Annotated in this window: 40 protein-coding genes and 2 riboswitches (1 of these 42 cut by a window edge); of the genes, 35 read left to right on the plus strand and 5 right to left on the minus strand. The window is 39.8% G+C overall.

From position 1 onward, the window contains the following. Nucleotides 1-150 precede the first annotated feature (150 nt). Nucleotides 151-1,008 carry a VOC family protein gene (locus tag ACERJO_RS06235; RefSeq protein WP_373646930.1) on the minus strand — a complete coding sequence of 286 codons (858 nt, stop codon included), beginning with the start codon at nt 1,006-1,008 and terminating at the stop codon, nt 151-153. A gap of 239 nt (nt 1,009-1,247) precedes the next feature. Between ACERJO_RS06235 and truA the strand changes: the two genes are divergently transcribed. Beyond that, nucleotides 1,248-1,982 (plus strand): tRNA pseudouridine(38-40) synthase TruA, encoded by a 735-nt coding sequence (truA, locus tag ACERJO_RS06240; protein ID WP_373646931.1) that lies wholly within the window; start codon nt 1,248-1,250, stop codon nt 1,980-1,982. 64 nt (nt 1,983-2,046) lie between these two features. Here the strand turns inward: truA and ACERJO_RS06245 are convergent, their stop codons facing one another. Continuing rightward, complete coding sequence (locus ACERJO_RS06245) at nt 2,047-3,126, minus strand: DNA alkylation repair protein (protein ID WP_373646932.1); 1,080 nt, start codon at nt 3,124-3,126, stop codon at nt 2,047-2,049. Between the two features lie 151 nt (nt 3,127-3,277). On the opposite strand from ACERJO_RS06245, the gene ACERJO_RS06250 reads away from it, so the two are divergent. The 12 genes from ACERJO_RS06250 to ACERJO_RS06305 all read left to right on the plus strand — a co-directional run bounded on the left by ACERJO_RS06250 (nt 3,278) and on the right by ACERJO_RS06305 (nt 23,143). Then, a complete protein-coding gene (locus ACERJO_RS06250) occupies nt 3,278-3,778 on the plus strand; it encodes a TrkA C-terminal domain-containing protein (protein WP_373646933.1) in 501 nt (166 codons plus the stop codon). A gap of 1 nt (nt 3,779) precedes the next feature. Then, a complete protein-coding gene (locus ACERJO_RS06255) occupies nt 3,780-4,940 on the plus strand; it encodes a cation:proton antiporter (RefSeq protein ID WP_373646934.1) in 1,161 nt (386 codons plus the stop codon). Between the two features lie 409 nt (nt 4,941-5,349). Then, nucleotides 5,350-7,134 (plus strand): methyl-accepting chemotaxis protein, encoded by a 1,785-nt coding sequence (locus ACERJO_RS06260; protein WP_247105903.1) that lies wholly within the window; start codon nt 5,350-5,352, stop codon nt 7,132-7,134. A gap of 168 nt (nt 7,135-7,302) precedes the next feature. Continuing rightward, nucleotides 7,303-9,639, plus strand: a complete 2,337-nt coding sequence (locus ACERJO_RS06265; protein WP_373646935.1) for an EAL domain-containing protein — start codon at nt 7,303-7,305, stop codon at nt 9,637-9,639. A 34-nt stretch (nt 9,640-9,673) separates the two neighbouring features. Continuing rightward, nucleotides 9,674-10,183, plus strand: coding sequence for a hypothetical protein (locus ACERJO_RS06270; RefSeq protein WP_247105905.1), 510 nt, complete (start codon nt 9,674-9,676; stop codon nt 10,181-10,183). A gap of 425 nt (nt 10,184-10,608) precedes the next feature. Then, on the plus strand, nt 10,609-15,207 hold the full coding sequence (gltB, locus tag ACERJO_RS06275; RefSeq protein WP_373646936.1) for a glutamate synthase large subunit: 4,599 nt from the start codon (nt 10,609-10,611) through the stop codon (nt 15,205-15,207). Then, nucleotides 15,200-16,684 carry a glutamate synthase subunit beta gene (locus ACERJO_RS06280; RefSeq protein ID WP_373646937.1) on the plus strand — a complete coding sequence of 495 codons (1,485 nt, stop codon included), beginning with the start codon at nt 15,200-15,202 and terminating at the stop codon, nt 16,682-16,684. The genes gltB and ACERJO_RS06280 overlap by 8 nt, the downstream gene beginning before the upstream one ends. A 145-nt stretch (nt 16,685-16,829) precedes the next feature. Next, nucleotides 16,830-17,019: riboswitch (cobalamin riboswitch) on the plus strand. 129 nt (nt 17,020-17,148) lie between these two features. Continuing rightward, entirely contained in the window at nt 17,149-19,023 is a 1,875-nt protein-coding gene (locus ACERJO_RS06285) for a DUF4430 domain-containing protein (RefSeq protein ID WP_373646938.1), read from the plus strand. Between the two features lie 129 nt (nt 19,024-19,152). Then, complete coding sequence (locus tag ACERJO_RS06290) at nt 19,153-19,965, plus strand: DUF4430 domain-containing protein (protein ID WP_373646939.1); 813 nt, start codon at nt 19,153-19,155, stop codon at nt 19,963-19,965. Nucleotides 19,966-19,980: 15 nt separating this feature from the next. Next, nucleotides 19,981-20,859, plus strand: coding sequence for an energy-coupling factor transporter transmembrane component T (locus tag ACERJO_RS06295; protein WP_373646940.1), 879 nt, complete (start codon nt 19,981-19,983; stop codon nt 20,857-20,859). Next, a complete protein-coding gene (locus ACERJO_RS06300) occupies nt 20,841-22,472 on the plus strand; it encodes an ABC transporter ATP-binding protein (protein ID WP_373646941.1) in 1,632 nt (543 codons plus the stop codon). Before ACERJO_RS06295 ends, ACERJO_RS06300 begins: the two co-directional genes overlap by 19 nt. Continuing rightward, on the plus strand, nt 22,454-23,143 hold the full coding sequence (locus tag ACERJO_RS06305; RefSeq protein ID WP_247105912.1) for an ECF transporter S component: 690 nt from the start codon (nt 22,454-22,456) through the stop codon (nt 23,141-23,143). Before ACERJO_RS06300 ends, ACERJO_RS06305 begins: the two co-directional genes overlap by 19 nt. A 203-nt stretch (nt 23,144-23,346) precedes the next feature. On the opposite strand, the gene ACERJO_RS06310 is transcribed toward ACERJO_RS06305, so the two are convergent. Further along, complete coding sequence (locus ACERJO_RS06310; protein WP_373646942.1) at nt 23,347-24,741, minus strand: methyl-accepting chemotaxis protein; 1,395 nt, start codon at nt 24,739-24,741, stop codon at nt 23,347-23,349. 259 nt (nt 24,742-25,000) lie between these two features. On the opposite strand from ACERJO_RS06310, the gene ACERJO_RS06315 reads away from it, so the two are divergent. From ACERJO_RS06315 to ACERJO_RS06375, 13 genes are all read left to right on the plus strand, one after another. Then, nucleotides 25,001-26,521, plus strand: coding sequence for a NarK family nitrate/nitrite MFS transporter (locus tag ACERJO_RS06315; protein ID WP_247106010.1), 1,521 nt, complete (start codon nt 25,001-25,003; stop codon nt 26,519-26,521). A gap of 269 nt (nt 26,522-26,790) precedes the next feature. Continuing rightward, a complete protein-coding gene (locus tag ACERJO_RS06320) occupies nt 26,791-27,846 on the plus strand; it encodes an ABC transporter ATP-binding protein (RefSeq protein WP_373646943.1) in 1,056 nt (351 codons plus the stop codon). A gap of 236 nt (nt 27,847-28,082) precedes the next feature. Continuing rightward, nucleotides 28,083-29,210 (plus strand): extracellular solute-binding protein, encoded by a 1,128-nt coding sequence (locus tag ACERJO_RS06325; protein ID WP_373646944.1) that lies wholly within the window; start codon nt 28,083-28,085, stop codon nt 29,208-29,210. 22 nt (nt 29,211-29,232) lie between these two features. After that, nucleotides 29,233-30,918 (plus strand): ABC transporter permease, encoded by a 1,686-nt coding sequence (locus ACERJO_RS06330; protein WP_373646945.1) that lies wholly within the window; start codon nt 29,233-29,235, stop codon nt 30,916-30,918. Nucleotides 30,919-31,189: 271 nt separating this feature from the next. Then, on the plus strand, nt 31,190-31,975 hold the full coding sequence (locus tag ACERJO_RS06335) for an ABC transporter ATP-binding protein (protein ID WP_373646946.1): 786 nt from the start codon (nt 31,190-31,192) through the stop codon (nt 31,973-31,975). A gap of 2 nt (nt 31,976-31,977) precedes the next feature. Beyond that, on the plus strand, nt 31,978-33,588 hold the full coding sequence (locus ACERJO_RS06340) for a hypothetical protein (RefSeq protein WP_373646947.1): 1,611 nt from the start codon (nt 31,978-31,980) through the stop codon (nt 33,586-33,588). 109 nt (nt 33,589-33,697) lie between these two features. Beyond that, nucleotides 33,698-33,812, plus strand: a riboswitch (SAM riboswitch). A 106-nt stretch (nt 33,813-33,918) separates the two neighbouring features. Next, nucleotides 33,919-35,040: a sugar ABC transporter substrate-binding protein gene (locus ACERJO_RS06345; protein ID WP_373646948.1), complete on the plus strand. Its 1,122-nt coding sequence runs from the start codon at nt 33,919-33,921 to the stop codon at nt 35,038-35,040. 219 nt (nt 35,041-35,259) lie between these two features. Next, complete coding sequence (locus ACERJO_RS06350) at nt 35,260-36,759, plus strand: sugar ABC transporter ATP-binding protein (RefSeq protein ID WP_247105920.1); 1,500 nt, start codon at nt 35,260-35,262, stop codon at nt 36,757-36,759. 1 nt (nt 36,760) lies between these two features. Next, a complete protein-coding gene (locus tag ACERJO_RS06355; RefSeq protein ID WP_247105921.1) occupies nt 36,761-37,750 on the plus strand; it encodes an ABC transporter permease in 990 nt (329 codons plus the stop codon). A gap of 363 nt (nt 37,751-38,113) precedes the next feature. Continuing rightward, nucleotides 38,114-39,034, plus strand: a complete 921-nt coding sequence (locus ACERJO_RS06360; RefSeq protein WP_247105922.1) for an aldo/keto reductase — start codon at nt 38,114-38,116, stop codon at nt 39,032-39,034. Nucleotides 39,035-39,065: 31 nt separating this feature from the next. Continuing rightward, nucleotides 39,066-40,061 (plus strand): L-glyceraldehyde 3-phosphate reductase, encoded by a 996-nt coding sequence (gene mgrA, locus ACERJO_RS06365; protein ID WP_373646949.1) that lies wholly within the window; start codon nt 39,066-39,068, stop codon nt 40,059-40,061. A gap of 105 nt (nt 40,062-40,166) precedes the next feature. Continuing rightward, nucleotides 40,167-41,891, plus strand: coding sequence for an ABC transporter ATP-binding protein (locus ACERJO_RS06370; RefSeq protein WP_247105924.1), 1,725 nt, complete (start codon nt 40,167-40,169; stop codon nt 41,889-41,891). After that, nucleotides 41,884-43,701, plus strand: a complete 1,818-nt coding sequence (locus ACERJO_RS06375; RefSeq protein WP_373646950.1) for an ABC transporter ATP-binding protein — start codon at nt 41,884-41,886, stop codon at nt 43,699-43,701. The genes ACERJO_RS06370 and ACERJO_RS06375 overlap by 8 nt, the downstream gene beginning before the upstream one ends. Before the next feature lie 73 nt (nt 43,702-43,774). On the opposite strand, the gene ACERJO_RS06380 is transcribed toward ACERJO_RS06375, so the two are convergent. Together ACERJO_RS06380 and ACERJO_RS06385 are read right to left on the minus strand one after the other, a co-directional pair. Further along, on the minus strand, nt 43,775-46,390 hold the full coding sequence (locus ACERJO_RS06380; RefSeq protein ID WP_373646951.1) for a glycoside hydrolase family 9 protein: 2,616 nt from the start codon (nt 46,388-46,390) through the stop codon (nt 43,775-43,777). Between the two features lie 781 nt (nt 46,391-47,171). Next, the gene (locus ACERJO_RS06385) at nt 47,172-47,468 is read right to left on the minus strand and encodes a putative quinol monooxygenase (RefSeq protein WP_247105927.1); all 297 of its coding nucleotides are present in this window, start codon (nt 47,466-47,468) and stop codon (nt 47,172-47,174) included. 138 nt (nt 47,469-47,606) lie between these two features. On the opposite strand from ACERJO_RS06385, the gene ACERJO_RS06390 reads away from it, so the two are divergent. From ACERJO_RS06390 to ACERJO_RS06430, 9 genes are all read left to right on the plus strand, one after another. After that, nucleotides 47,607-48,920, plus strand: coding sequence for a polysaccharide biosynthesis protein (locus ACERJO_RS06390; protein ID WP_247105928.1), 1,314 nt, complete (start codon nt 47,607-47,609; stop codon nt 48,918-48,920). Between the two features lie 220 nt (nt 48,921-49,140). Next, nucleotides 49,141-50,553 carry a PTS system trehalose-specific EIIBC component gene (gene treP, locus ACERJO_RS06395; protein WP_247105929.1) on the plus strand — a complete coding sequence of 471 codons (1,413 nt, stop codon included), beginning with the start codon at nt 49,141-49,143 and terminating at the stop codon, nt 50,551-50,553. A 262-nt stretch (nt 50,554-50,815) separates the two neighbouring features. Beyond that, a complete protein-coding gene (treC, locus tag ACERJO_RS06400; protein WP_373646952.1) occupies nt 50,816-52,474 on the plus strand; it encodes an alpha,alpha-phosphotrehalase in 1,659 nt (552 codons plus the stop codon). A 20-nt stretch (nt 52,475-52,494) separates the two neighbouring features. Continuing rightward, on the plus strand, nt 52,495-53,220 hold the full coding sequence (gene treR / locus ACERJO_RS06405; RefSeq protein ID WP_373646953.1) for a trehalose operon repressor: 726 nt from the start codon (nt 52,495-52,497) through the stop codon (nt 53,218-53,220). A gap of 67 nt (nt 53,221-53,287) precedes the next feature. Continuing rightward, the gene (locus ACERJO_RS06410; RefSeq protein WP_373646954.1) at nt 53,288-53,767 is read left to right on the plus strand and encodes a glutathione peroxidase; all 480 of its coding nucleotides are present in this window, start codon (nt 53,288-53,290) and stop codon (nt 53,765-53,767) included. A 144-nt stretch (nt 53,768-53,911) separates the two neighbouring features. After that, complete coding sequence (locus ACERJO_RS06415; RefSeq protein ID WP_373646955.1) at nt 53,912-55,801, plus strand: ABC-F family ATP-binding cassette domain-containing protein; 1,890 nt, start codon at nt 53,912-53,914, stop codon at nt 55,799-55,801. 128 nt (nt 55,802-55,929) lie between these two features. After that, nucleotides 55,930-56,685, plus strand: coding sequence for a DeoR/GlpR family DNA-binding transcription regulator (locus tag ACERJO_RS06420; RefSeq protein ID WP_373646956.1), 756 nt, complete (start codon nt 55,930-55,932; stop codon nt 56,683-56,685). Further along, complete coding sequence (gene pfkB / locus ACERJO_RS06425; RefSeq protein WP_373646957.1) at nt 56,682-57,602, plus strand: 1-phosphofructokinase; 921 nt, start codon at nt 56,682-56,684, stop codon at nt 57,600-57,602. Before ACERJO_RS06420 ends, pfkB begins: the two co-directional genes overlap by 4 nt. Nucleotide 57,603: 1 nt before the next feature. Then, nucleotides 57,604-57,671, plus strand: the start of a protein-coding gene (locus tag ACERJO_RS06430) for a PTS fructose transporter subunit IIABC (protein ID WP_373646958.1). It continues 1,795 nt past the right edge of the window; 68 of the gene's 1,863 nt are visible here — the first part of the coding sequence; it begins with the start codon at nt 57,604-57,606; its stop codon lies beyond the right edge, outside the window.

The following is a 57,671-nucleotide window of genomic DNA, read 5'->3' on the forward strand; positions in this document are numbered from 1 at the left end:
TTTACGAAATCAAAGGAGGTAAATTACAGGAATAAAGTAGGTTGTTTGATGAAAAATGCCATATCGAAAGTAATGATTACCAAGAAAAAAAACTGCGTTTTCAAAGGAAAAAAAGAAGAGTAGTACAAAAGACTTGTACAAAATAGCTGATTATTTAAGGATGTCTAATTCAATTGTCTGACCAGATGGATCGACCGTGAGAACCTTCTTGTTGTCCTCAATCACTTCGAAGCTCTTTTGATGTAAAGCATATATGGCTTGTCTCCGTGCATTTTCTGAGGGGTATATAAGTGTAAATTGTTTTAAGCCTACTTCATTTCGCACAGGTGTCGGTGCACCTATACCTGCCCATGTATTTATAGCAATGTGGTGGTGATACTTTCCGGTCGAGAGAAAGCTAGCTTGTGCACCGTAGCGACAAACGACATCAAACCCTAAAGCATCACGATAAAATCGTTCGGCTTCGTCTAAATGAGAAACGTGTAAATGAATATGGCCTATTACGGTTTCAGGAGGAATACTACTCCACTCCGTATCTTCATGTATTTCTGATAATAAGCTTTCAAAATCAAGTGGATCAACCGTCATATGGACTTGTTCTTTCTGCCATTGCCACAAAGCTGGGTCACGGTCCGTATAAAGTTCAATTCCATTTCCGTCAGGATCAGATAAGTAAATAGCTTCACTTACATGATGATCGGAGGAGGCAATCGGCCACTGGTTGTTACTCAAATGAAGAACAGACTTAGCTAAATCAGACCGTCTTGGTAAAAGGATTGCAAAGTGATAAAGACCGGTTGTTCGTCGAACTTTCGGTTTAATATGTTTAGGTTGTTCAATGGTCAATATTGGGTGTAAGTTGTCTGCTGTTAAACGAATTTGATTGTCACTTTTATCAAAAAGGGTGAAGCCTAGAAGCTCTGTATAGAAGGTGAAAGAACGCTCAAGATCTTCTACAAGTAAATGAACGGCACTCACAAATGTGTGTGGAGCTGTATGGAAATTCATATTCATTCTCCTTAAAATTCATTGTATTTGATATCATTTTATTATAATAGAAGATGCAAAATCTAATTTTATGCTTAATAGTTTAATGTCATATCATTTTTTTGGACGATTTATTGCTTAAAGGGCACCAAAAAAGTTAAAAACCACACTTTTTTAGTGCTTCCCTTGTTCGTATTTCCTATATGAGGATGATATGATACACACATGAACAGGAAATGAATAATGAAGGAGTACCATACATGAATAATTACAAGTTGGTGATTCAATATGATGGAGCACGATATAAAGGCTGGCAAAGGTTAGGAAATCAAGAGAATACAATTCAAGGAAAGATTGAGCTAGTTTTAACAAAATTAGAAGGCAGAGAGATCGAGATTGTTGGAAGTAGTCGAACGGATGCAGGGGTCCATGCTTACGGACAAGTTGCTAATGTTAAATTGAGTAAACTCTTTTCTACCGAAGAGCTACAACATTATGTTAACCAATATTTACCTCATGATATTAGCGTTGTTGAAGTAAAAAAAGTCGATGATCGTTTTCATGCTCGCTATCATGCAAAGGATAAAACGTATTTATACCAGATATGGAACAAAAGCTATACGAATCCATTCTTAAGAAAGTTCAGCATGCATGTCAATGATCGATTAAACCTAGAGGAAATGAAGAAAGCGAGTACGAGCTTTCTAGGAAATCATGACTTTACTGCTTTTTCAAATGCGAAGTCGAAAAAGAAATCAATGAAACGAACGATTCGGTCGATCGATATTGATGAGATGGAGGGATTAATATCAATTCGAATAATCGGAGATGGCTTTCTATATCATATGGTTCGAAAAATGGTCGGGACCTTAATCGAAGTCGGGTTAGGAGAGAAGCAGGCCAGAGAGGTAGCTAATATTCTTCAAACGAAAGACCGAAGTCGTGCAGGTTTTGCCGAGGCTCAAGGATTGCATTTGGAGAAAATTGAATTTTAGTCATACAAATAAGCGTTCCGTGGAAGTTTAACTCTTTCAAGGAACGCCTGTTGCTGATTGAGGATTATGTTAGCATGATAGTTGAACGAGCATATTCATCACCGTTAATAATGATAACGATATAGTGCTCCCCTGGATAATGCTTTCTCGTTGATAAATCTTTAAACGAATGGTTTCGTTCAAAGGAGTAGCTCCCCTTTTGATAAGTGTTTTCTGTTATTTTAAATAGCTTCCTCGACGTCTTCCCACGCGCTTTAACGAAATCTATTCCGTATTCAATCCTTAATTTGTATGGTGTACTTGTCTCATTTTTCAATTGAAATATGAAGGTGAGGCTTTCACCGCGTTGTATCGATGTCTGAGAAAGAGTGAGCGCCTCTATTAGTACATGCGGCTGACGTTCAAATCCGAATAATTCTAGTATGTCAGGATCTGCTTTCCTAAGTAACGTGCGGCAGCCGTGCTTTAAAATCCAATCAGTGTGAGGGTGCTGCCCTCTCCATTGTAAACAAATCTCCTTTACTATAGCGGGATGGTCTTTGGCAATATCATTGAGATTATTAGCGACACTTTTCCTCACATACTCACTTTCATCCTCTTTAAGTGCTTGTAAAATAGGGATAATAAGCGATGGGTCCTTCTTAAATATCGTTAGTGGTTTAGCCCACGGTAGACGTGGGCGACAGCCTTCGCTTGCAAGTCGCCGTACATGCTCATTCGAATTGGTAGCCCATTTCAGCAGAAGGGCCATCGTTTCTTCAGGGTGAGCTTCAATAAATGGACGAATCGCAAACTCTGCTGAGGAAGAGGATGTCAATTCTTTAAGAGCATGAAGAGACTCTTCACGCGAATGAAGTCCGTACCTTTCGACGAAATCGGGGAAGAATAAGTATTCAAATCCACGACAAGTAGGTGCGAGCTTTTGAAGAATGGCAAGAGCATTTGAATAACCCTTTGGAAGGGTCTCAGCTAAGCATTCACTTATATGACGGATTCGCTGCTTCAGTTCTTTAGTATCCCACTCCTCATTAAAAATGAGCTTCAAAAACGTATCAGATTGAAAAGAGGGATATACGCTTAATACTTTTTCTGAGAATAGTCGAAAGAATGTTTCGTTGTACATGTTCTTAAGTGGTTCAGCCATTGGGGTGCCTCCTTCTCATAGTTTAATTGTAGCCGAATTGAATGTAGGAGTATATAGATTAAGGGCTGAGAATGGAGAAGTCAATTAGATCGTTGTATAATAAATCATATTTATACAAGGAATAAAAGAGAGATGAGGGAGAGTGATTGGAATGGAAATGAATATGTCTAGTTTGCCAGGTGTCGGAAAGAAAATTACCTTTATTAATGGTGACGATCAAATGATGGCTATCATTATACATTATACTGGGAAACGAGAGCTGTATTTTTTTGAGAACCGTGATGATGACGAGGCGATTTTTACTTTTAATTTATCTTCTGAAGAAACGAAGCAAATAGGTGCGCAATTACTCGGTGCTACATTTAATCCATTAGAAAGTGACAAGCTTGAGAAGTTAAAGATGGCTCGAAAAGATGTCATTGTTGAATGGGTAGACGTTCCAAAAAAGTCCAAAGTAGTCGGGATGAAGTTCTATGAGGTAAAAAAGTTAGTTCCACTAGGTGGGACTATTATCGGTATTTTTAAGGGGGATGACTTTATCGTCGATTTAGCAGAGGATGATCTAATTGAACGAGGCGATACAATTATGATTGTCGGGAAGAAGAGCGCGGTCGATGAATTTGAATTAATTTGTGAAGGAAAGGAACAATAACATGGGGTTTCCAGAATTATTAGCAGCAGGTCTGTTACTTCTTATATTATTTGTTGCAGGTTTTGTGGGCTTGAAGCTGAAGGTTCCTAATGTCGTTTTCTATATTTTGGCGGGAATTGTCGTTGCTAGCTATATAACGGATACACATTTGTTGCATCTCGCTGGTGAAATTGGGATTGTTCTACTATTCTTTATGCTTGGAATGGAGTTTCCTATTAAACAATTACTAAATGTTGCGAAAAAAGTAATGTCTGCAGGAGTATTAGACGTAATTTTATGTTTTGGTGTTACAGTTGCGATTTGCCTATTAATGGGGCTAGAGGTTATACCTTCTTTAATCATTGGTGGAGTTGCGTACGCAACAAGCTCCTCGATTACGGCTAAAATGCTTGAAAGTTCTAAAAGAATGGCTAATCCAGAATCAGAGTTTATGCTGGGGCTTCTCATATTTGAAGATTTAGTTGCGCCGATTCTTGTTGCGATTCTTGTTGGTTTAACAGCTGGTACCGCAATTACATACTCTTCTATGTCGCTTTTGTTTATTAAAGTGTTCGCTCTAATTGCTGGTGCTCTTATATTAGGACGCTTTCTATTTAGTAAACTGGGACCGGTATTTGATCGCTATATGAATCATGAGGTTTTCCTTCTATTTGTCATTGGTTTAGCTCTAGCATATGGTGGTTTAGCGCTGTATTTGGATCTATCTGAGGTGTTAGGAGCTTTCCTTGCTGGAATAATGCTAGCTGAAGCTAGACGAACACATGAGTTGGAAGAGCTAGTCTTTCGAGCGCGCGACCTATTATTGCCTCTGTTCTTTTTATACTTTGGTACAACGATCACCTTTAGCGAAGGGATACCGATGGTTCCACTTTTGATCACGTTAATTGTATGGTCGATTATAGCTAAGCTGGTTGTTGGTTACTTTGGAGGGCAATGGTATGGATTGTCCAAAAAAGTTGCCTTAAGAGCGGGCTTTTCGCTTACACAAAGAGGAGAGTTCTCAATTATTATCGCTACACTAGCAACTGGAATGATACAAGCCTTTAGTAGTATCTTTATACTCATTTCAGCGATGATTGGTATATTACTCTTTCAATTTGCTCCTGTGATTTCAAAGAAATTGATGAAGCAAAAAGACAAGAAAAAGATCGTTCTGGACTAGGAATTAAAATAATTTAAAGAGCTAGTTTTATGGTGCACTTTGCAGAATGTTTTGTATGCAGGCTATGCTTGTTTTTGTTGCCATGAACCTTGCACTAACGGAACACCTATCCTTCAGTGTCATCAACAGAAAATAGAAAAAGTAACGTAAAAAACACCTTTGAGAGTCATTTTTCAAAGGTGTTTGCCTACGGTCTGAGGTGTCTTTAAGGCACCTTTTTTTATGTGAAAAACGAAACATTTTGTTAATAAACTACTTATAATTGTCGATATATAGAATATAAAACGTTTTCATTGTAAAAATAAGTCGAATGAAGCTGAATGGGTAGTCTTTATGAGCTTATCAAGATAAAAGCGTAATTTTATATCATGATAAACAATAATAAGAGGCGTACTGGGGGAGTGGTATGATGGCAAAGCAAAAACGAAAGTGGACGAACCAATTAGCAAATCGAATCTTTCTTATTATGGCAAGTATTATGGTTGTTTCAGTTGGGTTATTAGGTGTTTCAAGCTATCAAATTGCAAAAACTCAATTAACGGAAGCTGGTCAGCAAGATTTAAGGAATTTAGTTGATGCAGCCGGTTCATTAATGGAAACGTTGCAAGATCAAGTCGATGCAGGCTTGATTACGTTAGATGAAGCACAAGAACAAGCGAGAGTGAAATTATCAGGTGAAATAGTTAGTATGAACGAATCCGGCCAGCCATACAGAGATTACCAATCCGTTTCTTTTACTTATGGGGATGATGGGTACTTCTATGGCTTTTTAGATGATGGTACAACGGTATTGCATCCACATGGCAATGAAGGTACGAATTTGTACAATGCGCAGGATTCAGATGGAAACTATATGATCCAAGGGCTGATTGAAGCTGCTGGACAGTCCAATCCGGATGATCGCTATTATACATACATGTGGATGAATGAGGGAGAGGATTTTCCACGTGAGAAGCATGCGTATGTGACGTTCTATGATGAATGGGGCTGGATGTATGGAGTAGCAGCATATAGTGAGGAGTTCTATGAGTCTGTTCATTTATTTGCATGGGCAGCATTCATCATTGGAGCTGTGATAACAGTAGTTGCTTCGACTATTTTGTATGTTGTGATGAAGAAATTGACGAAGAAAATTGACCTCGTAAGAGTGGCTGCCGAAAAAATTGCTGCGGGTGATTTAAGTGGAGATGAACTCGATGAAAAAGGACAGACTGAGATTGCTTTACTGGCGCATTCTATTAATCAAATGCAAGTGAAGCTTAAAAATATGATTAGTCACATTGCCGAGTCGTCTTCGCAAGTAACCTCTTCCTCTGAAGAATTAACGGCAAGTGCCGAAGAAAATGCGTCGACGAGTGAGCATACAGCCTATGAAATCCAAGAGCTTTCGACATTAGCTGAAAAGGTGAAAAATAGAGCAGATCTTAGTTTAGAGGTTGTTCAAGGGCAACAGAAAGGCTTGAAGGAAGTCGTTATAGCTACGGATGATTTAAAGTCGCAATCTCATGAATCCGTTCATATCTCCAAAGAAGGAAAGAATAAGATGGATCAAACCTCTGGCCAAATTACAGGAATGTCAGAATCGGTAGGTCAATCGATGGTGATGATCCGTCGTCTCGAGGAGCGTTCGAGTGAAATTAATGAAATCATTAGCACGATGACAGATATAAGTGAGCAGACAAATTTACTTGCATTGAATGCTTCCATTGAAGCTGCACGTGCAGGGGAACATGGAAAAGGGTTTGCGGTAGTAGCGAATGAAGTTCGTAAGCTTGCTGAACAATCCGGTCAGTCAGCAGTGAGAGTGAAGGAAATGATCGGTGAAATTCAAGGGGATACGAGCTCGACAGTGTCATCAATGGAAAGAGTACAAGCGGATGTTCAAGTTGGTCTAGTTTCAATGGGTGAGATGAAGCAGTTATTTGATCAAATTGAACAAATCAATGAGCAAGTCGATGAGAGAATTTCTGAAGTGACGACAATTACGCAATTTATGAATGAAAAGGGTGAGGATTTGATGGCGGCGATAAATGAATTTTCAACGATTTCACAGTCAATGACTGAGGGGACGGATACGGTGGCTGCTACTTCTGAGCAGACTCTTGCATCTATGAACGTTGTCGCTAAAACTGCAGAAGAGTTAAGTTCCATGGCTGTTGAGCTACAAGAGCAGATTAAGGAATTCACGATGTAGTAGAAAACGAAGCATCTATGAGAGTGTAGCTCTTCTAGATGCTTTATATCTCGTTATCTTATATAATAAAATCTATTTCCATAGGAGTGAAATGTTAACATATAAGAAGGAGTGTTAGGTTATTCTATTCATTTTGACGAGCAATGATAAACAAACATGAGGTGACATATGACAGGTGAAATTCAATTGCACGGACAGCATGACTTTGAATTCGTTCTATTATCATATTTAATTGCTGGATTGGCAGCGTATGCGTCTATTGATTTAGCTGGGAGGGTGAGAATGACACATGGGTCAGCAAGGAAGTTATGGCTTCTTGCTGGTGGTAGCATACTAGGAATTGGGATATGGTCCATGCATTTTATTGCTATGCTCGCATTTCGTTTACCTGAAATGATCTATTATGATCCGTCTGTGGTCATCGTCTCGGTCGTAGCGGCAATTGTGGGCTGTACAGCTGGTTATTACATAGTATCTTATCATGGTACACATTATGTTCAATTATTGTTAGCAGGATTCATTATGGGAAGTGGAATTGCCATGATGCATTATATCGGAATGGAAGCGATACAGCCTGTCACGATATCCTATAACATTCTATTAGTCGGTGTATCAGTGGTTATAGCTGTGATTGCTTCGATGACGGCTTTATGGGTGGGATTCTTCTCACCATATGCTATTAGAGGGATGAAGTGGAATTTGAAAGTGCTTTTTTCTTTGTTAATGGCTATTGCAATTACCGGAATGCATTATTCAGGTATGGAAGCTTCTTATTTTTACATAGATGGTGCGGATATGATCTCTAATGAGGGTATGTTCAACAGGGAAGTGTTAACGATTCTTGTAGTAATCGTTACGCTCCTTCTTTTCGTCTTGTTTTTTTTCTCTATTGTTCTCGATCGAGTTTTGCGGAAGCAGGGTGTACTCCAAGGGACATTATTAGATTCAGCTGATGAAGGGATTGTTATTACAGAAACAGGAAATGTTATTTTACATGCGAATGAGGCCTTTTATCAATTGTTTCAAAAGGCTGGATTGTCTCGCAATATGCGTAATCTTCATAAATATCATCAAGAATTAATGGCGGGATTTCCATTTTTAAAGGAAACATATATTAAAGTAGGTTCGTACATTATCGAGGTGAAGAGACATGAGATTAAAGGAGAAGATCTTAACCAATCGCTATGGTTTTTCAGAGATATGACGGAGAGAAAGCGTTCAGAAGAATTAGTGGAGCATATGGCCTATCATGATACGTTAACGAAGCTACCTAATCGGTATCGATTAGAGCAAAAGTTAGAATCATTCGTTCAAGAGAAACGAGAGTTGACTTGCATATTCATTGATCTTGATCGGCTGAAGTTTACTAATGATACATTAGGTCATGCAGCAGGAGATCTATTATTACAGGAAGTTGCTAAACGGTTACAACAATCCTTAAAGGCTGAAGATCTATTAGCTAGAGTTGGTGGGGATGAATTTGTCATTTTACTAATTGACGAACGTGCTAGTCACTTTGAAGAAGTGTCATGTAATTTAATTGATATCATTGGGGACACATTTACAATTGATCGAACGAAAATTACTGTGACGTTAAGTGCGGGAATTAGTCAATATCCTCATAGTGCGACGACAGCATCAGAATTATTACAATTTGCTGATTTAGCTATGTATGAAGCGAAAAAACAGAGGAAGAATCAAATAGTGGTCTTTGATGATTCGATTCGTTTAAAGTTAAATGAACGAATTGATATAGAAAAAGGGTTAATGGAGGCCATAGAAGAAAGACAATTTTACTTATTGTACCAGCCTAAATACAAACTAAGTGATAAGGGAGAGGAATTAGAAGGGGTAGAAGCACTTATTCGTTGGGAGCATCCATTATTAGGTATGAGAAGCCCTGCTCACTTTATTCCAGTTGCAGAAGAAACAGGACTTATCATTCAAATAGGCGATTGGGTGTTAGAGGAAGCATGTTTTCAATGGAAGAAATGGATGGAGCAGGGACTAAAGCCATTTTCGGTTGCTGTGAATATTTCTCCGTTGCAGCTTGTTAGTGAGGATTTTGTAGAACGAGTTATGAAGATTGTGTCAAGAACGGAAATGAACCCCAAATATCTCGAATTAGAAATGACGGAATCCTGGTCATTGACATATGAAAACCACATTATTGAAAAACTCATACGATTACGAGAAGAAGGAATAAAGCTATCCATTGATGATTTTGGAACTGGCTATTCTTCGTTTAGACACTTGAAGGAGCTTCCAGTCGACGTATTAAAGATTGATCGGTCATTTATTCAACTACAAAATGATTCGAACGGAGAAGCAATCCTACGATCCATGATCCAGCTAGGTCATAACTTGAAATTAGGAGTTCTCGTTGAAGGGGTTGAAACTGAGGAGCAAGTACGATGGTTGAAGAATGAAAAGTGCGATCTCGTTCAAGGTTTTTATTATAGTAAGCCTATTTCAGTAAGTGAAGTAGAGTACCTGCTGCAATGAATGAGATAAATAAAGTTCGGGAGGTGAAGAGTGTATGCATCCTACTCACTATGAAAACTTAAAAGTAGCGTTTGAAAATCAACTGTATGATTTAGATAATATCGATCAGGTAATAGAAATTGTTGATCGCTCAGATAGGGTTGATCTTGCGACAATGGAACGAATATGCCATATACAATTCCAATTAAACGATGTCCCTTCCATCAAGGCTGAAGTTTGCTTACGTGCATCTTTATTAGATTCTGCAACAGAGTTATTAGAGATTGAAGGTGAAGTCGGTTGTTCATTAATCGTACGGTTGTATATGGAACTATCAGATATAGATACTCAATGTGTACAAATTGAGCAGATTCTTCAGGACATATGGCAATCACGGTTGCCGATTGAACAATCGGTTCAGTTCACTTTTCATCGAGAAGAACGGACATATTTAAATCAAATAACAGTTCGGTTTGATCGGAAGCTAAATGAACGTCATATGAGTGATATTCCAGAGCTGCTCTCTTACGTAATGAAATCATTAAGAGAGTTAAGTCGTATTTAACGAAGGACACTGAAATGTTAAGGCGTTGGTTTATTGAGGGAAGTGAAAAAGTGCAAAATCGAAGTCCACTGAAAAAGTCCTTTCTAGTAACTCAAAGAAGAGTAATGGCTCCGCTCGTTGCGCGCCTTGCTATGAGAAACCCACTCATTTCAAGGCTTTCAAAATCGGGCAACGGCTACGCACATTACTTAAAGGCACTGAAAAAGTGAAAATCGCACTTTTTCAGCGCCCTGCAAAATCGACTTTTTCACTTCCTTTTATTTATAAAATCCTTAATCATTTAATTAAGGTAGCTTTAAGTCGCTATCTCTGTTTTTCTTATATGTCAATGTAATCTATCATGTGGGGATAAATCACTTTATTTTGCATACTATAAGACTGTTTACATGTATAACAGTTATTGGAAAGCGGAAGAGGTGATTAAAATGAGTAAAGCTTCGAGGCAACGTAAAGGCTTGTACCGACCGAGTGAAGAGCATGAAGCGTGTGGGATTGGGATGGTAGCTAATATTGATGGAAAACAAACACATGATATTATTGAGTACGCTATTACGATCCTGTGTAATTTAGAGCATCGTGGAGGGCAATCCGCAGATATTAGTACGGGGGATGGTGCGGGGATTTTAACGCAAATTCCTCATAAACTGTTTGTGAAGCAATGTGAGAAAGAAGATATCTACCTCCCGGATAAAGAAGGCGCTTATGGGGTAGGAATGCTCTTCTTACCAAATGACCCTGCTGTTCGTAAGCAAGCAGAGACAACTGTGTCTACTATGATTGAAGAAGAGGGGCAACAATTACTAGGCTGGCGAACCGTACCAGTTAATGATTCATTTGTTGGTGACCTAGCCAAGAAGTCTAAGCCATATATTAGACAAGTTTTTGTAAAGCCTAGTAAAGAAATCCATGATCAAAGTGAGTTTGAGCGCAAGCTTTATGTTATTCGAAAACGAATTGAAAAGGCGTGCCTACAAGCAGATTCAATTCATAGAGATGGGTTATACGTCTGTAGTTTTTCTTCAAAGACGATCGTGTATAAGGGGATGCTAATTCCAGAACAGCTTGATTCCTTTTATATTGATTTGAATCACCGTGATTATCAATCAGCATTAGCACTCGTCCATTCGCGATTTAGTACAAATACGTTTCCAAGCTGGGAAAGAGCTCACCCTAATCGGATGACGATTCATAATGGCGAGTTTAATACGATTAAAGGCAATGTCCTTGCGATGAAGGCGCGAGAAGCGCTATGTCAGTCAGAGCTATTTTCTGAGCGAGAATATGCTCAACTGTTTCCAGTTATTGATGAGAGCGGAAGTGATTCATCAATGTTTGATAATGCTTTTGAGTTTTTTCATTTATCGGGTCGTTCCCTTGCTCATACTGCGATGATGATGATTCCAGAGCCATGGAACCATGAACTCATTTCAGAAGAGAAGAAAGCTTTTTATGAATATCATAGTTGCTTAATGGAGCCTTGGGATGGACCGGCAGCTGTTGTGTACACAGATGGAGGCCAAATTGGTGCATGTCTTGATCGAAATGGGTTACGACCAGCTCGTTATTATGTGACAAAGGATGGCATGATTGTTCTTGGTTCAGAAGTAGGAGCTCTAGATATAACAGCTGAAGAGATTGAATACAAAGGAAGACTACTACCGGGAAAGATGCTGTTAGTTGACCTTGAGAAAAAGACAATTGTTCCAGATGAAAAGCTAAAGAAAACGTATGCCAATCAGTACCCGTATAAGAAGTGGCTTGATCAACATCTTATTCCGTTACATACGCTTTCTCCAAATAAGAAAAGCAATGATCCCATGACTGGTGATGATTTAGTTCGCTTGCAGGTGGCCTTTGGCTATACAATTGAAGAGATCAATAAATTAATAAAACCAATGGTGACAGACGGGAAGGATCCTGTTGGTTCAATGGGCTATGATTCACCACTTGCGTTATTGTCAAAAAAGCCGATGCCGTTGTATACGTATTTCAAGCAAAAGTTTGCTCAAGTGACGAATCCACCGATTGATGCAATAAGAGAGAAATTAATTACGTCCGTTGTAACGACAATTGGGCCGGAACGAAATATCATTCAACCAACTGAGGAAAGCTGCAAGAAAATTCAAATCAATAGTCCGATCGCAACGGAAAAGGTATGGAGACAACTAACAAACAGTTCATTTAAAACAGAGATTTTCACGATTCGTGTTCCGATGGAGGGTCAATCGAAAATAGCGGTTTATGTAGATGAATTATGCAAAAAAGTGGCATCCTCGATCAAGGGTGGAACTGAGTTAGTCATTCTTTCTGATCGTGGTGTGAATAAAGATTCGTATTCGATTCCACCGCTTTTGGCTGTTTCAGGCTTGCATCATTATTTAATTCGTGCTGGTCTTCGCGCGAAAGTCAGTATATTACTTGAATCCGCAGAGCCACGTGAGGTTCATCATTTCGCAACATTGCTAGGGTTTGGTGCTGAGGTTGTCTTTCCGTATTTGGCCTTTGATACAATCCGCTCCCTTATTGAACAAGGGGATATTCGTGGGATTGATGAGGTGCAGGCGGTGGATACATTTTGTCAAGCAGCAACGAGTGGAATTGTGAAGATTATGTCAAAGATGGGTATTTCCACATTGCAAAGCTATCAAGGTGCTCAAGTGTTTGAAGCAGTTGGAGTTGATCAGACTGTTCTCGATCAATATTTCACGGGAACGTATTCAAGTATTGATGGAATTAATTTAGATAGGATGGCCGAGGAAATGAGGCTCAAGCATCGACAGGCATTTCATTCTAACCGTAGTGGGAGGCTGCGCCTTGAATCTGGAGATGATTTTCAATGGAGACAAGAAGGAGAGGACCATCAATATAATCCACAAACGATTCATCTATTGCAGCAAGCATGTCGGACCAATGATTATTCGTTGTTTAAACAATATACGTCATTGTTAAATGACACAAACCATAACTTACAATCGATTCGTGGCTTATTAGTATTTAAAAAAACAAAATCGATTGCGATTGATGAGGTAGAGTCAGTCGAACAGATTGTGAAACGCTTTAAAACAGGTGCAATGTCCTATGGCTCAATTAGTGAAGAAGCTCATGAAGCATTAGCGATTGCGATGAATCGATTAGGAGGAAAAAGCAATTCGGGTGAAGGTGGAGAGTCGCCTGAACGTTTTATTGCTGATCCAAACGGTGATTTACGGCGAAGTGCGATCAAGCAAGTGGCATCCGGTCGATTTGGAGTAAACAGCTATTATTTACTAAATGCTGATGAAATTCAAATTAAAATGGCACAAGGCGCTAAACCAGGAGAGGGCGGACATTTACCTGGTTCTAAAGTATATCCTTGGATTGCTGAAGTTCGTGGTTCAACACCAGGTGTCGACTTAATTTCACCTCCACCTCACCATGATATTTATTCGATTGAGGATTTAGCTGAGCTTATTCACAATTTGAAAAATGCTAATCCGAAGGCGAGAGTTAGTGTAAAGCTAGTCTCTGGAGGAGGTGTTGGAACGATTGCGGCTGGGGTGGCTAAAGGAAGAGCGGATTTAGTATTAATTAGTGGCTACGATGGAGGAACAGGTGCTGCGCCAAGGACGAGCTTGAAGCATGCTGGATTACCTTGGGAAATTGGACTTGCCGAAACACATCAAACCCTTTTATTAAATAAGCTCCGAGATCGAATTGTCGTAGAAACAGATGGAAAGATGATGACGGGACGGGATGTCGTGATTGCGGCATTGCTAGGGGCGGAAGAATATGGCTTTTCGACAGCGCCACTCGTTGTTTTAGGTTGTATTCTAATGAGAGTATGTCATTTGAATACGTGTCCAGTCGGAGTTGCAACACAAGATCCTAGCTTGCGAAAGAAATTTATCGGTACACCAGAGCATGTCGTTCATTTTATGACGTTCATTGCGCAAGAGGTACGAGAATATATGGCTCAATTGGGTATTCGAACGATGGATGAGTTGATCGGGAGGACAGATTTGCTAGAGAGCAATCAAGCGATTGAGCATTGGAAAGCAAAAGGGATTGATTTGTCCCCATTATTATATCAACCGGAAGAGGTACAATCAGTAAGTCGATACGCAACGATTGAGCAAGTACACGGATTAGATAAGACGTTAGATCAGCAAGAATTAATTCCTCGTTGTGAAGCTGCATTAGAGCGAAAGGAAAAAGTAGTGTCGACATTGTCGATACGTAATATTAACCGTGTTGCTGGCACAATGCTCGGTAGCGAGATTACAAAGAGGTACGGAATAGAAGGGTTAGCTGAAGATACGATTAAACTAACATTAATTGGCTCAGCTGGACAAAGCTTTGGTGCGTTTATTCCAAGTGGACTATCGATGCGCTTAGTTGGCGATGCGAACGATTTCTTCGGAAAAGGATTGTCTGGCGGGAAACTAATTGTACGTCCTTCTAAAAGGTCTACATTTGTTGCTGCCGATAACATCATTATTGGCAATGTTGCCTTCTACGGGGCAACAGCAGGAGAGGCTTACGTGAATGGAATAGCAGGTGAACGCTTCTGTGTAAGAAATAGTGGTGCTAACGTCGTTGTTGAAGGGGTTGGTGATCACGGGTGTGAATATATGACCGGTGGGAAAGTCGTTGTTTTAGGTGAAACAGGTAAGAATTTTGCAGCTGGTATGTCTGGTGGAGTCGCTTATGTGCTCGATTACGATCAGAAATTTGCGAAACGCTGCAATCAAGAGCTAGTCGTTATTGAGCATGCTAGTGAAGAAGAAATTAGTGATATTCAAGTGATGATCGAAAGACATGTATATTACACGAAAAGTGAACGAGGCAAAGAAGTACTGAAAAATTGGGGTAAGATATCCAAGCAGTTTGTTCGTGTGATTCCACGTGATTATATGGTGATGAAGAAGAGGATTGATCGATTTAAAGAGAAAGGGTATGACTCATATAAAGCGGCTTTAGCGGCTTTTGAAGAAAGTAAAGCGGCCGTCGATCTTGTGAAGGATGGTGACGTGAACAATGGGTAAACCAACAGGATTTATTGATTATACTAGAAAGCCATTACCTGAACGTGATCCGAAAGAGCGAGTGAAGGATTGGGATGATTATACACTGCGTCATCAAGAGCAGGAGCTCCAGCAGCAGGGGGCACGTTGCATGGACTGTGGAGTGCCTACGTGTCATACAGGGATGATGTTAAATGGTATGACAACAGGTTGTCCGGTTCATCATCTCATTCCTGAGTGGAATGATCTCGTCTATCAAGGGCAGTGGAAGGAAGCGTTAGAGCGTGAACATGAACGTAACAATTTCCCAGAATTTACGGGTATGGCCTGTCCTGCACCGTGTGAAGGGGCGTGTGTACTAGGGATCAATGAACCGCCTGTGGCGATTCGATCAGTCGAATTAGCGATTGTTGAACGTGGCTTTAAGGAAGGCTGGGTTAAGCCTACACCACCAACTGATCGGACTGGTAAAAAGGTCGCCATTGTCGGATCGGGTCCAGCGGGATTAGCTGCAGCTGCCCAATTAAACAAGGCAGGGCATCTAGTAACGGTCTACGAAAGGCATGACCGAATTGGTGGATTACTGACGTATGGAATTCCGGAAATGAAGCTTCCTTATCAAGTAATTGAGCGACGAGTGAACATCTTACAAGCAGAAGGAATCATGTTTCAACCGAATACGGAAATAGGGAAGGATTATCCACTAAAAAAGCTACATTCAGACTTTGATGCGGTCATTTTATGTGGCGGAGCGGCGATGCATCGTGACATAGAAGTGGAAGGAAGAGGATTAGAAGGGATTCATTTTGCGATGGACTTCTTGCATACGAATACGAAGAGTCTATTAGATTCTAGTCATGAAGATGGTGCCTACATTTCGGCCAGGGATAAAGATGTCATCGTAATTGGCGGTGGGGATACAGGAACAGATTGTTTAGCGACATCCGTTCGTCATGGGTGCCGGAGTCTAACTCAGTTTGATATATATCCAAAGAAAGGGACCGAGCGCGAGCCCGATAATCCATGGCCGCAATGGCCCGTCATTCATCGAGTTGAATATGGACATAAGGAAGCAGCTGCAGTATTAGGTGAAGATCCACGCGCTTATGCCGTCATGACGAAGCGATTTATAGGCGATGATCAAGGTCAAGTTGCATTTGTTGAGACTGTTGAAGTGGAAACATTTATGAATGCAGAAGGCAAGAAAATAAGGAAAGAATTACCTGGGACAGAAAAGCGTTGGCCTGCCCAATTAGTGTTACTTGCTATTGGATTTAGCGGTCCGGAGACTGAATTTCTGACAGAAGCCAATGTTCAATTAAACAAGCGATCAAATGTAAAGGCAGAATATGGTACTTACCGAACGAATATTGACGGTTTATTTGCGGCAGGTGATATGCGCCGAGGCCAAAGTTTGATCGTTTGGGCGATTAATGAAGGAAGAGAAGCAGCACGTGAATGCGATAAGTATTTAATGGGAGAAACAAGCTTACCTTAAAAGGTAGGCTTGTTTTTATAAAAGCCTGCCTCGAGGTCATCAAAAAGGGAAAAAAGCGCCCTTTTGAACAACCTCTATAAAATCATTCTACACATTTTTTCATATTGATTACTAGAGTGAGTTCGAGTATAATTACTTCGATAAGTTCATAGTTAATTAAACAGGTGCTGGCATTTAGTAAATGCTAGCTTAATAGGGAAGTTGATGAGAAACCAACGCGGTCCCGCCACTGTAAATGCGAGCAACCTACTATTGTCACTGTCTTATAAAAAGATGGGAAGACGTAGGAAGTGATGACCATGAGCCAGGAAACCTGCCTGTTTTGCCAGCACCATGTTCTACGCGGATAGAAGGGGTGTTAAGAATGTATAGTATATGATGCTATTAATCTCTTAACATTTTAGCTCCTTCTCAGTTAGAGGGGCTTTTTTTGATGGATAGATAGAAAATGAGGAGGAACAAAAATGAAAAAATGGATGCATCAGATGATGGCAGTGTTGCTTGTGTTTTCACTGTTCTTTGGAAGTGTCAATACGGCGGTATTTGCTGAGGAAGCATCGGATCAGCAATTAGAAGAGAGCAATCAGATTGTTACGGTTGATGTTAGTGAGTATGAGGTTGAAGAGGGAGATACGGCGTTTGACTTACTCGTGCGTGCTGTCGGTGAGGAGAATGTTGGATATGATGATGGCCAATACGGGAAATTTATTCATACAATTAATGATGTGCAGGCAGAAGGAAACTATTTCTGGGCATTTTATGTCAATCGAATCTCAGCACAAACAGGGGCAGATAGCTTTTTAGTCGATGAAGACGACATTCTAACATTTAAACTAGTTGACTGGACAGCTGAAAGTGATAGTGCTGAACTTGAAATTGTAGGAATTGAAGAAGTTCAAGCTTATGATGACAGTTTTGGATTTATTGAAGGGGCAACAGCCTTTGATTTAATTAAGGTAGTCATCGGTAAGGACAATTTAGAGTATGACGTATATGATTTTGGGAATTTTATTACAGGAATTAATGGTTTAAAGGCAGAGTATCCTGATTATTGGTCATTAGCCGTTAATGATGAGTCTTCGCAAGTCGGTGCTAGTGACTACGTGTTGACAAATGGAGACCTGATTTCCTTTGTCTTCATTGAGAATGAATCGGAAGATGAAGGCGGAGATGCTGACAGCGGTTCTGAAGAAGAGGATCCTGTAACAGAAGAAGGTTCTGAGACTGAACGAGTTGATCCAGAAGTCATTCAAAGTGCGATCGATTCAGCAACTGATTATATTCTTGCTGGAACAATCGGTGATTGGAATGCAATAGCATTAAGACAGGCAAGAAAAGAAGTGCCGAGTAGCTATTTAGATCAAGTGAAAGAGACGTTAAGAGAGAATGAAGGACAGTTTCGTGCTATAACGGATTATGAGCGTGTGACGTTAGGTATTTTAGCAGCAGGTGGCAACCCGACAAATATTGAAGGATACAACCTCGTTGAAGCCATTTATAATGGTGAATTAACGCGTCAAGGTTTAAACGGTGTTGTGTATGGTTTAATTGCGTTAGATAGTGCAGGCTTTGAAACACCAGATGGAGCAGCGTGGGATCGTGAACGGATGATTTCATATTTGCTAGATGCTCAAAATGGAAGTGGCGGCTGGTCTTGGGATGGAAGTAGCTCAGCTGATTTGGATACAACGGCGATGGCCATCACCGCATTAGCGCCACATACATCTCAAACAGAAGTTGAACAAAGTGTGAATGAAGCATTACGTTATATCCAAGCAAATGCTTCGCAAATTGACAATAGCTCGACTGCTTCTCAAGTTATTATTGCGCTTGCGACAGCTGGGGTTGAACCAAACCAGCCAGAGGATCCAAGTGATAGTGAAAGTACGAGGCTTGTTGATTACTTATTGAGCTTCCAAAATGATGATGGTGGATTCTATTGGAAGGATGGCTATGGTTCTGATAGTGATCCATTTTCAACCGACCAAGCCTATCGTGCTCTTGTTGCGTATCAGCTATATGTAAATGGGGAAGGATCTTTGTATCATCTTCCTTTAGCTGATGGAGAAGTTCAGTATGGATTAGAAGATGTTGTTGTTGAGGAAGAGGAAACAACTAATCCTTATGAAAAGGTAGAAACAGAGCCCCCTTTACCTTCTAATAATAATGAAAAAGTAATAGATTCTAATAACACATCGGAATCAACAGATGAAGGTGAGCGGTTACCAGATACGGCAACGAATACATTTAATCTTCTTTTGGTTGGTTTAGTTTTATTGCTAATAGGTGTGATAGCATTTGTGATAACGAAACGTCGTGGAATGATGAAGGAAGAATAATCCCTTTTGTTTATGCATAGGGCGCTGAAAAGGTTTGCTTTCCCTTTTTCAGTGCCCTTTAAGTCATAATAGGGGGTCTCATTTCGGTATGGAGTAGATCAGCTTATAGTAGAGGAGCGTGTTGTGAGGATGAGAATTCGTTGGATCCAAATTTTGTTGCTCATGTTCATGGCTATTGGCATTTTAATAGGTTGTGGGACAGGAAATAAAGAAGAGCATCAGGATGATCGTCATGATCAAGAACAAGTAATAGAGGATGTTGAAATCGAACAAGATGAAGGTGCAGAACTAGGTGACGAGGAGAGTAACACAGAAGAAGAAGTTGAACAGCTAGAGGATGCGGAAGTGGTGTTGCCTAGTAAGTCGAAGGAAATTGAACAATCTGAGGCGACATCTTCTTCTTCGAATGAAGACCTTGCGAATGAATCAACAGAAAAGAAAGAATCGAATCAGACAAGTGATCACCAGTCTAGTTCGGATGAGAAAAAGAAACAATCCTCATCGAACTCTCATTCCAATTCATCCAATAATCAGTCTTCTAATTCAAAACCAAAAGAAGAAAAGAAGCAAGAAAGCTCGTCTTCGAAAGCAAATGAGTCAAAGCCTAAAGAAGAGAAAACAACATCTACCTCTGAGCCAACAGTATCGATTGTGATACAAGGACCAAGTGGGAAAATGGGTGAAGGAGAAGTCGAATATGCAGATGGTGATACGGTTTTGGATATACTGACAAAGTACGGTAAGTCGGCCGATATTTACGTTGATTACACGGGGAGAGGCGCAGCTGCTTATGTTCGAGGAATTGCCGATGTGTATGAATTTGACTATGGGCCGAGGAGCGGTTGGGTAGCAAAAGTAAATGGTACGAGTATTACCCAAAGTGCAGGTGTAACAATAGTAAAGGCAGGAGATCGCGTTGAATGGTTATATACAGAAGAATGACAGTAGGTTGTCCTCATGAACCTTCGATTTGAACAACTACATCCATTAACGACTTTTCTTTTTTATAGTGGTGCAATTGCGTTATTAATGCTTATGCTACACCCGTATTATTTGTTAGCTGCTTTTTTTGCCATTTTACTTCGTGAATATTTGCATGATCGTTTGCGTGGGGTGCGTGGTTGGGTGTTATTTATCTTTTTGTCAGCGCTCATTTTCGTGATGGCTAATCCTTTTTTTAATCAAAGAGGGTCACATGTGTTAGTTGAATGGGCGAATCGTCGCATTACACTTGAAGCTCTTTTGTACGGTGGTATTACTGCATTTTCACTTATGAGCATAGTTGTGCTTTTTATTTCATTTAACCGAGTTATGACGCCAAATAAGTTATTGTTTTTGTTTGGGCGTGTGCTGCCACAGTTTGCTTTGCTGTTAATGCTAACATTGCGTTTTATTCCTCTTATGAAAAGAAGGCTGGACGACATTAGCATGGTTCAACATAGTAAAGGGGTCTCGGTCACTCGTGGTAAGTGGAGTGAAAGAGCGAAAAAAGGGCTACTCTATGTGCAAATTTTGCTGACCTATTCATTGGAAGAAGCGATACAAACGGCAGACTCAATGAAGGCACGAGCATTTGGAAAAGGGAAAAGAAGTTCATATGCTCACTTTCGTTGGTATTCATACGATACGTTGAGTGTTGCTTTTATTCTAATTAGCTTAACAATTATGATGATTGGTCGACTTGTAGGATTGGGCTATTTAACGATCTATCCAGTCATGGATTCGCTTCAATTGGTTGGAGGCGACATGCTTCTATTATGTTTGTTTATTTTTTATTTCTTATTTCCTTTATGGCTAGAATGGGGTGGAATGATTAAATGGCGTATATTCAATTAAACAACATTTGCTTTACCTATCCAGATAGTGAAAAGCCAGCATTGAATGAAATTTCCGTGGACATTCAACGAGGAGATTTTGTTGTGCTAATAGGCCCTTCTGGATGTGGGAAGAGTACGCTGCTAAAGCTGTTAAAACCATCGATTCAACCTCATGGTCAGTTAACAGGAGAACGGTTATTAGAGGGGGAATCGATTGAACAATTAGTGAGTGAACAAGATATTGGCTTTGTTTTCCAAGATCCCGATAATCAAGTTGTAGCAGATGAGGTTTTACATGAGCTAGTGTTCGGTTTAGAAAATATCGGCTTACCGACAGTGGAGATGCGGAACCGTGTTGCTGAAATGGTGCATTTTCTTGGTGCTGAGGATTTATTGAAAAGAAAAACACATGAACTATCTGGTGGGCAGAAGCAGCAGGTGAATGTCGCTTCGATCTTGCTAATGCAGCCTCATATTTTGTTGCTTGATGAACCGACAGCTCAGCTTGATCCAGTGAGTGCTCGTGATTTTTTAGAAATGCTTGTGCAATTAAATGAAGAGTTTGGTATGACGATTATTATCGCTGAGCATCGACTTGAAGATGTGTTGGCTTTGGCTGATCAAGTTGTGGCAATGAAAGAAGGAGCTATTGTAGAATGTGGTACACCGAAAGAGGTTGTGAGAACGTTATGGAAGTCTTCTTATCAACCATTTGTGCCGACAACACCCTCACTAGCTTTGACTGTTAATGAACAATTGCCACATATTCCTCTTACTGTGAAAGAAGGACGATTATGGTTAGATCAGCAACTTTGGAATGCTTATATTGATCAAAAGGTTGAGGTAGCGTCAAATGAAGCCGAGGAAATGATCCGATTGCGAGATGTCTCCTTTCAATATGAAGAGGATCAGGCCGTTCTTCATCGTTTAACATTGGCGATCTATAAAGAGGAAATTTATGCACTTGTTGGGGGAAATGGTTCTGGAAAGACAACGTTATTGAAGGTATTAATGGGATTGCTGAAGCCGCAAAAAGGGAAACTGACTCTAGATGGTCAATTGATGAAATGGAAGCAATCTGAGGAGTTTGTTTCTATCGTTGGTTATTTACCACAAAACCCAAAGCTGTTCTTTATACATGAAACAGTCGGGGAAGAGTTAGCAGCGGTGATGGCACAATGGAATGTAACGGATCAAGATGAAGCAGACTCCTTGTTAGAGGCTTTGCAAATAGATCACTTGAAAGATCGCCATCCGTATGATCTGAGTGGTGGTGAGCTACAAAAGGCTGCACTTGCTTGTATTTTAATTCGTAAACCGAAGCTACTATTACTAGATGAACCGACAAAAGGATTAGATCCGATTTCAAAGATACGGTTAGGTGATATGCTAGTGGAACTAAAGAAAAAAGGGATTACCGTCTTTATGACAACACATGACATTGAGTTTGCTTCACGTTATGCAACGACGTGTGGAATGATGTTCCAAGGTCAAATTACATCAGAAGGTGTACCAAGCGATTTTTTTAAAGGGAATTTCTTTTATACAACAATGATCCAACGGTTGTTCCGAGGGAAATCAGATGACGTCATGACGATAGAGAGGGCTTTGCAATGCTTCGATCAACATTAACCTGGGTCGTTTTACTGACAATGGTAGGTTTCGTGATTATCGCCTCATTGCTGTGGACTGATCACTATTTATGGATTAGTTTTGTCATTATTATATCAGCTCTTCTTCTCTTTATTATTCGATTTGAACGTAGAAAACTAGAGGCGAGAGAACTCGTATTATTAGCCGTTCTTGCTGCGATTGCGGCTGTTAGCCGTATTCCGTTTGCTAGCATACCAAGTGTACAGCCAACGACGTTCGTCATTATGATGTCAGGCTTTGTGTTTGGTGCGGAAAGTGGGATGATGATCGGAGTTGTTGCAGCGCTTGCATCTAATATGATATTAGGTCAAGGTCCTTGGACGCCATGGCAAATGCTCGCATGGGGCTTAGTTGGATTGACAGCAGGGTTATGGAGAAATCATATTTGGCTAAAAAGAAAATTTGGAAAAGTATTATTTGCAATTGCTTGGGGCTATTTGTTTGGGTGGATCATGAATGCTTGGGGTGTATTATCACTTATCTTTGTTAATGGCGAATGGAATTTCTCGATTCTCGTACCTTACTTTTTCGGAAGTGCTTTGTTTGATACGATGCACGCAGCCTCCAACGTACTCTTCTTACTCGTCTTTGGTGGTATTTGGATGAAAATCCTTATGCGCTTTAAGAAGAAATACGGGCTTATGGAATAGGGTGAAATATGTTGTGTGTGCTGGTTTCATAGTAGGAGAGTTTTGAAAGAGGTTCTCTTAACTGGCATAAAGCTAGAAATGGACCGAGAGCAACGAGTGAAAGGGATTCCACCCCACTCGATGCGGTTCCTCGTTCCGCTATTATCGCTGTATAACCTCATCTAGGATTCTCTCACTGATGTATAGGAGACCTCTGGCACTTCTTATGCCAGCCAATTCGTACATAATTGAACAATTTTGTTAAATTGATTTCGTCCGATTGTAGCTACATTTTGTTTTGCTTGTTCAGCATTGCCTTCAAGCATTAATTTCGTATTTATTGTTGTAATCTCATTAAATGTTGTCCATAATTCGTTGAACCTCTGAATGTTTGATGTACACTTCTCGCTAGTGGCGACGTTAGAAAGCTTTTCTATTTGGTTATATAAATGCTTCTCAGCTCGTTCCTTTTCCCGCTTCCAATAAACGACCTCTTCATAATTCGTTGACGCAATCATAGTAACCATCATTCCTCTAATCGTTAATGCCTGTTTAAATATTGCTTCGACTTCATGCTTATTTGTTTGGTCATTAGGTAATGTAAAAAGGGATGTAACGGCGGATAGAGCAAATACATCCTTTGTTGTCTCATGGATATTTATGTTCATTCGTTCAATGGTTTGTTGTTGCTCTAATGTAGAGGCTAGTATCTCCTGACTCGCAGCAGAAAGCTCTTCGTTAATTGCCGCTGATTGGTGAAGGGCTCCTTTTGTCGTTTCTGTACTCTTATTAAGATGGTCTCCTTCCTTTTCTACTGCTTTTATATCGACTTTGATTTGTCGCACTTCTTCCATAATGTGATGAAAGCTTTCTTCAGTTTGTTTAATACTAGAAGTTGTATCATCTACTAGCGATAAAGTAGCCATCGTTCGATTGTTTGAATGTGTAATTTGATCTTGTAAGGACTTAATAATGGCTTCAATATCTTCTGTGGCAGATTTTGATTGATCAGCTAGTTCGCCGATTTCCTTAGCGACAACCGCAAAGCCTTTACCTCGTTCGCCGGCACGAGAAGCTTCTATTGAGGCATTTAAGGAGAGTAGACTTGTTTGTTTAGCTAGCTTTTGAATAAGGTCAATAATGTGTGTAATATCTTTAGAAGCATTCATCAGACTTTGTGCTTCTTCGTAGCCTATTGTACTTTCTCTTTTTAATGAGTTCATTTTTTCACTGGATGCATTCATATGTTTGATTCCAGTTTCAACGGTGCTCTCAATTTGCTCACTTGATTGAAGGATTTGCGAGTGCTTAGAGATAAGTCTTTCTGTTGCTGAATGGACATGATTCATTTGCTCGGATATCGTAATAGCTTCGTCTGCCTGTTGCTGAATGCCTCGTGCTAATTCGTTCATCGTATGAGTAACGGTCCTAACTTCTTCTTCTAAATTAGCCGATGATTGAGCTACTCCTGTTACCCTCGCGTAAAGATCCTTGCTCGATCGTTTCGTGATTTGGAGAAAGGGCCTAAACATGTGGATCGTTTTTTGGAACAGGTTTACATGCCGATTTTTACTTTGAGGAATATTTTTACTTAAATCCCCTTCAGAAAATTGTTTCAAGACGTCATCCTCTTTCTTTCTGTTTGTTAAAAGTAACAAATTGTTTCACTCCCTAGAAAAGTATAAACTTCCCATCATTATCTCTATTTTAAAAATAAAAAAACAATAAATTTGGAAGAATATATAACAGTGTATTTATCATGAAAGCGTTGGCTTATAAAGCTTGGAAGGTTTTCTATCGCAATTGCAGACGCGGGCTCTATTAACATGTATTAATGGTATTAGAATTAAAAACATGTGATTGGAGATGAAGTTAGAGATGACGGTATCGGATTTATTTAAATTTAAAGATGAGAGAACAAAAGTTTTGCACTTTACATGGTTTGCGTTTTTTGTTTCTTTCTTTACTTGGTATAATATGGCGCCAATGGCCACGACGATGTTAGCAGAATTGAATTGGTTAACGCCTGAACATATTGCGGCACTCGGTATATTAAATGTAGCATTAACGATACCGGCGCGTATTATTATCGGTTCATTACTTGATAAGTATGGTCCAAGAGTCGTTTATTCTGGGTTACTGATCATTATGTCGATTCCTGCTTTTGTGTTTGCCTTTGGTGATTCGTGGGCGCAGATTGCAATATCACGTTTAATTCTCGGTAGTATTGGAGCGAGCTTTGTAATCGGGATACGAATGGTTTCTGAATGGTATCCTCCAAAAGATGTAGGGTTTGCCGAAGGGATTTATGGTGGATGGGGGAACTTTGGTTCAGCCGCTGCTGCGATGATTCTACCTTGGATTGCATTAACGATGTTCGGTGGAGATAATGGCTGGAGATATGCCTTAGCACTTACAGGGTTATTCTGTCTTGTTTATGGAATTATTTATTATTTTGCAGTACGTGATACGCCAGAAGGAAAAGTGTTACTAAAGCCGAAGAAATCTGGTGCGATGGAAGTAAGTAGCTGGGGCGATATGGTTCAGTTGATTTTTTGGACGATTCCTTTAGGTGGGGCATTGGCTCTAAGTGCTTGGCGACTAGAGGGGATGGGCTTTTTAAGTGAAACGTTCTTATATGTCACATGGATCATCATCGGACTTGTCTTTATTTATCAAGTGTATAAAATTCTTCAAGTGAATGTACCCTTATTAAAGAAAGGTGTGCCTGAGGATGATCAATATAAGTTTAAAAATGTTGCGGCATTAAATAGTACGTATTTTGCTAACTTTGGAGCAGAATTAGCCATTATTTCAATGCTACCGATGTTCTTTCAGCTTACGTTTTCATTAACACCAGCAACAGCGGGATTAATTGCAGCATCATTCGCATTTATCAATTTAGTGGCTCGTCCTTTAGGCGGTGTATTATCGGATCGTATGGGTAGCCGTCGAAAGATTATGCTTATTTATATGTTCGGTATTTCATTAGGATTAGTTGGAATGGGGTTCATAGATTCTTCGTGGCCTATTGTATTGGCTGTAGCTGTTGTTGTGTTAACTTCTGTCTTTATACAAGGGGCTGAAGGAGCGACGTTTGCTGTCATTCCAATGATTAAGAAGCGAATTACAGGACAAATTGCAGGAATGTCAGGAGCGTATGGAAACGTCGGTGCAACCATTTATTTAACTCTTTATACGTTTGTATCGTCACAACAATTCTTTTTCATATTAGCTGGTGGAGCGTTTGTCAGCTTTGTCATTTGCTATTTCATGTTAGAGGAGCCAAAGAACTCATTTGCTGATGAATATTATGAATCTTCTGCTGATCAAGCTCAAGTGATGGAGGAGCTTTCTGAGGAGTTAACAGGAGAAGAAAAAGTGAAAAAGGCCTTGTAAGTATAAAGGTTTTGGGAATTTACTTTTGGGAGTGTCATTCGTTTGACACTCCTGTTTGTGTTGCTCAAAAAGGAACTCCACTTCATGTTAAGTAGAAAGCAAAGGACATCTCATGCAAGCAGCTGAATTTGGTTAAATCTTACATACATGAATTTGTCAATAATAATGGTTGAGTGGTCATTGACGTCTTTTCAATAGGTGTGCTAAACTCAATTTGTATTGAGTTTCATTCTCAAAGAGAAGGAACAACAGGACAGGGGAGATACATAATGAGTTTTATTCACTTACACCAATTAACGAAACAATATGCGAAGTCTGATCATATTGCAGTTGACCATATAGAGCTGAGTATTGAAAAGGGTGAAATTCTGACTCTACTCGGTCCGAGTGGTTGTGGGAAAACAACAACGTTACGCATGCTTGCTGGCTTTGAAAATCCCACATCCGGTACAATTTCGATTGATGGACAGGAGATTGTAAGTGATCGTACGTATGTCCCAGCTGAAAAGCGTGGAATTGGAATGGTCTTTCAAGACTATGCGTTGTTTCCCCACTTAACGATAGAAAAGAATATAACATTTGGTTTAAATAAATGGAGTACGCGTGCCAAGAAGGGGCGTGTTAAAGAAGTGTTAGAGCTAGTAGGGTTAAGTGAATTTGCGAAAAGGTATCCAAGTGAGCTCTCAGGAGGGCAGCAACAGCGAGTGGCTCTTGCCCGTGCGTTAGCCCCTAAACCTCATGTTGTATTAATGGATGAACCATTCAGCAACCTAGATGCTGGTTTACGTGAGCGAATGAGATATGATGTGACAGCAATTTTACGAAAAGCGAACACAACAGCTGTTATTGTCACACATGATCAGAAGGATGCATTTGCTGTTTCTGATCGAGTGGTGGTGATGAACGAAGGGGTTATCCAACAAATTGCCACACCAAGGGATATGTATCGCTGCCCAAAAAACTGCTTCGTTGCTCAATTTGTCGGTAAAACGAACTTGTTAGTGGGCACGCTTTGTCCTGATTTAAAGCATGTTGATACGTATATTGGTCGTGTTACATTGCCTAAGCAAAGTGAGGAGCTTATGGAAAATGTGCGTGTTTCGATTCGTCCCGAAGGGTGTCAATTGGCAGAAAATGGGGGATATTCTGGTCGTGTAGAGCGAGTGACCTATAGTGGTGAATATCAAGAGGTTGAAGTCTTATTAGGCGACAATGAACAAGTCCAGCCTATCGTTGTATACGCTCCGATTGAGCAGGAGATCGAAGTCGGACAGGTCGTCGCTTTTGATATAAAGACTGAATTAGTTGCGCTCGTGGAAGCGTAGGCGTTTGTTTATCATTATTTTGCCCAATATAAGTGGTCACTACGAGGTGGATTTTTAGTGTTCTTGGATTGGCTGCCTATTTGTAGTGGCCATTTTATATGGAGTATGGAATGTTAACCATATTGCGAAAAAATATTGACAATTGAAATAAGCTCAATTATAATTCAGTTTATGTTATTAATTGAAAGTGATAATCACTTTCAATTAAGTGAATAAAATGTATTAGGGGGATCAAGATGAAAAAAGGATTAAAGCTTTTACTTGCTAGTTTACTTGTATTGTTACTGTTTGTTGTTGCTGCTTGCGGAGGTAACGATGAAGAGCCAGAAAGTACAGAAGGTGATGATCAAGCCGAAGAACAGCCCGTTGAAGATGAAAATGATGACAGTGATGAAGTCGCTGTAGAATTATCAGGGGAACTTGTAGTATACTCTTCACGTAATGAAAATTTCGTACAAGCGTTATTAGACAAGTTTGCAGATGAAACAGGTGTAACTGTTAATGCGTTACATGGTGCTGATCCACTACAAATTGAAGAAGAGCAAGGCAATGTACAAGCTGACATTTTTATTTCTAATGATCTTGGTGCATTAGAGTATTTGAATGGTCAAGGTTTATTAGTAGGCTTTGATCCAGAAGGTGTTGAAACGATTGATGAACAGTTTCGTGCAGATGATAATGCGTGGATTGCATTATCAGCAAGAGCACGAGGATTTATTTATAACAAGGATTTAATTTCAGAAGATGAAATGCCTACAAGCATGGAGGATTTATTTGACCCAGAATGGGCAAATGTTGAAAATGGATATGCGATTACTCGTGGTGGTAACGGTGGTATGATTGGAAACGTTTCAGCGCTACGCTATGAGTGGGGCGATGAGCGTACTGCTGAATGGATTACTGCGATTAAAGATAATGCTGCTGGAATTTTTGAAGGGCATGGTGATATCCGTCGTGCTGTTGGCGCAGGTGAACATGCATTTGGGCTTGTGAATAATTACTATTATCATCAGCAATTAGAAGAGCCATCTGATAATAATGTAGGATTTATTTATGCAGATCAAGAGGATGGACAAATGGGTGCGATTGCTAATGCAGCTGGTGTTGGCTTAGTAAATGAAGCTCCAAATGCAGAAAATGCTCAAGCATTTATCGAATGGGTTCTGAAGCCAGAGAATCAATTGGCATTTGTCGGTGAATCTCTTGAGGTTCCAATTAACCCAGATCTTGATCCACCGTATGAAGCGGCATTACCATTCAATGAATTGCATGTTCAAGACATGCCGTTGAAGGAACTAGGAAATTACTTCGAAGATACAAGAGCATTAATTGAAGAATCAGGGCTTGATCTTGATTTAAGATAATGATGGACTAGGAGAGGGCAGCATGGATAAGCACGATCATAATAAAGAACAAAAACAGCATCAAGCTTATCCTAAGGTTGGAGAAAATCATTCTCCAACCCTTCTCCATTTTATGAAAAAAAAATGGCTGAATAGCTGGAATGGGAACCCTCCGGGACCTGTTCTTTTATTCGTCGGTAGCTTAGTTGCACTGATCATGTCGATACCGATTATTTATGTCATTTGGCGCTCTCTATTTGCTGGGAAGGATCGTTGGATGAGATTGCTAGATGGTCGCATTCCTGAATTGTTGTGGAATACGTTTTCATTGACAATAGCAGTGACCGCTTTTGCTGTCATCATTGGTATTTCTCTTTCATGGTTAGTCGTTCGGACTGATTTACCTGGGAGGAAAGTGTGGCAATGGTTATTGGCGTTGCCGCTCGTGATCCCACCGTATGTTGGTGCGGTTACATACATTATTGTTATGGGTCCAAGTGGCTGGCTACGAGATTTGTGGCGCGACATTTCTTTTCTCGTCGAATGGTTTGGACAATATCCGCTTAATATTTATTCATTTTGGGGCGTTTTTTTTGTTTTGACAATGTTTACATATCCATATGTGTTTCTTATTGCTAGTGCGTCATTACGAAAGATGAATCGTAATTTTGAAGAGGTGGCTCGTTCTCAAGGGTTAAATACAGCGCAGATTTTTTGGAAGGTTAATTTACCATTTTTACGTCCGGCGATCGGAGCAGGGGCGATTCTGATTTCTTTATATGTGCTTTCCGACTTTGGTGCTATAGCGATGCTCCGGTATGTGACGTTTACAGCTGCGATTTATTTTCAACGTTCGAGCTTTGATACAGCCTCTGCTTCTGTTTTGAGCCTTGTGCTAATCGTACTGACGATTTTGATCTTATGGATTGAGTCAAGGACGCGGAGGAAAAGTCACTATTATCAAACGAGTAATACATTCCGAGAGCCAGAAATATTATCATTAGGAAAATGGAAACCTTTCGCCTTTCTGTATGTTTGTTGTGTGTTTCTCGTTTCAGTTGTCTTACCAATTGCCGTTCTGATTTATTGGTCGGTTATTGGGATGGGAATGGGTGCTCTTGATGCAAGGTTTTTCGGCTTTGCGTGGAATAGTATACTCGTATCAGGTCTCGCTGCATTATTATGTATGCTGCTAGCATTACCGATTATTTATTTGAAATCACGTTATCCATCAGGGTTGACGACTTTCATTGACAAATTAAGCTATGCTGGCTATGCGTTACCTGGTGTGATTGTTGGTTTAGGAATGATCTTTATTTTTAATAATCATATTCCAGCGTTGTATAACACGTTTTACATGATTGCGATTGCTTTTGTCATTCGCTTCTTACCACAAGCGATGCAATCGGGGGAAGCCTCGCTTAGCTTAGTGTCACCTCGAATTGATGAAGCGGCAAGGAGCCTCGGTTATCCACCGTGGAAGGTGATGTTTAAAGTGATCCTACCAACGATTCTTCCCGGTGTATTAGCAGGGGGGGCGCTCGTATTTGTAAGTTCAATTAAAGAGCTACCAGCTACATTAATGCTAAGGCCGCCTGGCTTTGATACGCTAGCTGTCCGGGTTTATTTTGAAGCAACAGAGGCGATTTATCATTTGGCTGCACCTGCAGCGTTACTAATTATTGTCGTTTCGGTTATTCCGTTGCGTTACTTGTTAAAGAAGTACTAATCGATATTGTCGGTTGAAAGAGAGGCTGTAAATACAAGGTGCTTGCCATCTTGTATAATGGCCTCTTCTTTTTTTACAGAAATAAAACGATGTTGACGGTGGTGGCGGTTTCGTACGTTACACGTTCTCTTTCAGTAAGGCTTTAGCGCTTGTAACGCCTGGATTTGACGAAATGAACAAGTATGAATGGAAATGAATGATAAGAAAAGGGAATATTTAGAGGTCTTGTATGATATACTGTCCACAAACTAGGATATAAGGAGTTATAACTATGACAGATCAGGTACCTGTTATTTCATTACGAGATTTGATGATGAAATATGATGATGAGTATGTCTTACGAGGCATAAATTTAGATGTGTATGAAGGCCAAATTATTGGCTACATCGGACCGAACGGGGCTGGGAAAAGCACAACCGTTAAAATTATGCTAGGGCTTGTCCAAGGATTTACGGGCTCGGTGCAAGTTCTTGGAGAAGATATTGCAAATGGAAGAGTCGAGTATAAACGGAAGATTGGTTATGTCCCTGAAGTCGCTGAATTATATGATATGCTGACAGCTCAAGAGTATTTAACGTTTATTGGTCAGCTGTATGGAATTGAGAAGGAAGCAGCTGATTATAAAGCGCGTCGACTAATGAAGCAATTTGAATTGGAGGAGGTCTATTATTCTCGTATTTCTTCTTTTTCAAAAGGGATGCGTCAGAAAGTTTTACTTATTTCAAGCTTATTACATAATCCTGATGTACTATTTCTTGATGAACCGCTGAGTGGTTTAGATGCAAATAGTGTGATGGTTGTAAAGGAAGTAATGGCTCAATTGGCCTCTCAAGGTAAAACGATTTTCTATTCATCACATATTATGGATGTTGTTGAGAAAATTAGTAATCGAATTGTGCTCATTTCGGAAGGGAAGATTATTGCAGATGGGACGTTCGATGAGCTAAGAGAAAAGAATTTAGAAGGCTCATTAGAAGAGATTTTTAATGAATTGACTGGCTTTCATGAGCACCGAGAAATCGCAAGTAAATTTGTTTCGATTGTTCAAGAGGTGTAAGGATGAAGGATTATTTACTGCTACGTTTATTAGATCGATGTAAAAAAGTATTTCGCTTGCTTGGAGTCGATTTTACTGACATAAGAACGATCTTACAAGTGAAGTTTGAAATGGATCAGCGACGTGTTCCGACGGTTTTTGCCGATTCAGCAAAGAAGGAAGATAAGAAAAAGAATCAATTTTTATTATCATTAGGGTTATATGCCCTATTTGGTCTTATTTTAATTCCCTTTCTCTTTGGTGAAGAGTACTTATTCCAATTAAGTATTGTCTTTTCAATTTATATGTTTCTTGTCATGTCATCGCTAATTTCGGATTTCTCAACTGTGCTACTAGATGTGCGTGACCGATCGATTCTAGCAACGAAGCCGATTACTGAGAAGACGTTGGCGGCGGTGAAAGTGATTCATGTCGCAAATTATTTAATACAATTATCGTTAGCGATTATTGCGATTCCACTTATTGTAGCAATCTCTGTGAAAGGAATTGGATTTGCCTTCTTGTTTCTAAGTAGTATCGTTTTTTTAAATTTATTCATTATTGTCATCACAACATTATTATATTTACTAATATTACGTTTCTTTAATGGTGAAGTGCTGAAGGATATGATTAATTATGTTCAAATTGGGCTTTCTATCGCGCTGATTGTTGGGTATCAAATTGTTGTTCGTTCATTTGAATTTGTTGATTTGAACATAGAGTTTCAAGCAGCGTGGTGGCAATTTTTCTTACCGCCTATCTGGTTTGCGGCACTATTTGAGCTCATTTTAAATCAGGTTGTAAATGCATATTTTATTAGCTTTACGAGTCTAGCGATTTTCGTTCCTATTGTGGCGATGGTCTTTTACGCACGATTCATGCCAACCTTCGAATATTATTTGCAGAAGCTTGACAGTCATGAGAGAAATACGAGGGAACGAAAGAAAAGATGGCTTACGTGGATATCAAATATCATCTGCTCTAGTAAGGATGAACGAGCCTTTTTCCATTTTGCTAATATTGTCATAAAAAGGGAGCGCCAATTTAAGCTTAAGGTGTATCCATCTATTGGTCTTGCACTTGTCTTGCCTTATCTCTTTCTTTTCTCAGAAATGAGAAATAGCACTTGGGGAGAGATCGCAAGTAGTCAGTGGTATTTGTCGATGTATTTTACGATTTTGCTCATTCCAACTATAGTCGTAATGGCGGAATATTCTGAAGGCTACAAAGGAGCATGGATTTATGAGTCTTCACCGTTAAAAGGGTATCATCTTGCGGTTAAAGGAACACTAAAAGCATTATTAGTAAAGCTAGTGTTGCCGTTGTATGTACTTGTTTCGATCATTTTTCTTTGGATCTTCTCGATTAGAATTATTCCTGATTTAATTGTATTGATCTTTTCAAGTATGCTCTATATGGCCATTTGTCAGCTGGCTGCTGCGCGTATAAAGCGTCCTTTCTCCAAATCATTTAAAGTTATTCAAGATAGTAAAGGGTGGCAAATGCTCGGCTTAGTCTTATTAGGTGGTGTATTTTTCTTAGGTCATTACGTTAGCCTACAGTTTACTGGTGGGGTATATGGTTATTTACTTATGGTAATAGTTGCGAATTGGCTCGCATGGAGGCGGATTTAGTTGAATGATGTAAAAAAACATATTTTTCTTGTCGGAATTCTATTGACTTCTTTTCGATAAGGTATTAAAGTTAGATTATTCATTTTTGACAGAAAATTAGATAAATAGACTCTTATCAAGAGTGGCAGAGGGACTGGCCCGATGACGCCCAGCAACCGTTCTTACTTGAGAAACGGTGCTAAATCCTGCAAAGTATGACGGTTTCATACTTTGAAAGATGAGAGAGGATTTCAATCATAGCATGATGAACCTCTCTTTATGGATAAGAGAGGTTCTTTTGTGGTCAATGAATGATAGTGATGAAAGAAAGAGAAAAGGGGAGCTGGAGAAATGAAGAAAGTATTGAAACATGCGATTGCACCACTTGCACTTGGACTACTTCTTGTAGGGTGTGGTACAGCTGAAGACACAGGACAAACAGGACAAGCTGGGAGCAATGATAGTGATGTGAGCTTTGAAAGTGTTCCAGAGCGTTTTGCTGAAGGAGAAGATGTAAACATTAAAGTCATCCGTAAAATCGGTGGTGACGATCATACAGCGCAATTTTTAGCTGGAGCCCAAGAGGAAGGGTCAGCTCTTGGATTTGATGTTGAAACATTTACAGCTAATGGAAATACGGAAGCATTTCATGATGCGATTGCACAGGCGGTCAATGGTGACTATGATGGTGTCATTATTTCTCATGGGGATGATCAGGCTACGATTGAAGGTGTTCGAGATTTAGTGGATAGTGGAAAAAGCGTTGTAGCGTTTGATTCAGATGGTGGTTTAATAGACATTGAAGGTGTCACATTAACGTCTCAAGATGATGAAGAATTAGCATCATTAGCGTTAAATCAATTAGTAGAAGATTTTGATGGTGAGGCGAATATTGTTTACCTATGGGTCGATGGATTTCCGCCAATGGTTAGACGTAATAATGTGTACCAAAAAGTACTTGATAGCCATCCAGGAATTAATGAGCTTGAACGCTTTGGGGTAGCGGCAGAGGATACATCAGTCCAAACACAGAATGCAGTTTCGGCGATGTTAACTAAGTATCCAGAAGGTGAAATTGATGCGATCTTTGCAACGTGGGATGCTTTTGCGATTGGTGCGACAAGAGCATTGAAGGAAGCAGGACGTGAGGATATTGCGATTTATGGTATTGATATTTCAAATGCAGATTTACAAGAGCTACAGGAGGAAGGAAATCCATGGAAGTATACAGCAGCTGTTGATCCGAAATTAATTGGCGCTGTTAATGTGAGAATTTTAGCTAAGAAGCTTGCTGGGGAAGAAACGCCACAAACGTATGACCTTGAAGCTTCATTAGTATCACAAGATCAATTACTAGGGCAAGAAGAGTCTGTGAATATGGTGAACCTTGCTGATATTATTGAAGGTTGGGGACAATCAGATGCTTTCGAAGAAGATTGGATGAAAGAGCTTAAAGAGCATTATCAGCAGTAAAGTTAAAGAGGATCTCTTAAAGGAAACTGAAAAAGTAAAAAAAAACAAACTTTTTCAGTTTCCTCTCTTTGGGTGTCTAAAAGCGGAGTTAGAGCTCTTTTAGACACCTCCTTATGTTTGAAGAACTGAAAAAGGTTTTTTATCTATTGCTATTCCCTCAGCTAAGTGGTGAGGATGTTGAAAGAGTATGAGGAAAAGACGTAAGGTGGGGAAATCGTCATGACGACATTACATATGGAAAGCATATCAATTGAATTTCCTGGTGTAAAAGCGCTTGATCAAGCAACGTTTCAGATTGAAACGGGTGAAGTACATGCATTATTAGGGGCTAATGGCGCTGGGAAATCGACTTTGATGAAAGTATTGTCAGGGGCGTATAGTCATTATTCAGGCTCTATATCCTTTGATGATGTTGAGATGGAAATTCGATCACCAAAGGACGCTCAAAATGCCGGTGTTCAAATTGTTTATCAAGAAGTAGACACGGCTTTGATTTCTTATTTGTCGGTAGCAGAAAATATTATGCTAAATGAAACGGTTAATGAATTAGGGAAGAAACAATTTGTTAGCTGGTCATTGATTCATGATAAGACTAAAGCGATATTAGAAAAAATGAATATTCGTATTTCTTCAAAAGCACTCGTTAATGAATTGACGCTTGCCGAAAAGCAAATGGTCTTAATTGCAAGAGCGGTACGTTCAAACTGTCAATTTCTCATTTTAGATGAACCGACAGCACCTTTAAGTCAAACTGAAACGAATGAATTGTTTCGTATTGTAGGAGAGCTAAAGGCTAGTGGAGTCGGAATTATTTTCATTTCACATCGGTTGCCAGAGATCTTTCAAATTTGTGATGGAATTACGGTGATGAGAAATGGACAATTTGTTCAACGAGTACGAACGGCAGAAATAACACAAAATGAAGTGATTGAGAAAATGCTAGGCAAAAAGCTCGAAGATCAATACCCGGATCGCTTTGAGGTGAGTGGGGAGCGTATCCTAGAAGTAAGAGGACTTTCAGATAAGCAAAAGGTACATGATGTGAATTTTCACGTTCATGCAGGTGAAATTATTGGAATAGCAGGACTTGTAGGAGCCGGAAAAACAGAGTTATGTAAAGCGTTATTCGGAAAATCAACGAATCTATCTGGAGACGTCTTACTTAAAGGAAAGAAATTAAAGCTGAAAGCACCCCATCAAGCTGTTCAGCAAGGCTTAGCGCTCGTTCCAGAAGAACGACGTAAAGAAGGGGTCCTTGTAACAGAATCTGTTACGACAAATTTGACAGCGGCTAGCTTGTCTTCCTTCACTAGGCTATTCGGATTTTTAAATGTGAGAGCAGAACGTAAAAAGTCAGTAGAGGTGATTCAAAGTCTAGGGATCAAAACCCCATCAGAATTAGCTCTAGTTGAACATTTATCTGGTGGAAATCAACAAAAAATCGCCATTGGAAAATGGTTGATTGCTGATGCGGACGTCTACATGTTTGACGAACCGACAAAAGGTGTTGATGTAGGGGCAAAAAAAGATATCTTTCTCTTAATACAAGAATTAGCGAAGCGAGGAAAAGCGATTATTTATGCTTCATCAGAGCTAGCAGAAATTGTTGGTGTAACGAATCGTGTGTATGTGATGTACGATGGAAAAATGGTAAAAGAGGTACAGACAATAGAAACAAATGAAGAAGAGCTACTGTATTTCTCGACTGGAGGGGACTAACGTGCAAGAAGTATCAGAAAGAAAAGAGAAAAAGTTTGATGCATTTCGTTTCTTTTATAGATATGGAACGTTGCTAACGATCGTTGTGCTGATTGTATTCTTCTCATTGGCAACCGATTCCTTTATGCAAAGTTCAAATATGATAAATATTTTACGTTCGATTTCAATTGTGACGATTATTGCTATTGGGATTACGATCTCTTTATCTGTCAATGGCTTTGATTTATCAGTAGGCTCAGTTGCATCCTTATCGAATGCCATCGTTATTTCGATGTTCGTCTGGTTTTCACAAAATACGTTCGTAGCGATCTTCGCCGCTTTAATTGCGGCTTTACTTGTTGGAGCATTTAATGCCTTTATGATCGTGAAGGTAAAAATACCTGATATGCTTCTAACACTTGCAACGATGTTTATCGTACAAGGGATTGCTTTAACGTATACGAAAGGGGCAACCGTTTCTGAAAATATGGTGATGTCAGACGGCTCGTTTGCAACGGGAACGTTAAGCTCGTTCTTCTTACAGCTTGGGCGAATTCCTTGGATTATTATTATTATGATCATTTCGGTCATTCTCGTTCATATTTTCCTAACCTATACGAAGCATGGTCGGTTTATGTATGTAATAGGTGGGAATGAGGAGGCTGCAAGATTATCAGGAATACCTGTTAATAAATATAAAGTCACTGCCTATTTATTATCAGCACTATTTGCTGCTATCGGGGGGATCGTGCTAGCGTCAAGAGTTGCTACAGCGGAAATAAACGCTGGTACTCCATATTTAATGGATGCTGTGGCAGCAACATTTATTGGATTTTCTGTTCTCGGAGCAGGTAAACCTAATGCAATAGGAACGTTTTTTGGTGCTGTATTAATAGGCATCTTGTCCAATGGTCTAGTGATGATGTCTGTACCTTATTATTCGATGGATATAGTAAAAGGGACAGTGCTCGCCTTTGCGTTAGCAATTACGTATTATAAATTAAAAAAATAGATTTTATAGAGGTTGTTCAAAAAGGGATGTTTTTCCCTTTTTGAACAACCTCTAAGCAATGAGAGTAGTTGCTACATCTCTTAAAAGTCTTGTGGTGAGTGGTTTTCTGACCACAGACGCGTAGCGAACGGAGCCATTGCTATATTTTTCGTGGTGTTTTTTGATCATGCTCTTGTAGCTAGGAAGATTAGAGAAAGGCTACGTTAGGTATGTAGAAGAAATTTATTTTTTTCTGAAGCATGTCTTTTCTTTGTTATTCATAAGGAAAGAATGATAAAATAATCTCTGAAGATTTGGGCAGGTTTTCCACTCTTTTTATCGAACTAATTATAGTAGTCTATTTTTTCGAAAGGGGTTAGGTCCATGAAATATCGTACGCTAGGGAAAACTGGATTAGACGTGTCCGTAGTTGGAGTTGGAACGTGGCAATTTGGAGGCGAATGGGGCAAGGAATTTACCCAAGATGAAGTAAATGCTATTTTGCAGCGAGCGAAAGAAGTTGGCATTAACTTTATTGATACAGCTGAATGTTATGGTGACCACCTTTCAGAGTCTTTTATTGGCAACTATTTAAAGCAGGATGAGCGAGAAGATTGGATTGTTGCGACGAAATTTGGACATAAGTTTCATGGGGCGTTTGATCGTACGAATCATTGGAGTGCCGAGGAAGTGATACAGCAATTAGATGAATCCCTGAAAGCGCTTAAAACGGATTATATTGATCTGTATCAATTTCATTCTGGTAGTGATGAAGCGTTTCGGAATGATGGACTATGGACAGCGTTAGATAAACAAATTCAAGCAGGGAAGGTTAGACATTTAGGTATTTCCATCGGTGCTAATGATAACATTTATCAAACCGATATGGCATCTGAGTTTAATGCTAGTGTGATTCAAGTCGTTTATAATCGTTTAGAGACGGAGCCTGAAGAGAAGGTGTTTCCTTCATGCGAACGACAACAATTAGGTGTCATGGCACGAGTACCATTAGCAAGTGGCTTTTTAAGTGGGAAATATAAGCCAGGAGCATCCTTTGTTGACAGTGATGTCCGTTCTCATCATGATCAATTGCAGTTGCAGCAGAAGCTCGAATTAGTTGAACGGATTCAACGAAATGAAGTGCCAGAAGGTGTTAATATGGCACAATGGGCGCTTGCCTGGTGCTTGAAGCATGAAGCAGTGACAAGTGTCATTCCTGGATGCAAAAATGTAGAACAAGTTGAAAGTAATGCGTTAGCGGCTACATTAGATATGGTTAGTGAAAAGCACCCACAATCTGTTTAATGGTGGCACATAAAGAAGTAGGAGAGATAATATGACATATGTAGCAAGTGATAATCGATATGATTCGATGATATATAATCGTACAGGGCATTCTGGATTGTTTTTACCAGCGATTTCGTTAGGTTTATGGCATAATTTTGGTGGTGTTGATACGTTTGAGAATGGTCGAGCAATGCTACGTCGGGCATTTGACTTAGGGATTACTCATTTTGATCTGGCTAACAACTACGGTCCTCCTCCTGGATCAGCGGAAGAGATGTTTGGGAAGATATTACAAACGGATTTCAAGCCTTATCGTGATGAAATAATCATTTCGACGAAAGCAGGATACCATATGTGGGACGGACCATACGGCGAATGGGGATCGAAAAAGTATTTAATTGCTAGTCTTGATCAAAGCTTAAAACGAATGGGTCTTGATTATGTTGATATTTATTATTCACATCGACCAGATCCTGATACCCCACTTGAAGAGACGATGGCTGCTCTTGATCAAGTTGTTCGTCAAGGAAAGGCGCTCTATGTTGGGATTTCAAGCTATAGCGCGGTGCAGACAAAAGAAGCTACTCGTATTCTAAATGATTTAGGAACTCCATTGCTCATTCATCAGCCGAGTTATTCTATGCTAAATCGTTGGATTGAAGAGGATGGCTTACAGGATGTATTAGAAGAGGAGAAGGTTGGTTCAATTGCCTTCTGTCCATTACAGCAAGGTCTATTGACGAATAAATATATGAAAGGAATACCATCACAATCTAGAGTAGCTAAGGAGACGGGAGCTCTTGGTGAGGATCAAGTGACCGAGCAAGTGATACGGAAGATTCAAGGCTTACATGAAGTCGCTGCAAGACGAGGTCAAACACTTGCTCAAATGGCGTTAGCATGGGTGCTACGTAATGGAAAGGTGACCTCAGCTCTAATCGGAGCAAGTAAGGTGAGTCAGATCGAAGACAATGCTCAAGCAGTGAGCAATCTTAAATTTTCACAGGATGAGCTTGATGAAATTGACCGAATTTTACAAGACTAATGAAATGAATATGGTCAAAAGCTGTCCACGAGGGTACTACCTGATTGGACAGCTTTTTATGACATTAAAGAATGCGAATGAACAAACAGAACTTGGAGGAGCATCATGCTGAAGTTATTTCCATTTTTAACACCTTACCGAATTCCGATATGGATTGCCCTTACTTTAATGTTTGTGGAATTGGTTGTTGAGCTCATTCATCCATTATTATTAGCTAGAATCATTGATGACGGAATTGTAGGAAATGATATGGCTTTTGTGATGAGATGGGGAGGTATAATGATTGCGATGTCTTTACTTGCCTTCATTTCCGGAATTATTAATTCCTTTTATGCTGGTCATGTAAGTCAAAGTACCGGTTATGATATAAGAGGAGACATGTATGAGAAGATTCAACGCTTTTCCTATGAAACGTTACAACGATTTCAAACATCGTCGTTAATAACGAGAATGACAAATGATGTCACGCTCATTCAAAATACGATATTTATGTGCTTACGTATTATGTTTCGGGCGCCATTAATTGTTTTTGGCGGAGTGATCATGGCTTTGTTTGTCAACGTTAGACTTGGCCTTATTCTAGTTGTAACGATCCCGATTATTATTTTGTTCTTAACATGGATGATGAAGAGGGGCTCTGGATTATTTAAAGATGTTCAAGCGCGTTTAGACGGTCTTAATCACGTCTTTCGCGAAAATTTACAGGCGATTCGAATGATTAAAGTATTTGTTACTCGTAAAGTTGAACAGAGCCGCTTCTCAAAGCGTAATGAGGAATTAAAAGAAAAAACGATTAACGTGATGCGCTTAATGGAGGTAGCGATGCCTCTATTACTGCTATTAATGAATACGGCGATTGTCGCTATTATTTGGTTCGGTGATATGGCAGTCGTAAGTCAAAATGCACAGGTTGGTGAGGTTGTCGCTATTCTTAATTATGCGATGCGTATAACAGGGGCGCTCTCCATGTTTTCGATGTTTGTGATTATTTTTTCACGGACAAAAGCTTCTGCTGAGCGTATCTCGCAAGTGTTGGAAGAAGAAACAGAAAAAGACGTTGAACGTTCACAGTCAGCTAAGGTGGAAAAAGGGGCCATTACGTTTCAGCATGTGTACTTTCGCTATCCTACTATGAAGGAGGATGTACTAACCGATATTTCATTGACGATTGAAGCAGGTCAAACGATTGCTTTTATGGGGGAAACAGGCTCAGGGAAGTCATCTCTCTTTCAATTAATCCCGCGATTGTTCGAGCCGCAAAAAGGAAGTGTTTATATTGATGGAAACAAAATCAATCAGTTTCATAGTGAGGAGCTTCGTCAAGCGATTGGTTATGTTCCACAGGAAGTCTTTTTATTTTCAGGAACGATTAAGGATAATCTCTTATGGGGAAAACGAAATGCGTCAGTCGAGGAAATGACTCAAGCGGTGAAAGAAGCTCAGATTGCTCATACGATTCAGTCCCTTCCATTGAAATATGACACGCTAATTGGTCAAAAAGGTGTGAATTTATCTGGTGGTCAAAAGCAGCGAATGTCGATTGCGCGCGCATTAGTTCGCAAACCAAAAATTCTATTATTGGATGATAGCACGAGTGCGTTAGATGTTCGAACAGAAGCCAAGCTGTTAAACGCAATTCGCTCGCATTCCTGTACAACACTTTTCATTACACAGAAGATCACATCAGCGATGGAAGCTGATCTGATTGTCTTAATGGAAGATGGTCAAATCATTGCTAAAGGTTCACATGAAGAGCTCTTCCAGCAATCGACGATGTATCAAGAGCTAGTTCAATCACAAGAACAAAAAGAGGTGCTTATTCATGAGTAATCCATTTAGTAGGCCCTTTCAATATGAGCGTATATCCATTAAACGTAGTAAAAATATTAAAAATACAAAAAAAATCGATAATTGGTTCGATACAACGAAACGGATATGGAGCTATTTAGGTGAACATAAACCGATGTTGATGCTCGTTATTTTAATGATTATTTTAAGCTCAGCCTTAAGTTTATTAGGACCTTTTTTAATTGGAGTGACGATTGATGATTATTTAATGGCTGCTAACACTTCTGGACTTATATGGTTACTAGCCTTTTTGCTCATCGTTTATGTATCTCATGCGTTGACGATGTGGCTTCAACACTTTTGGATGGTTCGAATTGCACAACAAACGGTTTATACGATTAGAACGGAGCTTTTTAATCATATTCAAAGGCTACCTATCCCTTTTTTTGATAAACGACAGCACGGGGAGCTCATGAGTCGAATGACGAATGATATTGAAAATATAAGTAATACATTGAATAGCTCGGTGATTCAAATTATTTCAAGTGTGTTAACGTTTTTCGGTATTTTAGCTGTAATGCTTTGGTTGAGTCCGCTTATGACGCTTGTTACGGTTACTGTTGTACCTTTGATGGTTTTCGGAATGAAGTGGATTACGAAGCGAACCTCGATATTTTTTAAAGAGCAGCAAAAAAACCTAGGCGCTGCAAATGGTTTTATTGAGGAGACGATATCAGGACAACGAATCGTTAAAGCATTCTCTCAAGAAGACCATGTCATTCAACAGTTTAAAGAAAAAAACAAAGAGGTAAGAAAGACTAGTTTTTGGGCACAAACCTATTCTGGGTTTATTCCAAAGCTGATGAATGTATTGAACAATTTAAGCTTTGCCGTTATTGCTTTTATTGGTGGGATGTTGGCGTTACAGGAAAATAGTGCTGTCACGGTTGGTATTATTGTTATCTTTGCAGAATATTCTCGACAATTTACAAGACCATTAAATGATTTAGCTAATCAATTCAATACGTTATTGTCAGCTGTTGCTGGCGCTGAGCGTGTGTTTGAAGTGCTTGATGAGTCTGAGGAAGCAGATCAGAAACATGCGAAGCCGATTAAAGAAATAAGAGGGGATGTTGTCTTCAAGGATGTCCATTTCTCCTATGAAGAAGAGAGTAAAACAATTGCGAATGTTAGCTTTCGTGTCAAAGCAGGGGAAATGATTGCCCTTGTAGGTCCTACAGGAGCTGGGAAAACAACAATTATCAATCTGTTATCATGCTTCTATGAGCCAGAGTCTGGAGCCATTCTTATAGATGGTATTCCTTTATCAGAGTTAAAAAGAGAGAGTCTAAGACAGCATATGGGTTTCGTCTTGCAAGATTCGTTTCTGTTCCAAGCAACGATTCGTGAAAATATTCGTTACGGTCGTCAGAATGCAACCGATGAAGAGATAGAAGAAGCGGCGAAGAAGGCTAATGCGTATTCCTTTATTATGAAACTACCTGAGGGATTTGATACGATGCTTGATCAAGAAGGGAGTGGAATAAGTCAAGGTCAGAAACAGCTCTTATCGATTGCGAGAGCGATCCTTGTTAATCCATCCGTTCTTATCTTAGATGAGGCGACGAGTAACATTGATACGATTACAGAGATCAAAATTCAAGATGCGTTAAAAAGGCTCATGCAAGGGAGAACAAGCTTTGTTATCGCACATCGATTAAATACGATTCAGCAGGCAGATCGTATTTTAGTTCTTCAGGAAGGTAAAATAGTAGAACAAGGCTCACATGAGGAATTAATGGAAAACGGTGGATTATATTATGAAATGAATGAAAAGGGAGGGAATGAGTGAGGCAGGTTACACATCAAGTGAAGAGGCCGCTATGAGAAATAATCACTCATAGCGGTTTTTTTTTGAATAATATTTATGAAGGGAGTACTCGATTTCTAAAACGAGTAGTTAAGCCAATTGCAACGATGAGTAAGCCGATTAACAAATGATTATAAGTGTTGGTCGCAGTGTTTGGAAGTGGTGATCCTGACTGCGAGCTTATGATCGTCTCGATTTCTTCCTTTTCGATTTCTTCTTTCGTTGGTATTTCGTTATGAAGATCATCCTTGTCATCCGTTAATGTCCCATCATCTGCCGGAGGTTCTCCGCCGGGAGGGTCCTTTTTCTCATCGTCCTTTTCTTCGGTTGATGGCTCTTCCTTTTCTTCCTCAGCCGGCTCTTCCTCTTCGTTCTCGATTTCATCAATCGAATGATCTTGATGATAGACGAGCATAGCCGCTACAAAGACGAGTGGAGAGTTGTAGTTAATCGCATGCTCATTCGTTTCCCAATCAATCGTTGAATGGTTGTAGCGTTTTGCTGGGAAGTTTGAAAGCTTAGTTGAGCTCGAGTTAGGTCCTCCTGCCATGAATCCAGGTGGAAATTCAACTAACCAATCGCTATTAAAAATACTACTATGTGTTTCGTGAATATGATTTTCACCAAATCCAGTAACGAAGCTTAACTGAAGAGGGTTTATCCCTAGCACATAGTTCATATTAGCTGCTGATACGTGCAGGACATCTTCGTCATATTGATCGGTTAACTGACTCCCAACAGCTAGACTTAAAGGTGTCGTAAACGTATTCGTATTGGCTCCCCAGTAGTATTCGTTTGGAGAGTTACGCCATACCGATTCAGATGTGCTAATGTGAATCACTTCGTTTCTCCAGCTATTAAATTGCTCGGTGTACCATTGCTCGAAGCTACTATCGGTTTCGTGAGCAGCCATATAATGATGATGCCCGATCATCTCCATCCCATTAATCCCATGGGAAAATGAAGCATCTCCAAATGTATCAGGAAAATCTTGATAGTGATCCAAGATATACTGACTGTATTTCTGTTCACCTGTTGCGCGGTAAAGAGCAGCAGCTGCATAATAACGACTATTCTCATCATGATCTACGTTATATGGACCATCAGGCTGAGGAATATGAGTTGGGTTGTCCTCTAGGTATTCCCACGCTGCTTCAGCAGAAGCGAGTAAAGTCGCTGCATAATCTTCAAGATGATCAAATTCACTAAAGACGAGAGACGTATGAGCTAAAGCACCTGCCGTATTCGCTGTTTGTGCAGTTGGGATGCTAGCATTCATGACAGTACGGTCCTCATCACGAATGACATAACTATAAAATCCACCTGTTTCGTCATCTTGCATCTTCAATAGGAAGTCTGTTTCGAACTTTATTTCATCTAATAGGTCAGGCGTTCCGTTATTGCTTTCAGGAATGTTCAATTGTCCATCATAAAATGCCTCATCGTAGAGTTCATAAGCCCAAAGAAGATCGGATACGGCTGTAGCAGCAGCAGTGACATATTTCCCGTAATCGCCAGCATCATACCAACCACCCGCAACATCAATGGTAGTCGATGGGTCTGTTTGCAGTGGAGCCGCGAAGTCGCCGTCATGAATCATCTCTCTAGCGAAAATACCAGCATGCTCCTCTAACAAATCTACATTAGCACGTTGTAAAAAGTAAAAACGTTGAACGTCGGTTAATAATTGATTGTAGACTTCTGTGCCAATCGCAAAGACAGAGGAATCCTCTTCCCCATCAATGGATATATAAAAGCTACCTTCTTCTTCTACGTTAGAAAAGTCCGCTTTTAAGACTTTCTCTCCTGATGCAGGGTCATAAGCCTTTACTAGTTCAAGCTCACCTGAATAAACGACTTGATCGTTGGCACTATTCTTCACTTCGAACGGCGTGCCGATGGTCGCAGTAAGTTCATTGTAATAGCCGCTTACATACGCGTATTTCTCCCCATCTATTAAATAGCCCAATTGATTTACCTTAATTGGAGCAAAGCTTTCCTCAATATCATCTGAGACGATTTTGATATCACTTATATATGCGGTAAATTCATTTTCAGTTGTTTGATAGCTTCTTGAAAGCGTAAACAATTGAACTCGTGAGAAATCAAATAAACCATCATCGATAAATTCAGCTAATGGAATTTCAATGGTTTGCCAATCCGTTGTAATATCAAAATAATCATGACTGTCTAAGCTAATGTGAACGTTGGATTCAGCTCCGTGCTCTGGTTCGTATGGCTCTCCATTGTAGAAACGTTCTGTAACTGAATCCTTAAAGCCTAATTGAAAGCCTTCACCACCATCTTCACCTTTAACGGCAAATTGAAGCGAGCCATTAGCTAAATATGGCTCGATGTTTCCTGTTTGCCAGCCATTAAGTGTTAAATTCGCTTCCCAGAAATCGTCTGTTGGTGTTAATTGAATAGAAGGGGCTCCATTATACTCCTCTCCGAGTGGAATGAAATAGTCGTAGCCCCAACCACTATCTTCTCCAGGGAGAAGCCCGTAACCCCAGCCATCGCGATTTCCTTCAAATAAAATGTAATCCTGTAATGAATTCCAGTCCTCACTAGGTGGTTGAAAACTACTTTCTGCTAATGAAACGCTTTGAAACGATGTAGAAATGATTAGGAAAACAATAAAAAGACTTAGTAGTTTTTTCTTCAACATTCTTAACCTCCATATACGTGATTTAAATTAGGGGAAACATAAGATGAAACGCTTACAAAAAAGTAGTTATTCACCTCCGTTTGAAAAGTATGAATCTAGATGAAAGCGTTCTATTAAAATGGTATAGGAGGGAAGTGGTAGAAAAAACATCAAAAATTTCACATAAAGTAATAGATAATTTTGATGTTTTCATATACTTTTTTTATAGAATTAAAATTTATACAGCCTGTCGACAAAGTCTCGCAAAAGCGAGACAAGTCGACAGGTTTTTTGATTAGTATTCAGGTAGCGGCTCTGCGACCTCGCTACCGGGATGGGGGGCACGCTTTCCGCAGGCGGGCGTTGAACTAACGGGCTGAGCCGGTGGATTTCAACCTGCCCGTTCTTGAGGCCACTGAAAAAGTGAAAATCGCACTTTTTCAGTGGCCTTTAAGTAATATGCGTAGCCGTTGCCCGATTTTGAAAGCCTTGCAATGAGTGGAGCCATTACTCTTCCTTGAGTGACTAGAAAGGACTTATTCAGTACCCTCCCCATTCTTTCTGCAGGAGTCGGCCCTCCCATCGTAGGTGAATTCGCAATGTCGCCTTATTCGTCGCTACACGTTTTTCTTCAAAGAAGTACACTTATAGATATGATGGCTCCACACGATGCAATTAAGAAAAGACGCTATCGCGTTTTTCTTAGATTATGGGAAGAGAGCGGGAGGAGGAAAGTTTAATAAAGGGAAGAAATAAAAAAATGGAATGTAAGTAAGAAACCATTCCACGATGAATAAAAGAGCTAGTCATTTTCTGCTCGAACAGCGAATTGCTTGATTTGTGGAGGAGTAGCCATGTAATCCTTGGATTGTGCACCAAATTCAACGAAATGCTTTGTTTGAAAGTGGAACTCGATCGCTTCCTTTGATTTCCACTCTTCTACCATAATAAATTGATTGTCTGCTGAGCTCTGCTCATACAGCTCATATCGAATGTTTCCCTCTTCTGCTTGTGAATGTTTAATTAAAGGTTGAACATCTCGTAAAAAGTGTTCACGTTGCTCGCGTTTGACGGATATAAATGCATGAATAATATACAATGGAAGCCCTCCTATTAGTTGTTTTCTCTCTAACTTTCGCAAATGTCTGGAAATGTGTCAAACTTTTTCACTTAAGTATCGATATTTTTATGACTTGTCTCATATAGTGTACGGACAGATGAAAGAGGGAGAGAAACGATGAAGACATTTTTTAAGAGTGCGCTATTGTTAATCGTAGTTGCCCTCATAGTAGAGTGCATAGAATTTATTATAAATGTTGTCTTAGCACGCGAGTTAGGAGAAGAGGGTCTTGGTTTGTATATGGCTATTTTTCCAACTGTGATGTTTATTGTCGTGCTATCTAGCTTAGAATTACCGATATCGATTTCAAAGTTTGTTGCAGAAAAGGAAGAATTATTTCACCGAAGCATGCTCAAGCATGCATTACGCTTTGCAACGGTTTGTGCTGCCATCTGTATGCTTGTAGCGGTTATCATTCTTCCTTTATTACCGGTATTTGACCAATATCACCCGGTTGTTCCGTGGTTATTTATTAGCTTAATTCCAATTGTAACGTTCTCCTCTGTAGCAAGGGGATATTTTATGGGGGCACAACAAATGGGGAGAATTGCGCTTGCCAACTTTATTAGAAGGGCGGCTCAGCTTGCTTTACTAGTTTTTTTCTTTCTATGGTCCTCCTATCAGATTGAATTTGCTCTAGTCATTGCTTTTGTTACCCTCATTGCGAGTGAGGCGCTTGTCTTTCTCTACTTGTTTATTGCCTTTATGCGCCAGATGCACAAATTAAAGAAAAAGCCGCGTGCTGAAGTTGGCTGGAAGAAGGTACGCCATTCGCTATTGTCGGTGTCTGTTCCGACAACAGGGCTGCGCATTTTTCATTCAGCTACGTTTGCAATTAAGCCCTTTTTTATTAAAAGTGCGCTCGTCCGTTCGGGGATGGTTGAATCAGTGGCGATGGTGCAATACGGAAAGCTTGCTGGGGTGGCCTTTTCGATTGGCTTCTTTCCAGCCTTTATTGCTCATTCACTATTAATTGTCTTAATTCCGACTGTTTCGGAAGCTTTTCATAAGGCGGATTTAGCAAAATTAAGATCGTTGCTACAAAAAGTTATGATGATTACAGCGATTTATGGATTAGTAGCTGTTTGTGTTTTCTATTTTTATGCAGAAATGCTAACGAGCTTATTTTTCGATGATTCGCCAGCCGTCCGCTATTTACAGCTACTATTGCCTTACTTCTTGTTTCATTATTTTGTTATTCCGATGCAAGCGTACTTAATTGGACTCGGACTCGTGAAAGAGGCCTTTCTACATGCTTTATATACAACGATTGTTTCCTTTATTATGATGTATGTTCTTGGATCGATGGCAGCCTTTCAAATGGATGGCATTATTATCGGGATGAACGTATCAGCTGTTTTATTGACAATGATGCACTATATAACGATTTGTGAAAGGATAAGAGTGTCGTGGTGGTTGAGGGAGAAATAAAAGCAACAGTAAAAGGACATTGAAGAGGTTATTACAACTTCTTCAATGTCCTTTTCAATTAAAGCTTAAAACTCATAATTACAGGGTATGGAACAAATAATAAAAGGAACTTATTTTTCTTGACAACATTGTATATACAAGTTAAGATTAATGAAAGCGCGATCACTTGTATATACAACATGGCGATTGAAATAAAATATATTGAGAGGAGTAGTGGAAAATGAGTCAATATAAAGAAGCAGCCAAGGAAATTCTGGAAGCGATTGGCGGTAAAGAGAACATTGCATCGGCTACTCATTGTGTCACACGTTTAAGGCTTGCGTTGGAGGATGAAGGAAAGGTAGATAAGGACAAGCTGGAGGAAATTGATGTTGTCAGAGGTTCGTTCTCAACAAATGGTCAATTTCAGGTTGTGATTGGACAAGGGACTGTTGACAAAGTGTATGCGGAGTTAATGGAGCTTGCAGGAAAAAAAGCGGCGACAAAGGATGAAGTGAAAACAGCAGCAGAGAAAAATTTAAACCCGTTACAGCGAGCGATTAAAGTACTTGCTGATATTTTTATTCCGATATTACCTGCGATTGTAACTGCTGGTTTGTTAATGGGGATTAATAATATTCTCACTGCTGAAGGGATTTTCAGTGAACAGTCCGTTGTAGAAATGTTTCCGCAGTGGGCTGATCTGGCTGATATGATTCATCTTATTGCGAATACGGCCTTTGTCTTTTTGCCAGGTCTCATCGGCTGGTCGGCAATGAGGCGCTTTGGAGGAAGTGAATTATTAGGAATTGTCCTTGGATTAATGCTCGTTCATCCAGATCTTCTTAATGCGTGGGGATATGGTGATGCACTGCAGGACGGAGACATTCCTTATTGGAATATTTTTGGATTAGATATTGCTAAGATGGGATACCAAGGTCAAGTGTTGCCGATTTTAGTTGCCGCTTATGTGTTAGCGAAAATAGAGATTGCATTACGAAAGCGAATTCCAGATGGGTTTCAGCTACTTATTGTGGCACCTGTTGCCTTATTAGTGACTGGATTTATCGCCTTTATCGCGATTGGACCTGTAACGTTTTGGATTGGTAATATCATTACTGATGTTTTTGTTTGGATCTTTAGTAATGTTGCGGCTATCGGTGGTTTGTTATATGGAGCAATTTATGCACCACTCGTTATTACCGGCATGCACCACACATTCTTAGCAGTTGACTTGCAACTGATTGGGAGTACAGGGAGCACATTCTTATGGCCGATTTTAGCACTGTCTAATATAGCTCAAGGCTCGGCAGCACTTGCCATGTATTATGTATTAAAGGATGAGAAGGTAAAAGGATTATCGATGACATCTTCCATATCAGCTTATTTAGGTATTACGGAGCCAGCGATGTTTGGAGTAAATTTGCGCTATCGCTTCCCGTTCATATGTGCCATTATCGGTTCAGCGATTGGTGCTGTATGGATAACGGTCAATTCGGTAACAGCGAATTCGATTGGTGTAGGAGGATTGCCAGGGATCTTCTCGATTACAGCAGGCTATTGGCTCGTATTCCTAGTTGGAATGGTGATTGCTATTGTTGTGCCGTTCGTCTTAACTTTCTTATACGGGAAGACACGGATGAAAGATCAGTAATCGTCTCATGAAAAATAGGCGAATGAGCCTAATGGGGTGAGAAAAGCTTGTTATTGAAATTATTCAAAAAGGACGGCTTTTCCTTTTTGAATAAACTCGAAGCAATGAGTTTCTCGCTACAATCTTTTAAATCTTGTGGTGAATGCTTTTCTCGCCACAAGACGCGTAGCGAACGGAATAATTTCTATATTTTTGTGCTTTTTGAACAGTTTCTATTAGGCTTTTTTCAAAGAAGCAGATTCAAAAGAAAGGGGCTACCACAGTGAAGGAATGGTGGAGAAAAGCAGTTGTTTATCAAATATATCCAAAAAGCTTTAATGATACGACAGGAAATGGAGTAGGGGACATACAAGGAATTATTGAAAAACTAGATTATTTACATGAATTAGGAGTAGATGTCATTTGGCTTACTCCTATTTATGCATCACCGCAAAAAGATAACGGATATGATATTTCGGACTATTTTGCGATAGATGAAGAGTATGGAACGATGGAGGATTTTGAAAGGTTGATGTCAGAGGTTCATAAGCGTGAAATGAAGCTCATTATGGACCTTGTTGTTAATCATACATCAACGGAGCATGCGTGGTTCAAAGAAGCGATTGCATCTCCTCATAGTCGTTATCGCGATTACTACATTTGGAAAGATCCTGTCGATGGTGCTGAACCGACGAATTGGCAATCAAAATTCGGTGGGAGCGCCTGGGAATATAACAAACAATCTGGACAATATTACTTACACCTTTTCGATGTCACTCAAGCTGATTTAAACTGGGAAAATGAAGAGCTACGTCAAGCTATTTATGATATGATGCATTTCTGGTTTGACAAAGGTATTGATGGATTTCGGTTAGATGTGATCAATTTAATTTCTAAGGATCAGTCATTTCCGAATGATGACAAGGGTGATGGACGTCGCTTTTATACAGATGGTCCTCGTGTTCATGAATTTTTACAAGAAATGAATAGAAACGTTCTCGCAAAATACGATAGTATGACGGTCGGCGAAATGTCCTCGACATCCATTGAGCATTGTATTGACTATTCGAACCCTGAGCGCCGTGAATTAAGTATGACGTTTAATTTTCATCATTTAAAGGTTGATTATCCTAATGGTAAAAAGTGGGCGTTAGCAGACTTTGATTTTCAAGCGTTGAAAAAGATCTTGTCAACATGGCAAGTCGACATGCAAATAGGTGGTGGCTGGAATGCATTGTTTTGGTGTAACCACGACCAGCCACGTGTTGTATCAAGATATGGAAATGATCAACGCTATCATAAAAAATCAGCAAAGATGCTAGCAGCCACGATTCATATGATGCAAGGAACACCGTATATATACCAAGGCGAAGAGTTTGGCATGACGAATCCTTATTTTGAGACGATTGATCAATATAGAGATGTTGAGACGTTAAATTACTATCGACAAATGAAGGAAGAAGAGAAATCAGAAGAGGATGTCATGGCGATTATTCAAGAAAAATCACGTGACAACTCTAGAACACCCGTACAATGGAACGATCAGCCTCATGGAGGTTTTACAAAAGGGACACCGTGGATTGATGTCGCAAAAAATTATAAAGAAATTAATGCGGAGAATGCTATGAGAGAGAAAGAATCGATTTTCTCTTTTTATCAACAGTTAATTCGTTTGCGGCATGAATTAGATATTGTTACGGAAGGTGTCTATCGCCAGCTTTTAAACGACCATCCGCAATTATTTGTATATGAGCGCGTGAAGGGAGAAGAGAAATTACTTGTTATGAATAATTTTTATGATCAAGAAGTTTCATTTGAACTTCCTGAAGAATGGCATCATGATCTAGATGCCGAGCTCTTACTAACAAATGGTATAGAGCGTAAGCTTAAAAAAAAGCTAACACTTTCTCCATATGATTCCCTCATTTTCCATAAGAAGTGATACACTAGAATGGGTGATGAATGGTGAAAAATAAATTTCAAATGATTTATGAACAAATTGCAAAGGAAATACAAAATGGAACGATTAAGACGGGGGAGTATCTCCCGTCTGAGCATGAATTAAGACAGCAATACCATACATCACGAGAGACGGTACGTAAGGCTTTGAAGCTCTTATCGGAGCAAGGCTATATTCAAAAAATGCAAGGAAAAGGATCAATCGTATTAGATGTGTCTAAGTTCAACTTCCCGATTTCTGGACTTGTTAGCTATAAAGAAGTTTCGGAAAAGCTTGGACACCGTTCGAAAACGATGGTCATATCATTACGAGAAATAGAGCTAGATGCATCGTTAAAAGCTGAGTTTTATTTAGATGAGAGTGCTAATGGAACCGTATGGGAACTCGTTCGCGTTCGTGATATAGACGAAGAATCGATTATTTTAGATAAGGATTATTTACTAACGTCGATAGTTCCAGATTTGACTGAGGAAATTACTGAAGATTCTTTATATGAATATATTGAGTCAGAATTAGGCTTAGCGATTAGTTTCGCGAAAAAGGAAATTACCGTTGAAATACCAACTGAGGAAGATCGGACGTTACTCGATTTAGATGACTATTCGCTCGTTGTAGTTGTTAAAAGTCATGTCTATTTAGAAGATACGACTCTATTTCAATTGACGGAGTCACGGCATCGGCCTGATAAATTTCGCTTTGTTGACTTTGCACGTAGAAGGCAATGGTAAGCAGAATATTCGTTTTTTGGATCACCTTCTTTTATAATAAATGTTAATAGAATGGAGGGGTGCTTGTATGAGTATTCATCAATTTACTGTAAACAAATCAAACGGAGAAGAGCAATCATTAGAGGTCTACAAGGGAAGAGCTTTACTCATTGTCAACACGGCGACGAAGTGTGGGCTAGCTCCACAGTTTGAAGGTCTTGAAGAGCTATATCAGCGCTACCATGAGCAAGGCTTTGATGTGTTAGGCTTTCCAACGAATCAATTCATGAATCAGGAGCCTGTTGCTGATATAGATATGACTGAAACGTGTAAATTGAATTTCGGTGTGACCTTTCCACTGTTTGCTAAAATTCAAGTAAATGGATCAGAGGCTCATCCACTTTACTCATATTTAAAGCAAGAAAAAAAAGGACTTCTTAGCTCAGATATTAAATGGAATTTCACAAAGTTTCTTGTTGATCAAAAAGGGCATGTTGTTGAGCGCTATGGACCACAAGTGAAGCCAGAAAAAATAGAAGATGATATTAAGAAGGTATTAAAGGTATAATAGAGTCACTACGAATGAAGGGTTGTCTTAAAAGGTCCAAACAGACCGATTGGGACAACCCTTTGATAGGTTAGGTTAAGTACACCGAAAATGATTAGTTTGAACCTTTCAGTGCGTTGGAGCTAGACCATAGGAGATGATGATGTGAGTATTTTGCAGGTAGACCGTTTGACGAAGTCATATGGAGATAAGGTTTTGTTTCAAGATATTTCATTTACAATAGAAGAGCAGCAACGAATTGGGCTCATTGGGGTGAATGGTACAGGTAAATCCTCGCTCATGAAAATAATAGCTGGAGTTGAAGGAGCTGATTCAGGTGAGCTCGTTCACGCGAAGGATTTTCAAATTGAATATTTGTCACAGCACTCTGAATTAGCAGAGGATCTTACGGTATTAGAAGAGATCTATGCTGGTGATTCAAACATCATGGTCACGATGCGTGCTTATGAGGAAAGCTTAATGAAATTTGAGAGAGAGCCAGCAAACGAAGCATACCAAAAAACGTATATAAAGTGGCAACAGAAGATGGATGAGATGGAAGCGTGGGAAGCGAACACCGTGGCTAAGACGATTTTGACCAAGTTAGGTGTGCACGATTTCCATTTAACAATTGGTCAATTGTCAGGTGGACAGAAGAAACGTGTGGCGATTGCGAAGGCGCTCATTCAACCAGCTGATTTGCTATTGCTTGATGAGCCGACTAATCACCTTGATCATGCTTCGATTGAATGGTTAGAAGGGTATTTGGCGAATTATAAAGGGGCGATTGTATTAATTACTCACGATCGTTACTTTTTGAATCGTGTGACCAATTATATGTTTGAGTTAGATCAAGGTTCTTTATTTGTCTATGAAGGAAACTATGAGCGCTTTCTTGAGAAGAAAGCGGAGCGGCACATGCAAGCAGAAAACAAGGAGCAGAAACGCCAAAATTTATTAAAACGTGAGCTGGCATGGTTAAAGCGCGGCGCTAAGGCTCGAACAACAAAGCAAAAGGCACGTATTAAGCGCGTAGATCAAATAAAAGAAGATGCGTATGAGTCTGTTCAGCGTGAGTTTGATTTTGTAATTGGTTCAAGAAGGTTAGGAAAGCAAGTCATTGAACTAAAAGCAGTCTCTAAACAATTTGCCAATCAGCAGATTGTTGATTCATTGAATGAGCTTATTATTCCCGGCGAACGAATTGGGATTGTTGGAGCAAACGGAACGGGTAAGACGACGCTATTAAACATGTTAGCTGGCAGGAGCAAACCTGATTCGGGAGAAGTATTGATCGGGGAGACTGTTCACATCGGTTATTATACTCAAGAGGATAACGAGATTAACGGAGATCTTAGAGTCATTGACTATATAAAAGAAATTGCAGAGGTTGTTTATACAGCGGATGGCACACAAATTACAGCCGAGCAAATGCTTGAGAGGTTTTTATTCCCGCGCTCAGGTCAATATACGTATATTAGGCGCTTATCGGGTGGAGAGAGACGTCGCCTATATTTATTGAGGGTATTAATGGAGGAGCCGAATGTACTGTTTCTGGATGAGCCGACAAATGATCTTGATACAGAGACACTTTCGGTATTAGAGGATTATTTAGAGCAATTTCCAGGTGTCGTCATAACCGTTTCCCATGATCGCTACTTTCTAGACCGAGTCGTTGATCGTCTGCTTGTGTTCGAAGGTAATGGAAAAGTGTCGAGATTTCAAGGTCATTACTCCGATTATTTAGAAGTTCAGAAGGACGTGGAGGAGCAAAGGAAGCGAGTAAGTACTCCAGAGCCAAAAAAGGAAGAGAAGCCGAAACCTAGAAAGAAGCTATCGTATAAGGATCAGCTTGAATGGGATCAAATTGAGGAACGAATTACGAAGCTAGAGCAACAGGTTGAGGAGATTGAGGAAGCCATTGAGGGTGCTGGTAGTGATTTCGGGAAAATTCAGCCACTATTAAATGAAAAAGAACAGGTAGAAGCGGAATTAGAAGCGGCAATCGAGCGATGGACGGAGCTGTCATTGTTGCTCGAAGAGCTGCAACAATAAAAGCTTGTATGATAAAGTAGTAGTGACTGTTTATGAATGGTCACTGCTTTTTTTGAATGTTTTTAAAATATAATGATTGATTTTGAATGTTTTTGATTGTATACTATTACATATAAGAGGTGATGATCATGTTAGTGATCGAGCGTCAAAAGAAGATTATTGCGATGGTACAAGAAGAGGAAACAGTGAAAATTCAAGAGATTATGGATGTAACAGGAGCTTCAGAGTCTACTGTCCGTCGTGATTTAATGGAGCTTGAACGAGCAGGTAAATTAAAGCGATTACATGGAGGTGCTACATTACCTCAAAATAAGCTAGTTGAGCCAACAATGGAAGAGAAAACAGCCAAAAACAGTCATGAAAAAAGACAAATTGCGAAAAAAGCGGCATCATTTGTAGCAGAGGGTGATTGCATCTACTTAGATGCAGGTACGAGTACGCTCGAAATGATTCCTTTCTTAAAGGGAAAAGACGTCGTTGTTGTGACAAATGGCTTAATGAATATAGCAGCACTGCTTGAGGTTGGCATTAAGACGCATGTCATCGGCGGTTATGTGAAATCTGGTACGAGTGCATTCATAGGCAGAAGTGCGATAAAAAATTTGGAAATGTTCCAATTTGATAAAGCATTTATCGGTGTGAATGGTGTTAGCTTAAAAGGTGAGTGTACGACACCAGATCCTGAGGAAGCGTTTATTAAGGAATACGCCATAGAGCGAGCACAGCAAGGGGTTATTCTAGCTGATCATTCAAAGTTCGGTGAAGTTTCCTTCTCGACATTCGCTCATATTCAAAACGTGATGATTGTAACGAGCGAGCAAATCGATGACACTTACTATCATGAATTAAAAGCTCAAACAGCATTAGAGGTGGTGACATTATGATTAGGACCGTTACGTTAAATCCAGCGATTGACCATTTTGTTCGATTAGAACAATTTGAGCTTGGTCATGTTAATCGTGCAAAAGCTGATCTTAAAGTGGCTGGAGGAAAAGGCATTAATATTTCAAAAGCATTAAAAAACTTAGGACACACAAGTGTGGCGCACGGATTGATCGGTGGATTTACAGGTCGCTTCGTGCAAGAGCAGCTTGAGCGTGATGGAATTGTCACAGAGTTCACAGCGATCAACGCAGATACGAGAATTAATATGAAAATTCAAAGTAATATGGAAACAGAAATTAATGGTGTTTCTCCCCAAATAACGGAGAACGAATTGAATGATTTAGAAAAAAAGCTTGGCCTATTACAAGATGGAGATTCACTCGTGTTAGCGGGTAGTGTTCCTGAAACGATGCCATCATCAATCTATGAGCGGTTGTTAACGAGAATAGATGGTAAAGATGTACAAGTCTTTGTGGATACGAGTGGAGCAGCGTTGCATTCTGTCATTGAAAAAAAGCCAACGTTTATTAAACCAAATCATTATGAATTAGCTGAGTTATTTTCAACGACGATTTCAACAAAAGAAGAGGCAATCCCCTATGTGAAAGAGCTTTTAAGTAAAGGCATTCAGTTTGTGCTTGTGTCATTTGCTGGGGATGGGGCGCTTTTAGGGACGGATGATGCGATTTATATGGCGAACGTTCCGACTGGGGAGGTCGTTAATTCCGTTGGTGCAGGTGATTCAGTCGTGGCAGGTTTTCTGACTGCTTTAAGTGAAGGACAGCAAATTGAAAAGGTCTTTGCATTTGCCGTTGCTTCAGGGAGTGCGACAGCATTCTCGCAAGGCTTTTGCCAAAGAGAAGCTGTTGAGACATTAACAAAAGAAGTGTTTATTACAAAATGGGGGGATGAGTAAAATGAGAATTTCAGAGCTGTTGAAAAAAGATACGATTGTGTTAAACATGAAAGCAACGGATAAGTCCTC

It is taken from the genome of Halalkalibacter sp. AB-rgal2 (assembly GCF_041821005.1).
In the GTDB taxonomy this organism is placed as follows: domain Bacteria; phylum Bacillota; class Bacilli; order Bacillales; family Bacillaceae_D; genus Halalkalibacter.

Bases quoted from the DNA above. Each gene is read 5' to 3' on its own strand.
- ACERJO_RS06325 (WP_373646944.1), top strand. From the start codon at position 28,083: ATGAAAAAAGGATTAAAGCTTTTACTTGCTAGTTTACTTGTATTGTTA.
- ACERJO_RS06260 (WP_247105903.1), top strand. From the start codon at position 5,350: ATGGCAAAGCAAAAACGAAAGTGGACGAACCAATTAGCAAATCGAATC.
- ACERJO_RS06335 (WP_373646946.1), top strand. From the start codon at position 31,190: ATGACAGATCAGGTACCTGTTATTTCATTACGAGATTTGATGATGAAA.
- ACERJO_RS06420 (WP_373646956.1), top strand. From the start codon at position 55,930: ATGTTAGTGATCGAGCGTCAAAAGAAGATTATTGCGATGGTACAAGAA.
- ACERJO_RS06340 (WP_373646947.1), top strand. From the start codon at position 31,978: ATGAAGGATTATTTACTGCTACGTTTATTAGATCGATGTAAAAAAGTA.
- treP (WP_247105929.1), top strand. From the start codon at position 49,141: ATGAGTCAATATAAAGAAGCAGCCAAGGAAATTCTGGAAGCGATTGGC.
- ACERJO_RS06315 (WP_247106010.1), top strand. From the start codon at position 25,001: ATGACGGTATCGGATTTATTTAAATTTAAAGATGAGAGAACAAAAGTT.
- ACERJO_RS06305 (WP_247105912.1), top strand. From the start codon at position 22,454: ATGCTTCGATCAACATTAACCTGGGTCGTTTTACTGACAATGGTAGGT.
- ACERJO_RS06320 (WP_373646943.1), top strand. From the start codon at position 26,791: ATGAGTTTTATTCACTTACACCAATTAACGAAACAATATGCGAAGTCT.
- truA (WP_373646931.1), top strand. From the start codon at position 1,248: ATGAATAATTACAAGTTGGTGATTCAATATGATGGAGCACGATATAAA.
- gltB (WP_373646936.1), top strand. From the start codon at position 10,609: ATGAGTAAAGCTTCGAGGCAACGTAAAGGCTTGTACCGACCGAGTGAA.
- ACERJO_RS06330 (WP_373646945.1), top strand. From the start codon at position 29,233: ATGGATAAGCACGATCATAATAAAGAACAAAAACAGCATCAAGCTTAT.
- ACERJO_RS06300 (WP_373646941.1), top strand. From the start codon at position 20,841: ATGGCGTATATTCAATTAAACAACATTTGCTTTACCTATCCAGATAGT.
- ACERJO_RS06235 (WP_373646930.1), bottom strand. From the start codon at position 1,008: ATGAATTTCCATACAGCTCCACACACATTTGTGAGTGCCGTTCATTTA.
- ACERJO_RS06280 (WP_373646937.1), top strand. From the start codon at position 15,200: ATGGGTAAACCAACAGGATTTATTGATTATACTAGAAAGCCATTACCT.
- ACERJO_RS06255 (WP_373646934.1), top strand. From the start codon at position 3,780: ATGGGGTTTCCAGAATTATTAGCAGCAGGTCTGTTACTTCTTATATTA.
- ACERJO_RS06265 (WP_373646935.1), top strand. From the start codon at position 7,303: ATGACAGGTGAAATTCAATTGCACGGACAGCATGACTTTGAATTCGTT.
- ACERJO_RS06250 (WP_373646933.1), top strand. From the start codon at position 3,278: ATGGAAATGAATATGTCTAGTTTGCCAGGTGTCGGAAAGAAAATTACC.
- ACERJO_RS06345 (WP_373646948.1), top strand. From the start codon at position 33,919: ATGAAGAAAGTATTGAAACATGCGATTGCACCACTTGCACTTGGACTA.
- ACERJO_RS06350 (WP_247105920.1), top strand. From the start codon at position 35,260: ATGACGACATTACATATGGAAAGCATATCAATTGAATTTCCTGGTGTA.
- ACERJO_RS06375 (WP_373646950.1), top strand. From the start codon at position 41,884: ATGAGTAATCCATTTAGTAGGCCCTTTCAATATGAGCGTATATCCATT.
- ACERJO_RS06390 (WP_247105928.1), top strand. From the start codon at position 47,607: ATGAAGACATTTTTTAAGAGTGCGCTATTGTTAATCGTAGTTGCCCTC.
- ACERJO_RS06270 (WP_247105905.1), top strand. From the start codon at position 9,674: ATGCATCCTACTCACTATGAAAACTTAAAAGTAGCGTTTGAAAATCAA.
- ACERJO_RS06410 (WP_373646954.1), top strand. From the start codon at position 53,288: ATGAGTATTCATCAATTTACTGTAAACAAATCAAACGGAGAAGAGCAA.
- ACERJO_RS06290 (WP_373646939.1), top strand. From the start codon at position 19,153: ATGAGAATTCGTTGGATCCAAATTTTGTTGCTCATGTTCATGGCTATT.
- ACERJO_RS06295 (WP_373646940.1), top strand. From the start codon at position 19,981: ATGAACCTTCGATTTGAACAACTACATCCATTAACGACTTTTCTTTTT.
- ACERJO_RS06380 (WP_373646951.1), bottom strand. From the start codon at position 46,390: ATGTTGAAGAAAAAACTACTAAGTCTTTTTATTGTTTTCCTAATCATT.
- treR (WP_373646953.1), top strand. From the start codon at position 52,495: ATGGTGAAAAATAAATTTCAAATGATTTATGAACAAATTGCAAAGGAA.
- pfkB (WP_373646957.1), top strand. From the start codon at position 56,682: ATGATTAGGACCGTTACGTTAAATCCAGCGATTGACCATTTTGTTCGA.
- ACERJO_RS06245 (WP_373646932.1), bottom strand. From the start codon at position 3,126: ATGGCTGAACCACTTAAGAACATGTACAACGAAACATTCTTTCGACTA.
- ACERJO_RS06285 (WP_373646938.1), top strand. From the start codon at position 17,149: ATGAAAAAATGGATGCATCAGATGATGGCAGTGTTGCTTGTGTTTTCA.
- mgrA (WP_373646949.1), top strand. From the start codon at position 39,066: ATGACATATGTAGCAAGTGATAATCGATATGATTCGATGATATATAAT.
- ACERJO_RS06370 (WP_247105924.1), top strand. From the start codon at position 40,167: ATGCTGAAGTTATTTCCATTTTTAACACCTTACCGAATTCCGATATGG.
- ACERJO_RS06360 (WP_247105922.1), top strand. From the start codon at position 38,114: ATGAAATATCGTACGCTAGGGAAAACTGGATTAGACGTGTCCGTAGTT.